At 71.9% G+C, this 55,152-nt stretch carries 54 protein-coding genes (2 of these 54 running past the window's edge); 26 read left to right on the forward strand and 28 right to left on the reverse strand.

All coding sequences use genetic code 11. The features are described 5' to 3' along the window. Both AC3WXD_RS18800 and AC3WXD_RS18805 read left to right on the forward strand, forming a co-directional pair. Window positions 1–223 carry the 3' portion of a tripartite tricarboxylate transporter substrate binding protein gene (locus tag AC3WXD_RS18800; RefSeq protein ID WP_492324407.1) on the forward strand. 764 nt of this gene lie to the left of the window's left edge, so only the last 223 of its 987 coding nucleotides appear in the window; its start codon lies off the left edge, out of view; the stop codon is at window positions 221–223. A gap of 112 nt (window positions 224–335) precedes the next feature. Continuing rightward, window positions 336–773 (forward strand): YbgC/FadM family acyl-CoA thioesterase, encoded by a 438-nt coding sequence (locus tag AC3WXD_RS18805; protein ID WP_020201588.1) that lies wholly within the window; start codon window positions 336–338, stop codon window positions 771–773. Window positions 774–793: 20 nt separating this feature from the next. Here AC3WXD_RS18805 and denD read toward each other — a convergent pair whose 3' ends face one another. The 6 genes from denD to AC3WXD_RS18835 all read right to left on the reverse strand — a co-directional run bounded on the left by denD (window position 794) and on the right by AC3WXD_RS18835 (window position 6,348). Next, on the reverse strand, window positions 794–1,768 hold the full coding sequence (gene denD / locus AC3WXD_RS18810; protein WP_492324408.1) for a D-erythronate dehydrogenase: 975 nt from the start codon (window positions 1,766–1,768) through the stop codon (window positions 794–796). Between the two features lie 50 nt (window positions 1,769–1,818). Then, entirely contained in the window at window positions 1,819–2,601 is a 783-nt protein-coding gene (gene otnI, locus AC3WXD_RS18815; protein ID WP_492324409.1) for a 2-oxo-tetronate isomerase, read from the reverse strand. 140 nt (window positions 2,602–2,741) lie between these two features. Continuing rightward, a complete protein-coding gene (gene otnC / locus AC3WXD_RS18820) occupies window positions 2,742–3,380 on the reverse strand; it encodes a 3-oxo-tetronate 4-phosphate decarboxylase (protein WP_454731631.1) in 639 nt (212 codons plus the stop codon). Next, window positions 3,377–4,678 carry a 3-oxo-tetronate kinase gene (gene otnK / locus AC3WXD_RS18825; RefSeq protein WP_492324410.1) on the reverse strand — a complete coding sequence of 434 codons (1,302 nt, stop codon included), beginning with the start codon at window positions 4,676–4,678 and terminating at the stop codon, window positions 3,377–3,379. Before otnK ends, otnC begins: the two co-directional genes overlap by 4 nt. A gap of 10 nt (window positions 4,679–4,688) precedes the next feature. Continuing rightward, window positions 4,689–5,585: an L-threonate dehydrogenase gene (gene ltnD, locus AC3WXD_RS18830; protein WP_492324411.1), complete on the reverse strand. Its 897-nt coding sequence runs from the start codon at window positions 5,583–5,585 to the stop codon at window positions 4,689–4,691. A gap of 25 nt (window positions 5,586–5,610) precedes the next feature. Next, window positions 5,611–6,348, reverse strand: coding sequence for a FadR/GntR family transcriptional regulator (locus AC3WXD_RS18835; RefSeq protein WP_029043299.1), 738 nt, complete (start codon window positions 6,346–6,348; stop codon window positions 5,611–5,613). 264 nt (window positions 6,349–6,612) lie between these two features. Between AC3WXD_RS18835 and AC3WXD_RS18840 the strand changes: the two genes are divergently transcribed. Both AC3WXD_RS18840 and AC3WXD_RS18845 read left to right on the forward strand, forming a co-directional pair. Then, window positions 6,613–7,038: a GNAT family N-acetyltransferase gene (locus tag AC3WXD_RS18840; protein WP_059412751.1), complete on the forward strand. Its 426-nt coding sequence runs from the start codon at window positions 6,613–6,615 to the stop codon at window positions 7,036–7,038. 218 nt (window positions 7,039–7,256) lie between these two features. Continuing rightward, window positions 7,257–7,739 carry a hypothetical protein gene (locus tag AC3WXD_RS18845; RefSeq protein ID WP_059412750.1) on the forward strand — a complete coding sequence of 161 codons (483 nt, stop codon included), beginning with the start codon at window positions 7,257–7,259 and terminating at the stop codon, window positions 7,737–7,739. Window positions 7,740–7,784: 45 nt separating this feature from the next. Here AC3WXD_RS18845 and AC3WXD_RS18850 read toward each other — a convergent pair whose 3' ends face one another. From AC3WXD_RS18850 to ygfZ, 3 genes are all read right to left on the reverse strand, one after another. Further along, a complete protein-coding gene (locus tag AC3WXD_RS18850; protein WP_492324412.1) occupies window positions 7,785–8,609 on the reverse strand; it encodes an NRDE family protein in 825 nt (274 codons plus the stop codon). Window positions 8,610–8,699: 90 nt separating this feature from the next. Further along, window positions 8,700–8,990, reverse strand: a complete 291-nt coding sequence (locus AC3WXD_RS18855) for a DUF4936 family protein (RefSeq protein WP_020201578.1) — start codon at window positions 8,988–8,990, stop codon at window positions 8,700–8,702. Window positions 8,991–9,024: 34 nt separating this feature from the next. Further along, window positions 9,025–10,020, reverse strand: coding sequence for a CAF17-like 4Fe-4S cluster assembly/insertion protein YgfZ (gene ygfZ, locus AC3WXD_RS18860; RefSeq protein ID WP_492324413.1), 996 nt, complete (start codon window positions 10,018–10,020; stop codon window positions 9,025–9,027). A 222-nt stretch (window positions 10,021–10,242) separates the two neighbouring features. Between ygfZ and mltG the strand changes: the two genes are divergently transcribed. From mltG to AC3WXD_RS18910, 10 genes are all read left to right on the forward strand, one after another. Further along, window positions 10,243–11,238 carry an endolytic transglycosylase MltG gene (gene mltG, locus AC3WXD_RS18865; protein ID WP_020201575.1) on the forward strand — a complete coding sequence of 332 codons (996 nt, stop codon included), beginning with the start codon at window positions 10,243–10,245 and terminating at the stop codon, window positions 11,236–11,238. A gap of 9 nt (window positions 11,239–11,247) precedes the next feature. Beyond that, window positions 11,248–11,862, forward strand: coding sequence for a dTMP kinase (tmk, locus tag AC3WXD_RS18870; RefSeq protein WP_492324414.1), 615 nt, complete (start codon window positions 11,248–11,250; stop codon window positions 11,860–11,862). A gap of 85 nt (window positions 11,863–11,947) precedes the next feature. Then, complete coding sequence (locus tag AC3WXD_RS18875) at window positions 11,948–12,955, forward strand: DNA polymerase III subunit delta' (protein ID WP_020201573.1); 1,008 nt, start codon at window positions 11,948–11,950, stop codon at window positions 12,953–12,955. A 96-nt stretch (window positions 12,956–13,051) separates the two neighbouring features. Continuing rightward, window positions 13,052–13,495, forward strand: a complete 444-nt coding sequence (locus tag AC3WXD_RS18880; RefSeq protein ID WP_052165794.1) for a PilZ domain-containing protein — start codon at window positions 13,052–13,054, stop codon at window positions 13,493–13,495. Between the two features lie 109 nt (window positions 13,496–13,604). After that, on the forward strand, window positions 13,605–14,126 hold the full coding sequence (locus AC3WXD_RS18885; RefSeq protein WP_020201571.1) for a GNAT family N-acetyltransferase: 522 nt from the start codon (window positions 13,605–13,607) through the stop codon (window positions 14,124–14,126). Between the two features lie 357 nt (window positions 14,127–14,483). Beyond that, window positions 14,484–16,235 (forward strand): acyl-CoA dehydrogenase family protein, encoded by a 1,752-nt coding sequence (locus AC3WXD_RS18890; protein ID WP_492324415.1) that lies wholly within the window; start codon window positions 14,484–14,486, stop codon window positions 16,233–16,235. A 113-nt stretch (window positions 16,236–16,348) separates the two neighbouring features. After that, on the forward strand, window positions 16,349–17,143 hold the full coding sequence (locus AC3WXD_RS18895) for a TatD family hydrolase (RefSeq protein WP_492324416.1): 795 nt from the start codon (window positions 16,349–16,351) through the stop codon (window positions 17,141–17,143). After that, complete coding sequence (locus tag AC3WXD_RS18900) at window positions 17,136–17,834, forward strand: ankyrin repeat domain-containing protein (RefSeq protein WP_063826814.1); 699 nt, start codon at window positions 17,136–17,138, stop codon at window positions 17,832–17,834. The genes AC3WXD_RS18895 and AC3WXD_RS18900 overlap by 8 nt, the downstream gene beginning before the upstream one ends. 293 nt (window positions 17,835–18,127) lie before the next feature. Further along, window positions 18,128–18,466: a type II toxin-antitoxin system TacA family antitoxin gene (locus AC3WXD_RS18905; RefSeq protein WP_059412742.1), complete on the forward strand. Its 339-nt coding sequence runs from the start codon at window positions 18,128–18,130 to the stop codon at window positions 18,464–18,466. Next, the gene (locus AC3WXD_RS18910) at window positions 18,450–18,917 is read left to right on the forward strand and encodes a GNAT family N-acetyltransferase (protein ID WP_492324417.1); all 468 of its coding nucleotides are present in this window, start codon (window positions 18,450–18,452) and stop codon (window positions 18,915–18,917) included. Before AC3WXD_RS18905 ends, AC3WXD_RS18910 begins: the two co-directional genes overlap by 17 nt. Window positions 18,918–18,965: 48 nt before the next feature. On the opposite strand, the gene egtB is transcribed toward AC3WXD_RS18910, so the two are convergent. Beyond that, on the reverse strand, window positions 18,966–20,255 hold the full coding sequence (egtB, locus tag AC3WXD_RS18915; protein WP_020201567.1) for an ergothioneine biosynthesis protein EgtB: 1,290 nt from the start codon (window positions 20,253–20,255) through the stop codon (window positions 18,966–18,968). 355 nt (window positions 20,256–20,610) lie between these two features. Continuing rightward, window positions 20,611–21,231, reverse strand: a complete 621-nt coding sequence (locus tag AC3WXD_RS18920) for an FMN-dependent NADH-azoreductase (protein ID WP_454731623.1) — start codon at window positions 21,229–21,231, stop codon at window positions 20,611–20,613. A 186-nt stretch (window positions 21,232–21,417) separates the two neighbouring features. Here AC3WXD_RS18920 and AC3WXD_RS18925 point away from each other — a divergent pair, with 186 nt between their 5' ends. Then, window positions 21,418–22,374: a LysR family transcriptional regulator gene (locus tag AC3WXD_RS18925; protein WP_059412740.1), complete on the forward strand. Its 957-nt coding sequence runs from the start codon at window positions 21,418–21,420 to the stop codon at window positions 22,372–22,374. Between the two features lie 234 nt (window positions 22,375–22,608). Next, complete coding sequence (locus AC3WXD_RS18930; RefSeq protein WP_020201564.1) at window positions 22,609–23,022, forward strand: DoxX family protein; 414 nt, start codon at window positions 22,609–22,611, stop codon at window positions 23,020–23,022. A 19-nt stretch (window positions 23,023–23,041) separates the two neighbouring features. Here the strand turns inward: AC3WXD_RS18930 and AC3WXD_RS18935 are convergent, their stop codons facing one another. Beyond that, complete coding sequence (locus AC3WXD_RS18935) at window positions 23,042–24,259, reverse strand: EAL domain-containing response regulator (protein ID WP_020201563.1); 1,218 nt, start codon at window positions 24,257–24,259, stop codon at window positions 23,042–23,044. A gap of 253 nt (window positions 24,260–24,512) precedes the next feature. Here AC3WXD_RS18935 and AC3WXD_RS18940 point away from each other — a divergent pair, with 253 nt between their 5' ends. The 9 genes from AC3WXD_RS18940 (at window position 24,513) to AC3WXD_RS18980 (ending at window position 35,656) form a co-directional block, all read left to right on the forward strand. Further along, window positions 24,513–28,037, forward strand: a complete 3,525-nt coding sequence (locus AC3WXD_RS18940; RefSeq protein WP_492324418.1) for an FtsK/SpoIIIE family DNA translocase — start codon at window positions 24,513–24,515, stop codon at window positions 28,035–28,037. A 177-nt stretch (window positions 28,038–28,214) separates the two neighbouring features. After that, window positions 28,215–28,394: a hypothetical protein gene (locus AC3WXD_RS18945; protein ID WP_059412737.1), complete on the forward strand. Its 180-nt coding sequence runs from the start codon at window positions 28,215–28,217 to the stop codon at window positions 28,392–28,394. Between the two features lie 41 nt (window positions 28,395–28,435). Beyond that, window positions 28,436–29,212 carry a DUF2968 domain-containing protein gene (locus AC3WXD_RS18950; RefSeq protein ID WP_492324419.1) on the forward strand — a complete coding sequence of 259 codons (777 nt, stop codon included), beginning with the start codon at window positions 28,436–28,438 and terminating at the stop codon, window positions 29,210–29,212. A 99-nt stretch (window positions 29,213–29,311) separates the two neighbouring features. Further along, window positions 29,312–29,680 carry a cupin domain-containing protein gene (locus tag AC3WXD_RS18955; protein ID WP_020205518.1) on the forward strand — a complete coding sequence of 123 codons (369 nt, stop codon included), beginning with the start codon at window positions 29,312–29,314 and terminating at the stop codon, window positions 29,678–29,680. 522 nt (window positions 29,681–30,202) lie between these two features. After that, a complete protein-coding gene (gene msuE, locus AC3WXD_RS18960) occupies window positions 30,203–30,769 on the forward strand; it encodes an FMN reductase (RefSeq protein ID WP_020205519.1) in 567 nt (188 codons plus the stop codon). Between the two features lie 14 nt (window positions 30,770–30,783). Beyond that, window positions 30,784–31,932, forward strand: coding sequence for an FMNH2-dependent alkanesulfonate monooxygenase (gene ssuD / locus AC3WXD_RS18965; protein WP_020205520.1), 1,149 nt, complete (start codon window positions 30,784–30,786; stop codon window positions 31,930–31,932). Further along, the gene (locus tag AC3WXD_RS18970; protein ID WP_020205521.1) at window positions 31,929–33,113 is read left to right on the forward strand and encodes an acyl-CoA dehydrogenase family protein; all 1,185 of its coding nucleotides are present in this window, start codon (window positions 31,929–31,931) and stop codon (window positions 33,111–33,113) included. The genes ssuD and AC3WXD_RS18970 overlap by 4 nt, the downstream gene beginning before the upstream one ends. 4 nt (window positions 33,114–33,117) lie before the next feature. Further along, entirely contained in the window at window positions 33,118–34,371 is a 1,254-nt protein-coding gene (locus tag AC3WXD_RS18975; RefSeq protein WP_492324420.1) for a sigma-54 interaction domain-containing protein, read from the forward strand. Between the two features lie 43 nt (window positions 34,372–34,414). Next, the gene (locus AC3WXD_RS18980) at window positions 34,415–35,656 is read left to right on the forward strand and encodes an acyl-CoA dehydrogenase family protein (protein ID WP_492324421.1); all 1,242 of its coding nucleotides are present in this window, start codon (window positions 34,415–34,417) and stop codon (window positions 35,654–35,656) included. A gap of 45 nt (window positions 35,657–35,701) precedes the next feature. Here the strand turns inward: AC3WXD_RS18980 and AC3WXD_RS18985 are convergent, their stop codons facing one another. The 15 genes from AC3WXD_RS18985 to AC3WXD_RS19055 form a co-directional block, all read right to left on the reverse strand. Beyond that, a complete protein-coding gene (locus tag AC3WXD_RS18985) occupies window positions 35,702–36,088 on the reverse strand; it encodes a HigA family addiction module antitoxin (protein WP_231401693.1) in 387 nt (128 codons plus the stop codon). An 11-nt stretch (window positions 36,089–36,099) separates the two neighbouring features. Next, window positions 36,100–36,381, reverse strand: coding sequence for a type II toxin-antitoxin system RelE/ParE family toxin (locus AC3WXD_RS18990; protein WP_492324422.1), 282 nt, complete (start codon window positions 36,379–36,381; stop codon window positions 36,100–36,102). Between the two features lie 329 nt (window positions 36,382–36,710). Then, on the reverse strand, window positions 36,711–37,364 hold the full coding sequence (locus AC3WXD_RS18995) for a methionine ABC transporter permease (protein ID WP_020205526.1): 654 nt from the start codon (window positions 37,362–37,364) through the stop codon (window positions 36,711–36,713). Next, window positions 37,345–38,505 (reverse strand): methionine ABC transporter ATP-binding protein, encoded by a 1,161-nt coding sequence (locus AC3WXD_RS19000; RefSeq protein WP_492324423.1) that lies wholly within the window; start codon window positions 38,503–38,505, stop codon window positions 37,345–37,347. Before AC3WXD_RS19000 ends, AC3WXD_RS18995 begins: the two co-directional genes overlap by 20 nt. A 4-nt stretch (window positions 38,506–38,509) precedes the next feature. After that, window positions 38,510–39,340: a MetQ/NlpA family ABC transporter substrate-binding protein gene (locus AC3WXD_RS19005; protein ID WP_492324424.1), complete on the reverse strand. Its 831-nt coding sequence runs from the start codon at window positions 39,338–39,340 to the stop codon at window positions 38,510–38,512. A gap of 39 nt (window positions 39,341–39,379) precedes the next feature. Continuing rightward, window positions 39,380–40,741 (reverse strand): LLM class flavin-dependent oxidoreductase, encoded by a 1,362-nt coding sequence (locus AC3WXD_RS19010; protein ID WP_492324425.1) that lies wholly within the window; start codon window positions 40,739–40,741, stop codon window positions 39,380–39,382. Continuing rightward, a complete protein-coding gene (locus AC3WXD_RS19015) occupies window positions 40,741–42,003 on the reverse strand; it encodes an SfnB family sulfur acquisition oxidoreductase (RefSeq protein WP_059412728.1) in 1,263 nt (420 codons plus the stop codon). The genes AC3WXD_RS19010 and AC3WXD_RS19015 overlap by 1 nt, the downstream gene beginning before the upstream one ends. Before the next feature lies 1 nt (window position 42,004). Next, window positions 42,005–43,276: an SfnB family sulfur acquisition oxidoreductase gene (locus tag AC3WXD_RS19020; protein ID WP_454731613.1), complete on the reverse strand. Its 1,272-nt coding sequence runs from the start codon at window positions 43,274–43,276 to the stop codon at window positions 42,005–42,007. Between the two features lie 139 nt (window positions 43,277–43,415). Beyond that, window positions 43,416–44,246, reverse strand: coding sequence for an ABC transporter permease (locus AC3WXD_RS19025; RefSeq protein WP_059412726.1), 831 nt, complete (start codon window positions 44,244–44,246; stop codon window positions 43,416–43,418). After that, window positions 44,243–45,274: an ABC transporter permease gene (locus tag AC3WXD_RS19030; protein WP_492324426.1), complete on the reverse strand. Its 1,032-nt coding sequence runs from the start codon at window positions 45,272–45,274 to the stop codon at window positions 44,243–44,245. Before AC3WXD_RS19030 ends, AC3WXD_RS19025 begins: the two co-directional genes overlap by 4 nt. A 13-nt stretch (window positions 45,275–45,287) precedes the next feature. Further along, complete coding sequence (locus AC3WXD_RS19035) at window positions 45,288–46,988, reverse strand: ABC transporter substrate-binding protein (RefSeq protein ID WP_454731612.1); 1,701 nt, start codon at window positions 46,986–46,988, stop codon at window positions 45,288–45,290. A gap of 118 nt (window positions 46,989–47,106) precedes the next feature. Continuing rightward, a complete protein-coding gene (locus tag AC3WXD_RS19040) occupies window positions 47,107–48,879 on the reverse strand; it encodes an ABC transporter ATP-binding protein (RefSeq protein WP_492324427.1) in 1,773 nt (590 codons plus the stop codon). Window positions 48,880–49,143: 264 nt separating this feature from the next. Beyond that, window positions 49,144–50,310 (reverse strand): CMD domain protein, encoded by a 1,167-nt coding sequence (locus tag AC3WXD_RS19045; RefSeq protein ID WP_492324428.1) that lies wholly within the window; start codon window positions 50,308–50,310, stop codon window positions 49,144–49,146. Window positions 50,311–50,354: 44 nt separating this feature from the next. After that, window positions 50,355–51,812 (reverse strand): FAD-dependent oxidoreductase, encoded by a 1,458-nt coding sequence (locus AC3WXD_RS19050; protein ID WP_492324429.1) that lies wholly within the window; start codon window positions 51,810–51,812, stop codon window positions 50,355–50,357. After that, on the reverse strand, window positions 51,809–52,843 hold the full coding sequence (locus AC3WXD_RS19055; protein ID WP_059412722.1) for a LysR family transcriptional regulator: 1,035 nt from the start codon (window positions 52,841–52,843) through the stop codon (window positions 51,809–51,811). Before AC3WXD_RS19055 ends, AC3WXD_RS19050 begins: the two co-directional genes overlap by 4 nt. A gap of 193 nt (window positions 52,844–53,036) precedes the next feature. Between AC3WXD_RS19055 and AC3WXD_RS19060 the strand changes: the two genes are divergently transcribed. Further along, entirely contained in the window at window positions 53,037–54,587 is a 1,551-nt protein-coding gene (locus AC3WXD_RS19060; RefSeq protein ID WP_492324430.1) for a glycine betaine ABC transporter substrate-binding protein, read from the forward strand. Here the strand turns inward: AC3WXD_RS19060 and AC3WXD_RS19065 are convergent. Continuing rightward, a protein-coding gene (locus tag AC3WXD_RS19065) for an aminotransferase-like domain-containing protein (RefSeq protein ID WP_492324431.1) crosses the window boundary here: on the reverse strand, window positions 54,584–55,152 show its 3' end. Its footprint extends 856 nt past the window's final position; only the last 569 of its 1,425 coding nucleotides appear in the window; its start codon lies off the right edge, out of view; its stop codon occupies window positions 54,584–54,586. The genes AC3WXD_RS19060 and AC3WXD_RS19065 overlap by 4 nt on opposite strands.

Below are 55,152 nucleotides of genomic sequence, written 5' to 3' on the forward strand. Positions count from 1 at the left end.
GTTCGGCATCGTGGCGCCCAAGGGCACCGACCCGAAGATCGTCAGGAAGCTGCATGACGCTTTCAAGAAAGCGATGGAAATGCCGAACTACCGCGAGTCGCTCGCCAAGTTCGACATGGAGCCGTACTACATGAGCAGCGAGCAATACGCCCACTTCGCCGCCGACACGGTGAAGAAGGAAAAGGCCATCATCGACAAGCTGGGCCTGAACAAGCCGCAGTGAGGCGCGGGCGGGCTTCGGCCCGCCGCATCCGCCGCACTCGCCGCGGACATGCGCGCGGCGCCGGTCCCGCCAGGGCCGGCGCCGTTTTTCCATTCAGCAGGAGCTTTTTTTCATGGCCAAGGAACAATTCCGCCACAGCATGCCGCTGCGCGTGCGCTGGGCCGAGGTCGATCCGCAGTCGATCGTCTTCAACGCGCACTACCTGACCTATTGCGACATCTGCGTGACCGAATACTGGCGCGCGGTGGGCATCCGCTATCCCGAGGACGTGCTGCACGCGCATGGCGTGGACATCTTCGTGGTCAAGTCCACGCTGGAGTACCACGCCTCGGCGCGCTTCGACGACGTGCTGGACATCCGCGGCCGGATCGCCCGCATGGGGCGCTCCAGCATGCTGTTCCGCGTGGAGATGTACCGCGGCGACGAGCACCTGATCACCGGCGAGATCGTCTACGTGTGCGCCGGTCCCGAGAGCCGCAAGTCGACGCCCGTGCCGGGCGCGGTGCGCGAGAAGATCCTGGCCTACGAGGTGGTGACGCCGGAGGGCTGATCCGGCGTGCCACGCCTTGTCTACGGCGCGATCCCGGCGTCCTCGATATAGCCGCGGATCACGGCCTCGAAGCCGTCGTCGCCGGCGAAGCCCAGCGCCAGCGCGCGCTGCGTGTTCCACGCCGCCGGCCACGTGCCGACGATGTTCTCGATGCGCGCGTCGCGCTCCCAGGTCACGCGGTCGGCGACGAAATCGCCGGCCACCTCGCGCAGCGCCGCCACCATCTGCCGCGGCGTGACCGACAGCCCCGGCAGGTTGACCGCGCGGCGCTCGCCGAAGGCCTCGCCGTCGAGTTCCATGCCGCGCACCAGCGCCGCGATGGCGCCGCGCGGCGACAGCAGCCACAGCGGCGTGTCCGGCGCCACCGGGCAGTTGGCCGCCTCGCCGGCGAGCGGCTCGCGGATGATGCCGCTGGCGAACGACGAGGCCGCCGCGTTGGGCTTGCCCGGGCGCACGCTGATGGTGGGCAGGCGCAGCACGCGCCCGTCGACGAAGCCGCGCCGGCTGTAGTCGGACAGCAGCAGCTCGCCGATGGCCTTCTGCGCGCCGTAGGACGACTGCGGGTTGAGCGCGGTGTCGTCCTGCACCAGCGCGGGCAGGGTGCCGCCGTACACCGCCACCGAACTGGTGAACACCACGCGCGGCCGGTGGCCGAGCGCGCGGCAGGTTTCCAGCAGCGCGCGCGCCGCGTCGAGGTTGACGCGCATGCCGAGCGCGAAGTCCGCCTCGGCCTGGCCGCTCACCACGGCCGCGAGATGGAACACGGCGCCGGTGCGCGCGTCGATGGCCCGCGCCAGCACGGCGGGATCGGACAGGTCGCCGGTGACCACGCGCACGCGCGCGTCGCCGAGCGGCGGCGGGGCCGCCACGTCGAGCAGCGTCAGGCCTTCGATGGCGACCGGCCGGCCGCCGATGTCGAGGGTGCCGCGCGCGAGCAGCAGGCGGGCGAGCCGCAGGCCGAGAAAGCCGGCGCCGCCGGTAATCAGTACGTGCATCGTTGTCCTCCGTCAGCGCCGCCCGGCGGCGGCATGCGTTGTGCCGGGAATCAGCCCTCGAGATACGGCCTGACCCAGCCCAGCCCGGCCGTGGTGCCGGCGCGCGGGCGGTATTCGCAGCCGATCCAGCCGTCGTAGCCGAGGCCGTCGATCACGTCGAACAGGTAGGGATAGTTGAGTTCGCCCAGGTCAGGCTCGTGCCGCTCGGGCACGCCGGCGATCTGGATGTGGCCGATGCCGGCCATGTCGCGCTTGAGCTTGACGGCGAGGTCGCCCTCCACGATCTGGCAGTGGTAGCAGTCGAACTGCACCTTGAGGTTGGCCGCGCCGACCTCCTTGCAGATGGCCTGGCCGTCGTCCTGGCGGTTGAGGAAATAGCCCGGCATGTCGCGGCCGTTGATCGGCTCGATCAGCACGGTCACGCCCTGCGCGGCGGCCGCGCGCGCGGCATGGGCCAGGTTTTCCAGGTAGCAGGCGCGGTGGCGCGCGCGGTCGGCGCCGGCCGGCACCATGCCGGCCATCACGTGGATGCGGTCGTTGCCGATCACCGCGGCGTATTCCAGCGCGCGCGCGATCGTGTCGCGGAACTCGGCCTCGCGCCCGGGCAGCGCGGCCATGCCGCGCTCGCCGGCGCGCCAGTCGCCGGGCGGCGCGTTGAACAGCGCCTGCGCGAGGCTGCTGGCGTCGAGGCGCGCGCGGATCTCGGCGGCGGGATGCTCGTAGGGGAACAGAAATTCCACCGCCTTGAAGCCGTCGGCCGCGGCGGCGGCGAAGCGGTCCAGGAAGGCGTGCTCGGTGTACATCATCGAGAGATTGGCGGCAAAGCGCGGCATGCGGTGCTCCAGGAAAGATGCGGTTGTGGCCGGGCCGCCGTGCCCGGCCGCGCGCGCGGGGGGGCGCCGGGCGGCGCAGCGCATACGGTGCCACAAAGCGCGCCGGCTTGCCCGCCGGAACGCGAGGCGGCCGGCGCGGGCTACCAGCGCGCCTTGAAGGTGTCGCGCAGTTCCGCCAGCGCGTGTTCGTCGAGCGGCTCGGGCTTGTCCCCGGGCATCAGCCAGAGCCGGGCGGTCTCTTCCAGTTCCTCCAGCGCGAACGCGGCGCGCGAGACGGTGGACTCCCACACCACCGGCCCCAGGCGCGCCAGCAGCACGCCGCGCACCTCGGCGGCCAGCCCGGCCACGCGCGCGGCCACGGCGGGATCGCCGGGGCGGTGGTAGGGAATCAGCGGGATATGCCCGACCTTCATCACGTAGTAGGGCGTGATCGGCGGCAGCACGTCGTCGGGGCGCCACGCGCCCGCCAGGCTCAGCGCCACCAGGTGGGTGGAATGCGTGTGGACCACGCCGTGCGCCTGCGGGTTGTTGTCGTAGATGGCGCGGTGCAGGGTCAGCGTCTTGGACGGCTTGTCGCCCGCCACCCACGCGCCGGCGCCGTCCACCTTGGCGATGGCAGCCGGGTCCAGCATGCCGAGGCAGGCGTCGGTCGGCGTGATCAGCCAGCCGTCGTCGAGCCGCGCGCTGATGTTGCCGGCGCTGCCCACGGTATAGCCGCGCTGGTAGAGGCTGGCGCCGATGCGGCAGATCTCCTCGCGCAGGGTCGCTTCGCGGCTCATGCCTCGCCTCCCAGGCGGCGCAGCGCCTCGTCGAAGAAATCCGGGCCGCCGAAGTTGCCGGACTTGAGTGCCAGCGCCAGCGGCTGCGCCTCCAGCGTGACGGTGGCCGGCACGCCCGGCGCGATCTGCGCGCCGATGCGCAGCGCCTGCACGCCGAGCGCCTGCACCACCGCGCCGGAGGTCTCGCCGCCGGCCACCACGAAGCGGCGCGTGCCGCGCGCCTTCGCCGCCGCGGCGATGTCGGCCAGCGCCTGCTCGACCAGATGGCCGGCCCGCTCCACGCCCAGCGCCGCCTGCGCGGCCTTGACCTGCTCGGGAGAGGTGGTGGCGTAGACCAGCACCGGCTCGGCATGCGCGGCGATCAGCGCCAGCGCCTGCTCGACCAGCGGCGCGCCTTCGGCCAGCGCCAGCGGATCGAGGCGCAGGGCGGGGCGCCGGTGCGCCAGCCACAGCGCGACCTGGGCGTTGGTCGCCTTCGACGCGCTGCCGGCCAGCACCAGCGCCGGGCCGGTCACGGGCACCACGTTGTCCGCGTCGGCGCGCTCGGGCAGCAGGCCGGCGCGGCGGAAGTTGGCCGGCAGGCCCAGCGCCAGGCCGGAGCCGCCGGTCAGCAGCGGCAGCGCGGCGCAGGCCTCGCCCAGCGTGTGCAGGTCGGCATCGCTGACCGCATCGGCGATGGCCATGCGCACGCCGTCGCCGCGCAGGGCGCCGATGGCGTGCTGCACGGCGACGCTGCCGCGCGCCACCGTGTCGTGGCGCAGCAGGCCCACTTTGCCCTTGCTCTGGCGCTGCAATACGCGCACCAGGTTGGCATCGTGCATCGGCGTGAGCGGGTGGTTCTCCATGCCCGACTCGCTGAGCAGCGCGTCGCCCACGAACAGGTGGCCGCGGAAGATCGTGCGGCCGTTCTCGGGGAAGGCCGGGCAGGCGATGGTGAAATCGCTGCCGAGCGCCGCCAGCAGCGCCTCCGCCACCGGGCCGATATTGCCCGCGTCGGTGGAGTCGAAGGTGGAGCAGTACTTGAAGAAGAACTGGCGGCAGCCCTGCGCCTGCAGCCAGCGCAGCGCGTCGAGCGATTGCGCGATGGCGTCGGCGGCGGGAATGGTGCGCGACTTCAGCGCCACCACCAGCGCGTCGGCCTGTTCTACGCCGGGCAGCGCGGCGCCGGCGGGCACGCCGATGGTCTGCACGGTGCGCATGCCGTTGCGCACCAGCGTGTTGGCGAGATCGGTGGCGCCGGTGGAATCGTCTGCGATGCAGCCGAGCAGGGCGCGCGGGGATTGGACGGATACGGTCATCTTGCTGTTTTTACTCCGACTTGCGTTGCGGCAGGCCGATGCCGGGGAATATCTTGATCACGGCGGAGTCGTCCTCCCCGCCATGCCCGGCGCTCGACGCCATCATGAACATCTGGTGCGCCGCGGCCGACAGCGGCAGCGGGAACTTGCTGGCACGCGCGGTATCGAGCACCAGCCCGAGATCCTTGACGAAGATGTCCACCGCCGACAGCGGCGTGTAGTCGCCGGCCAGGATATGCGGCACGCGGTTCTCGAACATCCACGAGTTGCCCGCGCTGTGGGTGATGACCTCGTACAGCGCTGCGGCGTCCACGCCTTCGCGCAGGCCCAGCGCCATCGCCTCGGCCGCCGCGGCGATATGCACGCCGGCCAGCAACTGGTTGATGATCTTGACCTTGGAGCCCGCGCCATGCGCGTCGCCCAGCCGGTAGACCTTGCCCGCCATCGCCGCGAGCACGTCCTCGGCCAGCGCGTAGGCCTCGGCCGGGCCGGAAGTCATCATGGTCATCTCGCCGCTGGCCGCGCGCGCCGCGCCGCCGGATAGCGGCGCATCCAGCAGCAGGATGCCGTGCCCGGCGAGGCGCTGGCCCAGCGCCTCGGCAAAGCTGGGCGGCACTGTGGCGCTGGCGATCACCAGCGCGCCGGGCCGCATCGCGGCGGCCGCGCCATCCGCGCCGAACAGCACGGCCTCGGTCTGCGCGGCGTTGACCACCAGCGTCACCACCACGTCGCACAGCCGGCCCAGCTCGGCCGGGCTGGCGCAGGGCGTGCCGCCCGCGTCGGCAAAGCGTTGCAGCACCTCGGCACGCAGGTCGCAGGCATGCACCTTGAAGCCGGCGCGCAGCAGGCTGTGCGCGACGCCGTTGCCCATCGCGCCAAGGCCGATGACGCCGATCGATTGACTCATTGAAACTCCTGCGAAAAAGGCGGGATCAGTTGGACGGCCCGCGCGCGGTCTCGTCGGGACCGGGCTGGCTGCCCTGCGACAGGCGCCGCGCCGCGTTGTACATATGCGTCTGCGCCGCGTTGCGCGCGGCCAGCGCGTCGCCGGCGCGGATCGCCGCGACGATGGACTGGTGCTCCTCGCGTACCTGCCGCGAGAAATCCGCGCGGCGCGCCTCGTTGGTCCGCGTCACGCGCGTGGCGGTTTCCAGGTACTGGCTCAGGAACGCCAGCGTCTTGAGGAAATACGGGTTGCCGGTGGCCCCGGCAATGGCCCGGTGAAAGGCCACGTCGGCCGCCACGCCGTCGCCGCCCGCGGCTTCCTCCGCATCGATGCGCGCCAGCGCCGCGTCGATCGCCGCCATGCTCGCGTCGGTGCGGCAACGCGCGGCCTGCGCCGCTACCTCGGCCTCGATCGCGCGGCGCAGCTCGACGATCTGCAGCACCGATTCCAGCGTGGCCGTATCGGTGTAGTCGATCCGCAGCGGCCGGATGCCGGCCTGCTCGGTGACGAACACGCCGCTGCCCTGGCGCGATTCCACCACCCCCTCATGCCGCAGCCGCGCGATGGCCTCGCGGATCACGGTGCGGCTCACGCCGAATTCCTCCGACAGCACCGCCTCGGTCGGCAGCTTGTCGCCGCGGGCGAAGGCGCCGTCGTTGATCTTCTCCAGCAATTGTTCTGCGACGGTATCGGTCAGCGCGCGGGCGGGGACTTTCTGGAACACGGAGGGGCCAAGTGGTTGGGTGATATGGTCATCATACAAATTTTGTGGCGAGGATGGTGATCGGGGATTACCCGGAGCCGCCAGAGATTGACGGCCAGCGGATGGCTGGGGAAATTTCCCGGCGCGCCCGACCGACCCGCCGTCTCTTCCGTCCCGGTCACGGCCGCCCGCCATGCCGCCGCCCCCTCCCGGCGGTATCATGGCGACCGCCCCGCCGGGCTTTCTCCGGGGCACTTTTTCCCCCAGCACTGCTCACGACACATCATGACCATCTCCATCCGCCTCGTCCCCTGGTCCGAAGCGCGCGAAACCGCGCGCGCCATCCGTTACGCCGTCTTCGTCGAGGAGCAGGGCGTGCCGGTGGAGATGGAGTGGGACGAATGGGATGAGCCGAGCTGGCACGCGCTGGCCGTGGCCGAGGATGGCACCGCGCTGGCCACCGGCCGCCTGCTGCCCGACGGCCATATCGGGCGCATGGCGGTGCTCAAGCGGGCGCGCGGCACCGGCGTGGGCGCCAGGGTGCTGGCGGCGCTGATGGACAAGGCGGCCGAGCTTGGTTATGCCGAGCTGGTGCTGAGCGCGCAGAGCCACGCGGCGCCGTTCTATGCGCGCGTGGGCTTCGCGCCGGTCGGCGAGCCGTTCGAGGAAGTCGGCATTCCGCACGTGGAGATGCGCAAGTCGCTGCGCTGAGCGGCACTGAGCAACACTGAGCGGCGGCGCTACGCGCGCGCGAACAGCGGCCTGGCCAGCAGTCGTGCCGCTCGGTCGTCGGCATGGAACCGGGCAGCTTCGCGCGCGCTGCCGCCGCGGTTGGCGGAAGCGGCCCGAGGAAGCGGTATCATCGCCGTCTTCTTTTTTCCGCCGCGTCATTCCCGACCTTGCGGCGGCCCCCGACCGCGCTTCACACCATGCCAGAGAACCGTTCCCGCCTGCTCCGGGCGCTTGCCGACGCCATCCCCGCCATCGACCCCGCCGCCGCGCCGGCCGGTGATCCGCCGGCCGGGGCCGCGCTGCTGCCGGCCTGGCTCGCGCCCTGGCTGGCCGGGCATTGCCTGGTGGCGGTGGACTGGCGCGAATTCAGCACGCATGGCGCCGGCGCCGTGGCGGGGCTGGCCGTGCTGCGCGCGGCGCGCGTGTCCAGCCTCGAGGTGGACGGCCTCTACGACGAGGACGGCATCCCGCTCGGCGGCGACGACGATGATTTCGACATGGAGCCCGCGGCGCTCTACCTGGCGCACCTCAACCGCGAGCTGGCGCCGCACGGCATGCAGTTGCTGGAACTCGGGCGCGGCGATCCCGCCTGGCTGCTGGCCGTGCGCAACGACCCGGCCGCGATCCGCGCGCTCGGCGCGGCGCTGCGGCCCTGGGGGCTTCAGGCGCGGCAATACTGAACGGAAGGAAGCGGGCGCCGGCGCGGCGCCCCGGGCTTCAGGGTCTCAGGGCGCGGGCACCTGCCCGGCGTCGCGCGACACGCGCAGGCGGCCGCGGTAGGAGACTTCGCCGGTGCGGCCATTGGCATCGAAGCTGCGCTCGCTCAGCTCGAAGCGGCCGTCGTGGCGTACCCGCAGCACGGTGCTGGCGCGCGTGCCGTAGCTGGGCGAGCGGATGAAGGCGGACGAGAGCAGCCGTTCCCATTCGGGCGTGACGCCGGTGCGGGGCAGCTCGAAGTCCAGCGCCTGGCGCGTGTCGGCCAGCAGGTCGAAGTAGGGTTCGGCGCTGGCGCCGGTCTGGCCGGTGTCGGCCGCCAGCGTCTCGGCCAGCGCGCCGACGCGGCTGACCACCTTGGGCCAGGGCGTGTCGAGCAGGGCGTTGGACAAGCCGTACAGGCCGGCCTTGAGCCGCTGCGGCTGCGCCGCCGCGCCGCGGTTGCTGTACCACCACAGCTCGCGCAGGTCGCAGGTCAGCAGGTTGAAGCCGTTGTAGACGCCGGCGCGCGGCGCCAGCCCGGCCAGGTAGGCGTGCGGGTCGCTGTCGCCGCGCAGGAAGCCGGCCACCAGTTCGCCGCGCGAGCGGGCATCGGTGCGCTTCTCGGACGGCGCGCGGTAATTGGTCAGGGCGGCGAAGCGGCCGTCGCCGGCCAGGCCCATCCAGGTGCCCGGCTCGCCGATCACTTCCGCCATGTCGCGGCCGGCCAGCACCTGCGGGGCGTCTTCCCACCAGTGCACCGGCGCCGCGGGGCGGGCGTAGAACTCGTCGCGGTTGCCGGCCACCACCAGGGCGTAGTCAGGGTGAGACTGCCAGGCGACCAGAATCAGGCACATAGTGCTTCCTTTACTGCATTTGCTGCATTCACTTCGTTCACTGCCTGTCCGTTCGCGGCCTGGTGCCGCGAGGCCGGTTCAGAGGGGGGCTCAAAGCTGGTCCAGGTCGACGAAGCGCTCGCTCTGGCGCTCGCCGCCGAGGAAACGCTGCAGGCCGCTTTGCCGCCACAGCCCGTCGAGCAGGATGTCGAAGGCGGGCGGCACGTCGGCGTAGGCTTCCATCCAGGTCTGCATGCCGTTGCGCGTCTCCGGCCTGCGTAAGAGCGTACCACCAATTCCGCCCGCTTCGGCAACGGTCTCCATCCAGCGGTGCCAGTGCGGCAACGCCTCTTCGGCCAGGGTTTCCGGCACGCGGAAATAGACGTAGAGGTGATCGCTCATATGGTCCTGCCTGTGTCTTGCGGCGCGCCGGCGCTCAGGCGGCCTCGCCGACCGGCACCGCGTAGGGCAGCTCGCCCGGGCGCACCGGGCTGCCGGTGGCGCTGCCCAGGTGCAGCGCGCCGGCGGCGGCGTCGATCTTCAGTTCGGCCAGGCCGTCCCAGCCGCCCTGCGGCGCGGCGGCGGCGTTGACCACCATGCCGCACGGCTGCGCGGGGTCCTCGGGGCGGAAGATCTCGGTGGCGGCGGCCGGCGCTTCGCCCTCGCCGTGGATCAGCCACATGCGGCGCTTGAGCGTGCCGCGGTACTGGCTGCGCGCGACGATTTCCTGGCCCGGGTAGCAGCCCTTGCGGAAGCTCACGCCGCCGACCAGCTCCAGGTTGATCATCTGCGGCACGAACTGTTCCTGCGTGGCCGCGGCGATGCGCGGCACGCCGGAGCGCACTTCCAGCCAGTCCCACACGGCGCTGTCGGCCGGCGCCAGCGTGGCCGCCAGCGCGGCCTGCCGGTCCGCGGCCTGCTCGGCGGGCAGCGCGATCTGCCAGCGCGGCAGGCCGTCGCCGTCGGGCAGGCGGATCACGGTGGCGCCGGCCGCGGCGGCGGCCTGCCAGGGGGCGTCCGGCGCGGGCAGGCCGGCGGCCCGCAGCGCGGCGGCAGCGCCGGGGCCGGCCACGCCGAGCAGCGCGGCGACCGGCGTCAGGTCGGACAGGCGCGCCTTGGCGCGCAGCACGAACATGCTCAGGCGCTTCTGGATGGCGGCCTGGAGGTCGGCCGAGATCTGGAGCACGATGCCTTCGTCGTCGCGCCACACCAGGAAGCTGGCGAGCAGGCGGCCCTTGGGCGAGCAATAGCCGGCCAGGCGCGCGGTGCCGGCGCCGAGATCGTCGATGGCGTTGGTCAGCTGCGTGTGCAGGAAGCTGGCCGCGTCTTCGCCGGCGACCCGGATCAGGCCCAGGTGCGCGGGACGGCAGACGACGCCGCCCTGGCGCGCGGCTTCGAACTGGGTGGCAAGGTCGGGAGCAGGGGAGTTCATGGCAGGAATCTGGCTCGTTGTGGCACGTATCTGGACGGACGGCGCGCGCGGGCGCGCCGGATGGCGGGTGCGGCAGGCGGCGCGCGCTCGTGGCGGCGCAAGGCTCCCGGTATTATATGGGGCTGTCGCCATTTCAGCCGGCGCGCCCGCGGCCCCTGCCGCGCGCCGCCGTCTTTGCCGCGGTGCGCGCGGGCGCACGCGGCGCCGCTACCTTCTGCCTACATGAAACGTATTTTCCTGCGGCTGCTGCTGGCCGCGCTGGTGTTTGCGATCGCCGCGGCCGGCGCCTTCGCCTGGTGGGCCAACCGCCCCCTCGAACTGCCGGCCACGCCGGTCGAAGTGGTGATCAAGCCCAATTCCAGCGTGGCCAGCGTCGGCCGCCAGATCCAGCGCGGCGGCGTGCCGATGGACGCGCGCCTGTTCGCCCTGCTGGCGCGGCTGACCGGCCACGGCGCTGACCTCAAGGCCGGCGGCTACGAGTTCGCGCGCGGCGCCTCGCCGCTGTCGGTGCTCGGCAAGATCGCCCGCGGCGAAGTCACCCACTACGTCCTGACCGTGATCGAAGGCTGGGAATTCCGCAAGATGCGCGCCGCCGTCGACGCCCACCCGGCGCTCAAGCACGACAGCCGCGGCCTGTCCGACGCCGAGCTGATGAAGGCCATCGGCGCGCCCGAGCCGGCCCCGGAAGGCATGTTCTTCCCGGACACCTACCTGTTCGCGCGCGGCAGCAGCGACCTGGAACTGTATCGCCACGCCTACCGCGCGATGCAGCGCCGCCTGACCGACGCCTGGAACGCGCGCGCGTCCGGCCTGCCGTACAAGACGCCCTACGAGGCGCTGGTGATGGCCTCCATCGTCGAGAAGGAAACCGGCCAGCCGGGCGAGCGCGCGATGATCGCCGCGGTATTCGTCAACCGGCTCAGGAAGGGCATGATGCTGCAGACCGATCCCACCGTGATCTACGGCATGGGCGAGGCCTTCGATGGCAATATCCGCAAGCGCGATCTGCTCGCCGACACCCCGTACAATACCTACACGCGCGCGGGCCTGCCGCCCACGCCGATCTCGCTGCCCGGGCTGGCCTCGCTGGCCGCGGCAACCGCGCCGGCGCCGTCGGACGCGCTGTACTTCGTGGCGCGCGGCGACGGCAGCAGCTATTTCTCCAACTCGCTTCCCGAACACAACCGCGCGGTCGACAAGTACCAGCGCGGCAAATAAGTCTCTCCCATGCGCGGAAAATTCATCACATTCGAGGGCATCGACGGTGCCGGCAAAAGCACCCACGTGGAGTGGGTGGCCGAGCGCCTGCGCGCGCGCCTGGCCGGCAGCGCGGCGGTGGTCACCACCCGCGAGCCCGGCGGCACGCCGCTGGGCGAGGACCTGCGCCAGATCCTCCTGCATCGCAAGATGCACCTGGAAACCGAGGCGCTGCTGATGTTCGCCGCCCGCCGCGAGCACATCGCCGAAGTCATCGAGCCCGCGCTGGCGCGCGGCGACTGGGTGGTGTCCGACCGCTTTACCGATGCCACCTTCGCCTACCAGGGCGGCGGCAGGGGTCTGCCGCGCGCGCGCCTGGAGGTGCTGGAAGGCTGGGTGCAGGACGGCCTGCAGCCCGACCTGACGCTGCTGTTCGACGTGCCGCTGGAAACCGCCAGCGCCCGCCTGGCCGGCGCGCGCGAGCCCGACAAGTTCGAGGCCGAGTCGCGCGCCTTCTTCGCGCGCACGCGCCAGGAATACCTGCGGCGCGCGGCGGAGGCGCCGCAGCGCTTCCGCGTGATCGACGCCACGCGCACCATCGCCGAGATTCAGGCCGAACTTGAGAAAATTCTCGCAACGCTTTGATTCGGCGGCACTATCATGGCAGGCTGATACCACCGGCAGCGCTCCATGCGGTGGATGAAGATCACTCCCTAACTCCTTGATTCGCATGCTTTATCCCTGGCAGACAGAAGACTGGCAACGGCTGAACGGACTGCGCGAGCGGCTGCCGCATGCCTTGCTCATCCACGGCCAGCAAGGCATCGGCAAGCGCGACCTGGCGCTGCACTTCGCCCAGGGGCTGCTGTGCGACACGCCGCGCGCCGACGGGCAGCCGTGCGGCACGTGCGCGGCCTGCCACTGGTTCAGCCAGGGCAATCATCCCGATTTCACCGTGGTCCGCCCCGAGGCGCTGGAAGCCGCCGGCGACGCCGAGACCGACGACAGCGGCAAGAAGAAGGCGCCCAGCAAGGTCATCCGCATGGAGCAGGTGCGGGCGCTGATCGAGACCGTCGGCATCGGCACCCATCGCGCCGGCCTGCGGCTGGTGGTGGTGTACCCGCTCGACGCGCTGCAGAACGAGGGCGCCAACGCGCTGCTCAAGACGCTGGAGGAGCCGCCGCCGTCGACCGTGTTCCTGCTCGTCACCGACCGGCTCGACCGCGTGCTGCCGACCATCCTGTCGCGCTGCCGCCAGTTTTCCGTGCAGCGGCCCACGCAGGCCGACGCGCTGGCGTGGCTGCGCGGGCAGGGCGTGGGCGATGCCGAGGCGCAACTGGCGCTGGCCGGCGGCTCGCCGCTGACCGCGCTGCACGCCGCCGAGGCCGAGGAACAGCCGCTGCAGCGCTGGCTGGTGAGCCAGCTTGGCGGTGGTGCCGGCTTCGACGCGCTGGGCGCCGCCGAGCATGTGCAGAAGATGCCGGTGCCCGCGGTGCTTGGCATCCTGCAGCGCTGGACGTACGATCTGCTGTCGGCGTGCCTGGCGGCGGCGCAGGCGCCGCGCTATTTTCCGCGCGAGCAGGCCGCCGTCGCGCGCTGCGCGCAGGCTACCGATGCGCACCGGCTGCAGGCCTTCCTGGCGCGGCTGGTGAACCACCGGCGCAGCGAGAACCATCCGCTGGCCGCGCGCCTGGTGATGGAAGCGGTGTTCCTGGAATACCGGCAGATGTTTCAGTAGTTGGCCTGGCAGTCATCTTGCTTGTGTTTGCCGGGTGGTGTCCGTTAGTCATACCGATAAGGCCTGAAGGCCACGGTCAGCAACAAGGGGTCAGTCATGAGTACAGCAGCAACAGGAAGCCGGGGCCCGGGCGTGCCCGGCGCCGCCGGCGTGGGCGCGCCCACGGCGGGCGGGATCGGCGCGGCGACGGTGCCGGGCGCGGCTTCGCGGCCGAACGTGCTTTCGCTTTCGATCAAGGACCAGGCGGGCCTGTACGCCGCCTACATGCCGTTCCTGCAGCGCGGCGGCATCTTCGTGCCGAGCAACCGGCCGTTCCGGCTGGGCGAGCAGGTATTCCTCGTGCTGTCCCTGCTGGACCGGCCGCAGAAATACCAGATCGCGGGGCAGGTGGCATGGATCACGCCGGTCGGCACGCCCAACAAGACGCCCGGCATCGGCATCCACCTGCCGGACGACGACAACGGCCGCAACCTGCGCCGCGCGGTGGAAGAGATCCTGGGCAAGGCCATCGAGTCCAGCCGGCCCACGCAGACGCTGTAGGCAAGACCGGCGGGCCTGCCGGGCGGAGCATCGGGTGAAACATCAGGTGAAACATCGGGTTTCGCGTCCAGGCCATTGATTTACAAGCAGTCAGAGAAGAAGCAACAACATGAGTGAAAACGCTTTCACGGTGCGCGACGCCCAGCCGCGCGACCTGGCCGGCATCGTCGCCATCTACAACAGCACGGTCGCCTCGCGCATGGTCACGGCCGACACCGAGCCCGTCAGCGTGGCGTCGCGCCAGGCCTGGTTCGATGCCCATCCGCCCGCGCGCCGCCCGCTGTGGGTGGCGGAAGACGGCGCGGGCCGCATGGCGGGCTGGCTCAGCTTCTCCGATTTCTATGGCCGCCCGGCTTACGGCGCCACCGCCGAGGTCTCGATCTACCTGGATGCCGGCAGCCGCGGCCAGGGCCTGGGCCGGCACCTGCTGCAGCAGGCCATCGCCCATGCGCCGCAGATCGGCGTGCACACCGTGCTGGGCTTCATCTTCGGCCACAACGCGCCGAGCCTGGGCCTGTTCGCCTCGCTGGGGTTCGAGCGCTGGGGCCACCTGCCGCGCGTGGCCGTGCTCGACGGCATCGAGCGCGATCTCGTGATTCTTGGCCGGCACCTGACCAAGCCGGCAGGCTAGCCCGGGCCGGCCGCGCCTCCCGCGGCTTTCTCCGCCTTCTCCATCCCGGCCACCCGCGCCGCCAGCCTGGCGGCCGGTGGTATCCGCGGTTCCTCCCGCCGCGGCGAAGTCGCGCGACCGCCCGCGCGCCATGCAGGGCCGGGGATTGATTGAATCCCCATCTCGATCGTGCCAAAAACGCGATTGGACGGCGCAACGCCCGCCGCCCAGAATGGCTTCCGGCCCAGCCGCCCCCGCCCCCGCATCGCCGTGCCTTGCACGCCCCTCCGCCACGATTCGCCACGATCGGCCATGATCGGCCACGATCCGGCGCGCGCCTGGCCGCCAATCCCCTATCGTTCCCCGCCGGAGACCCCGATGCCGTTCCAGGCCAGCGACGCCGAATCCACCAGCCCTCGCCCGGCCGATGCCGGAACCGGCGCCCGCCATCTGGCGCCCGACTGCGCCGGCCTCGATTTCTTCGCGCTCGACCGCAGCGTGCAGGACTTGCTGGCGATCTACCTGCCGGCCGCCGAGCATCGCCACCTGCTGCCGCATTTCCGGCGCCTGGGCCAACTGGCTGGCGGGCGGCTGAGCGCGCTGGCGGCCGTGGCCGCCGGGCACGGCCCGGTGCTGCACGCGCGCACGCGCCTGGGCGAGGACCACGACTGGATCGAATACCACCCGGCCTGGCAGGAGATGGAGCACATCGCCCGCGGCGATTTCCAGCTCCACGCCATGAGCCACCGCGCCGGCGTGCTGGGCTGGGGCGCGCCGTTCTCGCCGGCGGCCAGGTACGCCTTCCAGTATCTGTTCGCGCAGTCCGGGGCCGCCCGGATGTGCGCGGTCGGCGCGACCGACGCCGCGATCCACCTGATCCGCGGATTCGGCAGCCCGGCCTTGCAGCAGTGGCTGCTGCCGCGCATGCTGGCGACCGACCCGGCCGTGCTGTGGAAAGGGACGATCGAGATGGCGGGCGGTCCGGACGCCGGCGCCATCGAGGCCGTGGCCCGCGAGGCGGGCGGGCAGTGGCGCCTGTACGGCGAGAAGGGATTCTGCCCGCCTGCCGATGCCGACGTGGCCCTGCTGCTGGCGCGGCCCGAAGGCGTGCCCGCCGGCACGCGCGGGTCGGGGCTGTTCGCGCTGCCGCGCCGGCTGGAGGATGGCAGCCGCAACGCCTGCCGCATCGTCCGCCTCGGGGGCTCGGTGGCCGGCGGCGAGGTCCGGCTCGAAGGCGCGCTGGCCTATCCGGTCGGCGCGCTCGACCAGGGCCTCGGGCCGGTGATGGAGCAACTGGCCGGCCTGTCGCGCATGTCGCACGCGGTACGCGCCGCGGGCATGATGCGCCGCGGCCTGAACGAGGCCTTGCAGGCCGCGCGGCACCGCGGCGCGTTCGGGGGCGAGGTCATCGGCGATCCGCTGCTGCGCCGCCAGTTGCTCAAGCTGATGGTGCCCACGGAGGCCGCCTTGTCGATGGTGATGGCCACCGCCGACGCCATGCGGCGCGCCGGCGGGGGCGATGGCGGCGCGCGCCAGGCGTTGCGTCTGCTGATGCCGCTGATCCGGGTGCGCGCCGGCCGCGACCACGTCGCCGTGGCCGCCGGCGCGATGGCGGTGCGCGGTGGCGGCCATGTCGAGGATGCCGTCGGCGCGTGGCCGGAGGGCACCGGCAATATCGACGCGCTGGACGCCATCCGGCAGGCCGTCGGCAAGGCGCGCGCGCACCATGCGCTGCAAGCGCTGCTGGCCACCCGTCTGGAGCAGGCCGACATGCCCGCGCCGCTGCGCCAGGCCCTGTGGCAGGCCTGGCAGCGCGCCGCCGCGCTGGCCGGAACGGCGGCGGCCGACGGCGCGCGCGAAGCCGATACCCGCCGGGCCGCCAGCGCGCTCTACCATGCCAGCACCGCCATCCTGATGGGCTGGGAAGCCAGCCAGCCCGGCGCCGACGCGCGCCGGCTGCTGCTGGCCCATGCGCTGCTGCGGCACCGCCTGTTGCCGGCCGATCCACCGGCGGCCACCGATATGGCCGGCTTGGCCGACTTGGCCGACTCGGCCTGCGGCGACCTGCTGCTCGGCGACGCGCCGGTCACGCTCGGCCACGCCAGCGCCGCCATCGCGCTGGCCGGCTGAAACGGAACATCCGGCGGCGGGCAGCGGGGTGCGACCGGATACAATGGCAGGCGGCATCGCCCCGGGCCGAACCCAGGCCCGATGACGCCGCCGCTATCCGGATACCGTCCCCCATGTTTGTCGATTCCCACTGCCATCTAGATTTCCCCGACCTGGTCGCGCGCCTGCCCGAGCTGCTGGAGAACATGCGGGCCAACCAGGTCACGCACGCGCTGTGCATCTCGGTCACGCTGGAAGACTTCCCGCGCGTGCTGGCGCTGGCCGAGCAGCATCCGCACCTCTACGCCACGGTCGGCGTGCATCCCGACTACGAGGAGGGCGAGGACCCCACGCTCGAGCGCCTGCTCGCGCTCTCCGCGCACCCGCGCGTGGTCGGCACCGGCGAGACCGGGCTCGACTACTACCGCCTCAACGGCCGCAGCATCGCCGACATGGAATGGCAGCGCGAGCGCTTCCGCACCCATATCCGCGCCGCGCGGCAGACCGGCAAGCCGCTGGTCATCCATACCCGCTCGTCGGCCGACGACACGCTGCGCCTGATGCGCGAGGAAGACGCCGGCGCCGTGGGCGGCGTGATGCACTGCTTCACCGAGAGCTGGGAGATCGCCCGCCAGTCGCTCGACCAGGGTTTCCATATCTCGTTCTCCGGCATCGTCACCTTCAAGAACGCCGTGGAGCTGCAGGAAACCGCGCGCAAGGTGCCGCTGGACCGCATGCTGATCGAGACCGATTCGCCCTACCTGGCGCCGGTGCCGTACCGCGGCAAGACCAACCAGCCGGCCTGGGTGCGCCACGTGGGCGAGTTCATCGCCAACCTGCGCGGTATTCCCGTAGCACAGCTGGCGGAGCAAACGACCGATAATTTCTTCCGCCTTTTCAAGCATATAGACAGGAATTCTCATGCTTAACATGAAGTCACTGCGATGCCTGGCCGCGAGCGCGGCCCTGTTGGCCGGCTGCGCCGCCTGGGGCACGCCCGCCGACGACCTGCGCAAGGCGGTGGAATTCGACGATGCCAGCGCCACGCAGAAGCTGCTCGCGCGCGGGGTCGACCCCAACGGGCTCGACGCCAAGGGCAACCCGATGCTGGTGGTGGCGCTGCGCGAGAAGTCGCTGAAGGTGGCGGCGGTGCTGATCCGCGCGAAGAACATCGATTTCGACAAGACCAACGCCGCCGGCGAGACGCCGCTGATGATGGCCAGCCTGCAGAACGAGTTCGACATGGTCAAGCTGATGGTCGACCAGATGGACGTCGAGATCAACAAGACCGGCTGGACGCCGCTGCACTACGCGGCGACCAACGGCAACAACGAGATCGTCAAGTACCTGGTCGACCACGCCGCCTACATCGACGCCGAAAGCCCCAACGGCAGCACCCCGCTGATGATGGCTGCGCGCGGCGGCCACATCGAGACGGTCAAGCTGCTGCTGGACGAGGGCGCGGACATGCGGCTGCGCAACCAGCAGGGCATGACCGTGATCGATTTCGCCGAGCGCTACAACCAGCCGGAGATCGCCAGCGGGCTGAAATCGCGCTGGCAGAAGCTGTATCCGCAGACGCCGATGGAGGCGCCGGCGCCGCGGAAGGGCGCGAACTGAGATTGCAGAAGGCCGCGATCCTGACGAGCCAGGCCGGCAAAACGACAAAGCGCCACGGCATATGCCGTGGCGCTTTGTCGTTTTGGGGCAAGGATACCGCGCTACCAAATCCAGTGGTGTCATTCTGGCACCACTGGTTGCACTTTGGCGCCATGTTGGCTATGCTGCAAGCTCCTTGGCAATAAAGAAGCGTCAGGTTGGCGCTTGGATGGGGCCGGTGGCCCCCAACGGGAATGGACGCCTCCGTGCGCCGTGACGGCGCCCGGAAAAGTCCGGGGAAAGGAAGGTAGCAAATGGCTAACAAGCACGAGAGCGCCCTGGAGGTTCCAGGTCGCGGGCGGATCACCGCCCGCTTGAGTGCAGACAAGCAAGCATTGCTGCAGCTAGCTGCGGATCTGTCGGGCAGTACCCTCAGTCAGTTCGTCGTGCAATCGGCGCTGCGCGCGGCGGAGCAGGTGATCGAGCAGGAGGATGCCATCCGGGCAATCAAGCTGACGGTGGACGAATCCAGGCGCTTTTTTGCGCTGCTCGATGAACCGGCAAAGCCGAACGAGGCGCTGACGCGCGCGATGGCGCGTTTCAGGAAGGCGAAAATTGAGAATTCAGATTCGACCTTTGAACTTGAAGGATGACCGCAGCACCTTTGATTGCGGGACTGGTTCGCTGAACGACTGGCTACAAAAAACGGCCAGGCAGCACCAGGAAAAGAACCTGTCGCGGACCTATGTCGCGGTTCCCGCCGACGATCCGGGCAGGGTCGTCGGGTACTACGCGCTGGCGGCGACCCTGGTGCAGACCGACGGGATGCAAGGCAGGAAGCTTCCCAGGGAGGTCTCCGCGGTGCTTCTGGCACGGCTTGCCGTCGACAAGAGCAGCAAAGGCCAGGGCCTCGGCGGCTGTCTGCTGATGCACGCGCTGGAAGCGGCGGTCGCCACGGGCGGCATCATCGGCGTGCAGTGTGTCGTGGTGGACGCCGTGGACGAGCCGGCGGCGAACTTCTACGAGAAATACGGCTTCGTGCCGCTCGCCAACCGGCCGCGGCGGCTTGTCCTGCCGTTGGATACGGTCCGGCAGTTGATCTAGGCGAGCGCGCAGCGGCGCCGGCTCCGGCCGGGCACCCGGCCGCCGCGCCTACGCATCGTCGGCCAGCCTCACCCCCGTGAACTGCCAGCGCTGGTGCGGATAGAAGAAGTTGCGGTAGCTCGCCCGGATGTGCGATTCCGGCGTCACGCACGAGCCGCCGCGCAGCACCATCTGGCTGCACATGAACTTGCCGTTGTATTCGCCCACCGCGCCGGCGCCCGGCCGGAAGCCCGGATAGGGCTGGAACGGGCTGGCGGTCCATTCCCACACGTCGCCGAACATCTGCCGCAGCGCGCCGGCCGTGTTCTGGCGGTCCGGCAGCGGGCGCAGCACGCGGCCTTCGGCGAAGTTGCCGGTGGCCGGCAGGTTGCGCGCGGCGTGTTCCCATTCGGCCTCGGTCGGCAGGCGGCGCTCGGCCCAGCGCGCGAAGGCGTCGGCCTCGTAGAAGCTGATATGCGTGACCGGGCTGTCCGGGTCCACCGGCTGCATGCCGCGCAGGCTCATCTGCCACCACGTGCCTTCGCGCTCTTCCCAGTACAGCGGCGCTTCGATGCCCTGCTCGTTGACCCAGCGCCAGCCGTCCGACAGCCACAGCCCGGCGGTGCGGTAGGCGCCGTCCTCGATGAATTCGAACCACTGGCGGTTGCTGACCGGGTGCGAGCACAACTGGTACGGTTGCAGCAGCACGTTGTGGCGCGGTCCTTCGCAGTCGAAGGCAAAGCCGTCGCCGTCGTGGCCGATGGCGACCACGCCGCCGGCAAAGCGCAGCCACTCGGCGGCCGGGCGCGGGTCGGCGATCACCGGCGCCAGCAGCTCGGGCGCGAAGGCGGGCTTGAGCGGGTTCTGCGCGAACAGGTGCAGGATGTCGGTCAGCAGCAGTTCCTGGTGCTGCTGCTCATGGTTCAGGCCAAGCTCGATCAGCGCGGCCTCGGCATCAGTCTGCGCGTGCATCAGCAGGCCGAGCATGGTTTCGTCGACGGCCTCGCGGTAGGCCAGCACCTCGTCCAGCGACGGCCGCGTGAGCAGCCCGCGGCGCGGGCGCGGGTGGCGCGCGCCGACCGCTTCGTAATAGGAGTTGAACAGGTAGCGGTAGCGCTCGTCGACCGGCTCGTAGTCCGGCAGGCGCGCCGCCAGCACGAATTCCTCGAAGAACCACGTGGTATGCGCCAGGTGCCATTTGGCCGGGCTGGCGTCTTCCATCGACTGCACGGTGGCGTCGGCGTCGGTGAGGTCGGCCACCATCGCCTCGGTCGCCGCGCGCACGTGGCGGTACTGGGCGAGCAGGGCGGGTTCGTGCGGGGGATGCAGCGCGCTGGCAGGCAGCAGGGCAGAAGACATGCGGGCTCCCGGATCGGACGTGGCGTCTGCCGCGGGGCGGCCCGCGCATGCGGCCGGCCGTGGCTGGTGGAGGGCGGGCAGGCCGCTGCCCGGGCCCGTGCTGCCTGGCTGTGCGGGCTTGCCCCTGGGGGATCCGCGCCCAAAGCGGGCGCGTCCGGAACCATCATAGACCTGAAATGCGCGGCAGGTACAGCCGGCGAGCGTCCTGCAGCAAGGCGGGCCGGGCCGGGAGACAGGCGCGCAGCGCGGGCCGGCCCGGCGCCGGTGTCCGTAACGCAGGACGCCCGCCGGCGGCATCGCGAGCGGGCGTCCTGTCTTGCGCATCCCCTGGCGGCGCCACGCCGCCGGGGCCGGGTCAGGCGGCCAGCGGGGCGCCGTCGTTGAGCGCCGCCACCTGGCCGCGCGCGGCCACCAGGGCGGCTTCGCGGGCGTCCGGGCCGAAGGCCAGGCCGTGGGCGCGCACGTAGGTGATGTCGGTGATGCCGAGGAAGCGGAACACCACGTCGACGGTCTGCTCATGCAGGTCCAGCGCGGAAGCGTCCGCACGCACGCCGCCGCGCGACGACACCACGATCACGCGCTTGCCGCCGGCCAGGCCTTCGGCGCCCTTCTCGGTGTAGCGGAAGGTGCGGCCGGCCTGGGCGATGCGGTCGATCCACGACTTGAGCTGGCTGGGGATGCCGAAGTTGTATTGCGGCACGCCGACCACCAGCACGTCGGCTTCCAGGAATTCCTTGAGGAAGGCTTCGGTGCGCTGCAGTTCGGCTTCCTGCACGGCGTCGAGACCATCCTTGGGGCCGCCCAGCACAGGCAGCAGCGCGCCGGACAGGTGGGCGGGCGCGTCCTGGTCGAGGTCGCGCACGGTCAGCTTCGCGGTGGGGTTCTTGGCGAGCAGGTCGGCCACGACCTGCGCGGTCAGGCTGCGGGAAGCGGAATGGCCGCCCAGGACGCTCGAGTCGATTTGCAGGATGTTCATGTTCAGCTCCACAGGTGGATCGGTGTTTCGGGATTAGGTGAAGGGAACGATAGCGGTCCGCCATTGATGCCGGTAGTGGTGCAAAATAGAAATTATTGTTCCAGTGCCGGAACGCACGACCGGCCCGCGGACATCCCGGAAACCCCGGTCCGCCGCCCCCAGCCACTGCAAGAGGCCGTCACGACGATGCAAGACCTGAACGATCTTTCGCTGTTTGCCCAGGTAGTCCAGCACGGCAGTTTTTCCGCCGCCAGCCGCGCCAGCGGCGTGCCCAAGTCGCGCCTGAGCCGGCGCATCGCCCAGTTGGAGCGCGAGCTGGGCGTGCAACTGCTGCGCCGGACCACGCGCCAGGTGCGCGTGACGCCGATCGGCGAGGCCTATTACGAACGCTGCCGCGCCATGCTGGCGGAGGCGGAAGGCGCGCGCGAGGTCATCGAGCAGGCGCGCGACCAGCCCGGCGGCACGCTGCGCGTGAGCTGCCCGGTGGCGATCGCGCAGAGCCTGCTGGCGCCGGAGATCGGCCGCTTCATGCAGGCCAACCCCGGCGTGCGGGTGGAGATCGAGGCCACCAACCGCCGCGTGGACGTGATCGGCGAAGGCTTCGACCTCGCGCTGCGGGTGCGCGAGGTGATGGACGATTCCTCGCTGGTGGTGCGCAACTTCGGCGAAAGCCCGCTCATGCTGGTGGCGAGCCCGGCGCTGCTCGACAGCATCGGCCGGCCGCGCACGCCGCAGGCGCTGGAAGGCATGCCCGGCGTCAACCAGAAGCCGCACGACGGCAAGCACGTCTGGACGCTGACCTGCGACAGCGGCCAGGCCATGCACATCGCCTACGATCCGCGCCTGATCACCGACGAATTCGCGCTGCTGCGCGAGGCGGCCATCGCCGGCATCGGCGTGGCCATGCTGCCGCGCATGTTCTGCCGCGATGCCATCGAGAGCGGCGAGCTGGAGCTGCTGCTGCCGCAGTGGATCACGCCGGTCGGCACGCTGCACGCGGTGTTTCCGTCGCGCAAGGGCATGCCGCCGGCGCTGCGGCGCTTCCTGGATTTCCTCGCCGAGATCCTGCCCGAGACCGCGCGCAAGGCCGGCATGCAGCTGCAGCAGCCGGGCATGCACCGGCGTCCCGTCGGCGCGGCCTGATCCGCGTGCTCCCGGCCTGGCGGGCGGCCTCGCCCGCGGCCCGATCCGGGCGGCCTTTCCCGCGCCGCGGCGCGCCCGCAACTTGTGGCTTTACCTTCACGGTGCCGCGCACTAAGGTACATAGGCGCCCGGCGTGGCGCGAAAGGCGCATGGGCTGGCTGGCCCCGCCGGCGGCAGCCGGCGTTTCCGATACCGTGCAAGGGCGCGAACAAGAGCGGACAAGGAGTGACGACCATGAGCGGAACCCAGACATCCCAGGACCTCGGCAAGGCGGTGCTGCGCATCGTGCTTGGCGCGCTGATCCTTTTCCACGGCGTGTCCAAGCTGATCCACGGCCCCGGCTTCGTCACCCAGGTGGTGACGCAGGCCGGCCTGCCGCCGGCCGTGGCCTACCTGGTCTATGTCGGCGAGGTGGTGGCCCCGGTCCTGCTGATCCTGGGCCTGTGGGCGCGCCTGGCGGCGCTGGTCGTGGCCGTCAACATGGTGGTGGCGATCGCGCTGGTGCATACCAGCCAGTTCGGGCTGGTCAACGATACCGGCGGCTGGGCGCTGGAGCTGCAGGCGATGTACCTGGCCAGCGCGCTGGCGGTGCTGCTGCTCGGCGCCGGGCGGCTGAGCGTGGGCGGCATCGCCGGGCGCTGGAACTGACGCCGCCGCGCGCGGCGGCTCAGGTGGTCCAGCGGCCCAGGGTCTCGGCCACGAACATGTCGGGCGGCAGCGCCGGCGACCACAGATAGCCCTGGCCCAGGTCGCAGCCCAGCGCCTGCAGCGCGTCGCGCTGCGCGGGCGTCTCGATGCCCTCGGCCACGCATTCCAGCTTGAGGTCGCGCGCCAGGTTGATGATGTTGCGGCAGATCGCCGCGCGCTGGCTGTTGCCGGGCAGCGCCACCACGAACGAGCGGTCCAGCTTGACCTGCGTGAAGGGCAGGTCGGCCAGCAGCTTGAGGGTGGCGATGCCGATGCCGAAATCGTCGATCGCCACGCCGTAGCCGAGCAGCCGCAGCCGGTTCAGCGCGATCGACAGCGCCCGCGGGTCCGGCACCGGATAGCCTTCGGTCAGCTCGATGATCAGCAACTGGCGCGGCATGCCGCTGGCTTCCACCATCGCATCGAAGGCGTCCAGCACGCCCGGCCGGCACAGCGTCTGCGCCGAGGCGTTGATGCTCAGGGCGATGCGCACGCCGCGCGCCAGCAACTGCCGCTGCACCGACAGGCATTGCTGCCCCGCCAACTGGAACACCGCATCGGCCTTGCCCAGCATTTCCAGCCGCGGCACGAACAGGTCGGGCCGCACCAGCCCCAGCGACGGATGGCGCCAGCGGCAGAGTGCCTCGGCGCCGGCCAGCTTGCCGCTGACAATATGGAACTGCGGCTGCAGCATGATGAAGATGGCGCCGGGCGTCTGCAGCGCGTCCAGCAGGTCGGCATCGTCGGGCTGGTCGAGCGCGGCCATCGGTGGCGCGGCGGTCAGGTCGCGCGCCAGCGCGTCCTGCAGGATTTCCTCCAGCACCACGGCGGAGATCGGCTTGTGGACCGCGCGCACGTGGGCCAGGCCGACCGAGTCCGCCAGGCTCACGTGGGAATCGATGATGTCGTCCTCCAGCGCCGACACCCATACCCACAGCGGCTGCGCGCCGACGAAGGCCTGGCCGGCGCGCCGGGTTAGCTCGTCCATCATGGCCGGGCCGTTGATCCCCGGCATCTCGATGTCGCACAGCACCAGGTCGAACTTGCGCGCGGCCAGCAGGTCGAGCGCGACACGCCCGTCGGACGCGCAGCGTATGTCGGCGACGCCGAGCTGGCTCAGCAACTGCTCGGCCGCCAGCAGCTGGAAGGGGTGGTCATCGACCACCAGTGCCGACAGTCCGGCGTAGCGTGTCTGCATGGTTGGCTCGGCGGCGGCGGGCGCCCGGGGTTCGGCTGCGTGTGGGTCAGGCCGCGGCCGGTCGGGCCGTGGCGGGCATCGCCCATAGTAGCGCACATGCCGCGCGGCGGGCAGGTCCGCATGCGCGCCGCGGCCCCGCCGCGCCGGCACGCGACTGCGGGGATTCCGCCACGGCCGCGCATCTTGCACGGCGCCGCGGCGCGCAGACCCGCTACAATCGCTGCCCGAGGTATTTGACGATGGCGTTTCGATAATGGGTTTTGGCTGGTTCGGTTATTCGACCTTGTGGCTGCTGCCGCTGCTGTGGCGCACGGTGGCGCGCCTGCTCGCCGGCGAGCGCCGGTTCTTCAGCGGGCGCGGCTCGCTGCGCGTCTGGGTGGGCACGCTGATCGTGCTGTGCGCGAGCGCTTCGCTGGAAGCCCTCACGGGCGCCGCGGGCGAGGGCGGCATGGCGGCGAGCACGTCGGGCGGCAGCGCCGGGCGCGCGCTCGGCGGGCTGCTGACCGGCATGCTTGGCTGGAGCGCCAGCCTGCTGGTCATGCTCGGGGTGCTCGCGCTGGCCGCGCCGATGGTGTTCGGCGAGACCTGGCGCAGCTTGTTCTCGCGCAAGCCGCAGGCGCCCGAACCGGACGAGGAAGATTTCGCGCCGCCACGCGCGCCCGCGCGCGCCGTGCGCGAGCCGGACAGCCGCGAGGCGGCCCGCCTCGGCGCCGCGCATGCGTCCATGCCGGGCGCGGTGGATTACGTGCCGCGCCACAAGGGCATCGAAGCGGTGTCGGCGCGGCGCCAGCCGGTCTGGCAGCCGCCCGCGCGCACGCGCAACTCCCCGCCGCAGCCGGGCGAGATCTGGCTCCAGCAGGCCGCGCCGCCGGGCCCGGTCACGCCCGAACCCGCGGCGCCAGCCGTTGCCGCGCCCGCGCCCGCCGCGCGCGTGCCCGCCAGGCCGGCGCCGGAACGCCCGGCCGTGCGGCCGGAGGATGCCACGCGCGCCGCCGGCCGCGCCGCCGCGGTCGCGCAGGCGCCCGCCGCCGTGGGCCTGCCCGCCGCCGGCGCGCCGCGCGCGACCGTGGTCAGCAGCCCGTTCCGCCAGCCGAACCTGACGCCGCGCTCGGCCATCACCACGCTGCCCGAGGCCGCTGCGCTGGCGCAGCGGCCTGTCCCGGTCGCTCCGGCCGCTGCAAAGGAAGCGCCGCCGCCCGCGCCGCAGGAGACTGTCGAGCCCGCGGCCGTCGCGCGGGAAGCGACGGCCGCGATGCTCGCGGAGACTTCCCCGGCGCAGCCAGAGAAGGAAGCCGCCGCCGCGCCTGAAAGCGAGGTGGCGGTGGCCGAAAGCGACGCGCCGGTGGTTGAAGCCGCGCCCGCGCTGCCCGAAACGCCGCAGCCGGTCGCCGTGCTGTCCGCGGGCGACGTGGCCATCCCGGCCGCCGATGCCGCAGTCGATGCCGCCAATGCCGCCAATGCCGACGATGCCGACGACGAAGCCCGGCGCGCCACGCTGGCGCAGATCCGCCTGGAAGCCGAGACGCTGATGGCCGAACTGAAGGCCCTGGCCGCCGGCACGCCGGTGCCGCGCACGGCCGCCGCGCCGGATGCGCCGGCGGTTGCGCCAAGCGAAGCCGCCGACGTGGCCGAGGCCCCGGATGCGGTCGGCGACGTGGTGATCCCCGACGCCGCCGCGCCCGCGGACGGCCTCGCCGAATCGCTCCACGCCAGCCTGCTTGCCGACGACGAGGAAACACCGGAACCGGAAATGGCGGTCCGCCCCGAGGCAGGCACGGAGGAGGGCGCCGACAACGTGCTCGATGCCAACCTGCTGGTCGAGTCTTCCGGCGAGGCCGCCGGGGCCGGTGAAGCCCTGCCGGCTGCCGATGCCGCCGTGGCGGAGATCCAGCCGGCCGGGCAGGCCGATGCGGACGCCGGCACGGAAAGCGAAACGGCAACCGAGGCAGCAAGCGGGACAGCAAGCGGGACAGCAACCGAAGCCGAAGCCAGCCCGGAAGCCAACGTCCAACCGGAAACGGAAGCCGCAGCAGCACCGGAACCGCCCCCCGAAACCGAACGCGCACCCGAGCCGGCAGCGGCATCCTTGCCCGAGCCGCAGCCCGGCAGCGCCGCCGCCGACTCCCGGTCCGGCGCCGAGCCGGAAATCGCCCACGCCGCCCCCGCCGCGCCCGCGCCCAAGCCGCGTATCGTGCTGCCCGCCGTGGTCGGCAAGACCGTGCCGCTTGGCGCCGCCGCCGCGCCCGCGCTACCGCCCTCGCAGGCCATCGCCGTCACGCCGGCGCCCGCGCGCATCGCCGACTACCGCCTGCCGCGGCTTGAATTGCTGGAGGCCGCCACCGCCGACATCGAGCAGGTCAGCGAGGAGCGCCTGCAGGAAACCGGCAACCTGATCGCGCAGCGCCTGGCCGAGTTCAAGGTGCCGGTGTCGGTGGTCGGCGCCTCGGCCGGCCCGGTCATCACGCGCTTCGAGGTGGACCCCGCGATGGGCGTGCGCGGCGCGCAGGTGGTCGGCCTGATGAAGGACCTCGCGCGCGCGCTCGGCGTGACCTCGATCCGCGTGGTCGAGACCATTCCCGGCAAGACCTGCATGGGGCTGGAACTGCCCAACGCGCGGCGCCAGATGATCCGCCTGTCGGAGATCGTGGCCGCCTCGTCCTTCCTCGCGCACAGCTCGAACCTGGTGCTGGCGATGGGCAAGGACATCACCGGCAACCCGGTCGTGACCGACCTCGCGCGCGCGCCGCACCTGCTGGTGGCCGGCACCACCGGCTCGGGCAAGTCGGTGGCGGTCAACGCCATGATCCTGTCGGTGCTCTACAAGGCCACGCCCGACGACGTGCGCCTGATCATGATCGACCCCAAGATGCTGGAGCTGTCGGTCTACGAAGGCATCCCGCACCTGCTCGCGCCGGTCGTCACGGACATGAAGCAGGCCGCGCACGCGCTCAACTGGTGCGTGGGCGAGATGGAAAAGCGCTATCGCCTGATGTCCGCGCTGGGCGTGCGCAACCTGGCTGGCTTCAACCAGAAGATCCGCACCGCCGAGGCCGCCGGCGAGCACGTGCCCAACCCGTTCTCGCTCACCCCGGACGCGCCCGAGCCGCTGCGCACGCTGCCGCTGATCGTGGTGGTGATCGACGAGCTGGCCGACCTGATGATGGTGGCCGGCAAGAAGATCGAAGAACTGATCGCCCGCCTGGCGCAGAAGGCGCGCGCTGCCGGCATCCACCTGATCCTGGCCACGCAGCGGCCCTCGGTGGACGTCATCACCGGCCTGATCAAGGCCAACATCCCCACGCGCGTGGCGTTCCAGGTCAGCAGCAAGATCGACTCGCGCACCATCCTCGACCAGATGGGCGCCGAGAGCCTGCTGGGGCAGGGCGACATGCTGTTCCTGCCGCCCGGCACCGGCTATCCGCAGCGCGTGCACGGCGCCTTCGTCGCCGACGAGGAAGTGCACCGCGTGGTCGAGCACTGGAAGCAGTTCGGCGAGCCCGACTACGACGAAGCCATCCTCGCCGGCGACCCCGGCGAAGCGGCCGCGGCCGACCTGTTCGGCGAAGGCGGCGACGCCGAGGCCGACCCGCTCTACGACGAAGCTGCCGCCTTCGTGCTCAACACGCGGCGCGCCTCGATCTCGGCCGTGCAGCGCCAGTTGCGCATCGGCTACAACCGCGCCGCGCGCCTGATCGAGCAGATGGAAGTGGCGGGCCTGGTCTCGCCGATGGGCCGCAACGGCGCGCGCGACGTGCTGGCGCCCGGGTCGGGGGACTAAGGGCGGACGAGGGGAGAAAGCCGCACAGCGGCAATCGGCACCTCGCCGCCCACGCATGCCACAAGCCGCACATCCCGCGCGCAATGGCCGAATAACGCCGTCTTTCCCCCGCTAATGTCCGGCTGGATGCCGCGCCGCCTCCCCTATGCTGGAACGATCGAACTTCGGCAGGCCAGCATGGGCGAAGAACCAGTCCTCCCCGTTTCCCTTTCGCTCGACGAGCTCAAGGCGTTCGCCAGCGTGCTGACGCAGGGCTCGCTGCTGCAGGAGGCCACGCTGCGGGTGGTCGCCGAGTGCGAACAGAAGGCGGTCGCGGCAAGCCAGCAGCGCTGCGCGCTGCAGCGGCAGTGGGACTGACGCCCGCCTGGCCCATCCTCCATCGCGCGCAAGGAGCTCCAGTGAAGCAGATCGCCGAACCGTACATGGACGTGGACGCCGACGAGCCGTCCACGCTGAGGCAGATCCTCGGCGAAGCGCTCGCGGGCGCCGCCGCCGGGGCCGTCGAGAACATCGACACCCTGGACGCGGCCGACGCCATCGACGCCATCATCGGACCGGCGCAGCCCGCTCCGGGCCAGGCCGACGCGCGCGAAGGCCCGCGCCAGTTCCCGCGCCTGATGCCGGTGGCGTCAGCCGCCCAGCCGGGCGCGCGCGCCGTCAAGGTGGCGGACATCGCCGGCTTCGAGCGGCTTGCCGAGCAGGACGCGCTGACGGAATTCCGCGTGTTCCGCAGTTTCGGCTATTCGGTGGTGCTGTTTTTCCACGCCGCCGAGATGGTGTTCTACACCGTGCTCTACCAGGACGGCTCGCCGTGGCGCGTGATGGCCTGTCCCGACCACGAGACCAGCGAATCGGTGTTCACCCATTTCGAGGAGCGCGCGCGGCGCTGGGCCGAGGGCGAGGCGCGCTGCGCGCTGGTCAAGGCCCGCAACGCGCATCTCGCGCGCCTGTTCGAGCAGTCCGAGCAACGGGCGGAGCGGCTGCGCAGCGACCTGCAGCGCGTGGCGCTGCAGGAGCAGGCGCTGAACGCGCGCCAGCAGCAGGTGCGGCGGGAACTGACCCGGCTCGAAGGCCTGCGCGTCGCGGCGCAGGCCCAGCTCAACAAGTCGGCCCGCCAGGCCCACCAGCTCATGCTGGCGGAAAACGAAGGGCTGCCGCATCTGCCGGGCCGCTGAGCGCCGCGCCGTCGCCGTCGTCGCCACCGTCACGCACGGCGCCGGCGCAAACCGGCAAAATGGCGGGGGCCGGCGCCGCCGGCCAGTGCGGAGACGATGATGGACACCACCAACGAGCCGGCCGGCGGCGTGCCGCACGGCAATCTTCTGGCCGACGTGCCGGCGGACCGCGCCGCCGAGCGCTTCGACGCCTTGCTGGCGCGCCCCGGCCTCAAGATCGAGCGCATCGTCTCGAACGGGCAGGCCAGTCCGCCCGGCTTCTGGTACGACAGCGCGCAGGACGAATGGGTGCTGCTGCTCAGCGGCAGCGCCGGCCTGCACATCGAGGGCGAGGCGCAGGCGCGCCGCCTGCTGCCCGGCGACTGGCTGCACCTGCCCGCGCATTGCCGCCATCGCGTGGCGTGGACCGACGCGGCGCAGCCTTCGGTCTGGCTCGCCGTGCATTTCGGCCCGGCCGCGCAGGGCTGATCCGCGCCCGCCTGGGCGCCGCCACGCGCGCCGCATCCGCGTTCGCATACCCATATGCGGACCGTGCCTCTATGCATAGACGAAATGCGCGCTTCGGCGCGGCGTGCCGCTCGGCTATCGTGTGAGCCTGGCAAGCCGGCCGGTCCGTGGCGGCTTGCGCCACGATGTCCCACGGCCGGCCCCCATCCCGAATCATGTTCTTCCCGCCCCCGGCGCGGCTGTGCGCCGCGCTCGCCGTTTTCCCTCGCCGCAGGCGCGCGCGCCCGCTGTTGCCGGCGCAACAGCGATTCAACAAGCTGTGCCCGCAGCCGCCGCGCGATGGCGGCGACGCTGCCGCGCGAAACCACGGATGGCCGCGAGAAAGGCCGGAAATGGTCGCGAACAGGGTCGCGAACGGCGCCGATCGCGGCCGCGCGCGCCGGGCTTGCTTCTTGCCTTGTCCACCCACAGGCGCTCGCGCAGGCGAGCCCGGCGGCGTTGCCGCCGCGCCCATCCGGATGCATTCCACAGGAGATTTTCCCAATGGCTAAACCGCTGAACGTAGTTGCCGTCAACGGCAGCGCGCAGCAACCCTCGCGTACCCTGGCGCTGGTCCAGGCCCTGCTGGCCGAGCTCGACACGCGGCTCGTGATCGAGAGCCGCATCGTCAACCTCGGCGACATCGCCCGCCCGCTGGGCGGCGCGCTGACGCGCGCGGAGCTGCCGGCCGAGATCGAGGCCGAGCTGGCGGCGATCGAGGCGGCGGACCTGCTGCTGGTGGCCGCTCCGGTCTACCGCGGCTCCTATCCGGGCCATTTCAAGCATCTGTTCGACCTGATCGGGCAGGAAGCGCTGGTCGACAAGCCGGTGCTGCTGGCCGCCACCGGCGGCAGCGACCGCCATGCGCTGGTGCTCGAGCACCAGTTGCGCCCGCTGTTCGGCTTCATGCAGGCGCTGACGCTGCCGATCGGCGTGTACGGCAGCCCGGGCGAGTTCGAGCACTACCAGGTGAGCAGCCCGGCGCTGGCCGAGCGCATCCGCCTGGCCGCCGACCGCGCGGCGCCGCTGTTCGCCGAGCACCGGCGCACGGCGCTGCAGCGCGTCGCCTGAGGAACGCACCGGCGATGAACGTATTCTGGTTCCTTCCCACGCATGGCGACGGACACTACCTCGGCACCACCGAGGGCGCGCGGCCGGTCTCGCTGCGCTACCTGAAGCAGATCGCGCAGGCCGCGGACGACCTCGGCTACTACGGTGTGCTGATTCCCACCGGCCGCTCCTGCGAGGACTCGTGGGTGATCGCCTCGGCGGTGGCGCCGTGGACCGAGCGGCTGCGCTACCTGGTGGCGATCCGCCCGGGCATCATCTCGCCCACGGTGTCGGCGCGCATGGCGGCCACGCTGGACCGCATCACCAACGGCCGCCTGCTGATCAACGTGGTGACCGGCGGCGACCCCGACGAGAACCGCGGCGACGGCCTCTACCTGGACCACAGCCAGCGCTACGCGGCCTCGGCCGAGTTCCTGCGCGTGTGGCGCCGCGTGCTCGAAGGCGAGGCGGTGCACTTCGAGGGCGAGCACATCAAGGTGGAGAACGCCAAGGCGCTCTATCCGCCGGTGCAGCGCCCGTATCCGCCGCTGTACTTCGGCGGCTCGTCGGAAGCAGCGCACGAACTGGCGGCCGAGCAGGTCGACGTCTACCTGAGCTGGGGCGAGCCGCCGGCCGCGGTGGCGCAGAAGATCGCCGACGTGCGCGAGCGCGCCGCGCGGCTCGGGCGCACGGTGCGCTTCGGCGTGCGGCTGCACGTGATCGTGCGCCATACCAGCGAGGAAGCGTGGCGCGCCGCGGACGAACTGATCGCGCGGATCTCGGACGAAACCATCGCCGCCGCGCAGAAGTCGTTCGCGCGCTTCGACTCGGTCGGCCAGCGCCGCATGGCGCAACTGCACGGCGGGCGCCGCGACCAGCTCGAGATCTATCCCAACCTGTGGGCCGGCGTGGGCCTGGTGCGCGGCGGCGCCGGCACCGCGCTGGTCGGCAATCCGCAGGAAGTCGCGGCGCGCATCAAGGAGTATGCCGACCTCGGCATCGAGAGCTTCATCTTCTCGGGCTACCCGCACCTGGAGGAAGCCTACCGCTTCGCCGAGCTGGTGTTCCCGCTGCTGCCCGAGCCGTATGCGAGCCTGGCGCGCGGCGGCGCCACCAACCTGACCGGGCCGTTCGGCGAGATGATCGCCAACGACGTGCTGCCCGGCGGCAAGGCCACGGCATGAGCGTGCGCCCCCGCGTGGTGCCGCTGGACCCGCGCCGCACGGCGCAGGCGCTGGCGCGCGACTTCGCCCAGACCGCGGCCGAGCGCGACGCGCGCGGCGGCACGCCCAAGGCCGAGCGCGACGCGCTGCGCGCCAGCGGCCTGCTGGCCCTGACCATTCCCGCGGAACTCGGCGGGCTGGGCGGCAACTGGGCCGACATGCTGGCCGTGGTGCGCACGCTGGCCCGCGCCGATGCCTCGCTGGCCCACGTCTACGGCTTCCACCACCTGACGCTGGCCACGCTGCGGCTGTTCGGCAACGCCGGCCAGTGGCGCCCGTGGTGGGAGCAGACCGCGCTGCGCGGCTGGTTCTGGGGCAACGCGCTGAACCCGCTCGACACGCGCACCGTGGCCAGCCGCGGCGAGGGCTGCCACGAGTTTTCCGGCAAGAAGAGTTTCTGCTCCGGCGCCATCGATTCCGAGATGCTGGTGGCCTCGGCGCTGGAAGAGGGCAGCGGCCGCCTGCTGATCGCGGCGCTGCCGACCAGCCGCAGCGGCATCACGCCGCACCACGACTGGGACAGCATCGGCCAGCGCCAGACCGACAGCGGCAGCGTGTCGTTCGAGCGCGTGCGCGTGGAGCCGCAGGAACTGCTGCTCGACCCCGGCCCGCTGAGCACGCCGTTCGCGTGCCTGCGGCCGCTGCTGGCGCAACTGGTGTTCTGCCACACCTTCCTCGGCATCGCCGAAGGCGCCTTCGAGGAGGCGCGCGGCTACACGCTGACCGAGGCGCGCCCGTGGTTCCGCTCGGAGGCCGCGCACGTCACCGAGGATCCTTACGTGCTGGCGCGCTACGGCGAGTTCTGGGTCGGCCTGGAAGGCGTGCGGCTGCTGGTGGAGCGCGCCGCCGCGCACTTCGACCGGGCCTGGCAAACCGGCGAGCGGCTCGATGCCGACGCGCGCGGCGCGCTCGCGGTCGACATCGCCGCGGCCAAGGTGGCCTCGACCCGCACCGGGCTCGACCTTGCCAGCCGCATCTTCGAAGTCACCGGCGCGCGCGCCACGCACGGCGCGCTGCGGCTCGACCGCCACTGGCGCAACCTGCGCACGCAGTCGCTGCACGACCCGCTCGACTACAAGCTCCACGAGCTTGGCGACTGGGCCCTGAATGGCGCCGCGCCCAGCCCATCCTTCTACTCATGAGCCCATGCAGCTAGTGTCCTGGCCACCGGCGCCGCGTCCGGCGCAGCATCTCTCGCACGTCTTCGCCGACCCGAAATCGCTGGCGCTGCTCAGCCACGTGGAAAAGGTCGCGCCCAGCGAGGCCGGCATCCTGATCGTGGGCGAGACCGGCACCGGCAAGGAGATGATGGCGCGCCACGTCCACAACCTGAGCGCGCGCCGCCACCGGCGCTTCGTCGCGGTCAACTGCGGGGCGTTCTCCGAATCGCTGGTCGATGCCGAGCTGTTTGGCCACGAGAAGGGCGCCTTCACCGGCGCGCTCGGTGCCAAGCCGGGCTGGTTCGAGGAGGCCGACGGCGGCACGCTGTTCCTCGACGAGATCGGCGACCTGCCGATGTCGCTGCAGGTCAAGCTGCTGCGCGTGCTGCAGGAGCGCGAGGTGGTGCGGCTGGGCTCGCGCAAGCCGGTGCCGATCGACGTGCGCGTGCTGGCGGCCACCAACCGGCCGCTCGACGCGGCCATCCGCGACGGCAGCTTCCGCAAGGACCTGTTCTACCGCCTCAACGTGGTGACGCTGGAGATCCGCCCGCTGCACGAGCGCCCCGGCGACATCCTGCCGCTGGCGCGGCATTTCCTGCGCAAGTACGGCGAGCGGCTCGGCTACGGCGAGGTCGCGCTGAGCCCGGAGGCGCAGCACAAGCTGCAGCGCTACGCCTGGCCCGGCAATATCCGCGAACTGGAGAACGTGCTGCACCACGCCTTGCTGACCTGCCAGGACGACCGCATCGACGCGGACGACCTGCACGTGCGCGAGCCGGGCGCGGATACCCACGCGGCGCGGCCCGATGCCGCCGCCGCGCTGGCGGTGCCCGCCGAGGCCGGCGCCATGCCCGCCGCCGGCGAGCCTGCCGGCGAACTCGCCGACGAGCCCGCCGCCGCCCTGCTCGAGCGCGCGCTGCTGCGCCTGTTCGACGAAGCGCCGGAGGGCGTGCACGAGACCGTGGAGCGCGCGCTGCTGCGCGCCGCCTTCCGCTACTGCCGCTACAACCAGGTCCACACCGCGGCGCTGCTCGGGCTGAGCCGCAACATCACGCGCGCCCGGCTGATCCAGATCGGCGAGCTGCGCGTCAACCGGCGCAAGCCGGGCGAGGCCGAGGGGCCGGGAGGCGATGGCCCGGCCGCTACCGCCAATATCGCCGGCATGGCTGGCATGGCTGACACCGCCGCCGCCGACACCGCGCAGCCCGGCGCGGCGAAGGTCTTCGCGATCGCCATCTGAGCCTCGCCGGCATTCCGCAACCATTCACTGGCGCAATACCACCATGCCTGAACAACTTGTCTACCCGGCCTCGGCCGAACTGGCCGCCCGCTTTCGCCCGCTGTTTGCCGAGATCGCCGAACGCGCGGCCGAGCGCGAGCACACGCGCGAACTGGCCTTCGATGCCGTGCAGCGGCTGCGCGCGGCCGGCTTCGGCGCGCTGCGGGTGCCGGTGGCGCTGGGCGGGCTCGGCGCCTCGCCCGAGCAACTGGCCGAACTGCTGATCGAGCTGGGCGAAGCGGATTCCAACCTGCCGCAGATCCTGCGCGCGCATTTCGGTTTCGTCGAACGCCTCTTTGCCGAGGTGGCGCCCGCGCAGCGCGAGCGCTGGCTGCGGCTGGTGGCGCAGGGCGCGATCTTCGGCAACGCCACCACCGAGACCGGCGACGGCGCGCTGGGCCGCCACCGCACCACGCTCGCGCGCGATGCGTCCAACGGCCAGGGCTGGCGGCTCGACGGCGAGAAGTTCTACAGCACCGGCACGCTCTACGCGGACTGGATCGCGGTGGCGGCCAACCGTGTCGGCGACGCCAGCCAGCCCGACGTTGTCGATACGGTCAACGTGCTGGTGCCGGCCGATGCCGCCGGCATCGAGCGCGTCGACGACTGGCGCGGCTTCGGCCAGCGCCTGACCGGCTCGGGCACCACGCGCTTCGACGCCGTGGCGGTCGGCGACGACCAGGTGATCAGCTTCCCGCGCAATGTGCCCACGCCGATGACCGCTTTCTTCCAGCTCGTGCACCTCGCCACGCTGGCGGGCATCGCGCGCGCGGTGGAGCGCGACGCCGCCGCCTTCGTGCGCGCCCGCCGGCGCGTCTACAGCCACGGCAGCGGCGCCACGCCGGCCGAGGACCCGCTGGTGCAGCAGGTGGTGGGCCAGCTCGGCGGCACCGCTTTCGTCGCGGCCAGCACGGTGGCGGCGGTGGCGCAGGGCCTCGGCGAGGTGGAGCGCGCGCGCCTGCGCGGCGAGCCGGTGTCCGCGGCCCTGCTCGACGAGGTGGAGCTGCGCGCCGCCAAGGCCCAGGCGGTGATACCGGACCTCGTGCTGGCGGCCGCCACGCGCCTGTTCGACATCGGCGGCGCCTCGGCCCTCGACGAAAGCCGCCGGCTGGACCGCCATTGGCGCAACGCGCGCACGCTGGCCTCGCACAACCCGGCCATCTACAAGGCAAGGGCGGTCGGGGACAACGCCATCAACGGCGCCGCGCCGACCTATTACTGGTCGGTGGGGGCCAAGGCGGCCTGAGCGGGGGACGGGCGCGGTTCCCTGGCGGGCCGGCGGCCCGCGCGGTCAGGCCGCCAGCGGCACGACCTCGCGGGCGATCGCCTCGCCGGAGGCCGCCAGCGCCACGCGCAGGTCATAGGCCGCCTGCAGGCTGGCCCAGAATTCCGGCGTGGTGCCGAAGTACCGCGCCAGGCGCAGCGCCGTCTCGGGCGAGATGGCGCGACGGCAGCGCACGATGTCGTTGATGCGCGGCGCCGGTACGTGCAGGGCCATCGCCAGGGCATGCGCCGTCATGTTGTTGGGCACGAGGAAATCCTCGCGCAGGATCTCGCCGGGGTGGACCGGCTCGATGTTCTCGCCGGTGGCGATGTCCGAGAAATCGACCTTCTTCAGGTTCTCGCGCTTGATCGTCATGGTGGCCTCGATGGTCGGTGTAGTCGATATGGACGGCATGGCCGGCGTGGTCAGTGATAGTCGGTGATCTCTGCCTCGTAGACGTCGCCGTTGCCAAAGCGGAAACAGATCCGCCACTGGTCGTTGATCCGGATGCGCCACTGGCCCTGGCGGTCAGCCCTGAGCGCCTCCAGCCGGTTGGCCGGCGGCGCCCGCAGGTCCTCGAGCACGGCCGCCGCGTCGAGCATCTCGAGCTTGCGGAACGCGGCCCGCTGGATCTCGCGCGGGAGGCTGCTGACGAACTTGCCGGCGTACACCGCTGCGGTGGCCTTGCTGGCGAAGCTTCGAATCATGGTGATGATCCTATAATGCGTTGAGTTTAACGTCAAGTGTTATTCGTGTGGCGTTATGTGTGGCGACGACGCTGCCGTGCCCGCATCCGCAATGCCGGAATGGCGCCCCGATGCGATGCCCGCCCAGGGCAGGCGTCGGAGACGCCGGCGGCGTGGCCGCCAGATGCGGAGGGTTCACGGAGGCGGTCCATGCCTAGCGGACCGTTCGCGGTCCTGCCGGAGAGCGTAGGCCGGCTCTCCCCGGGCATGCATGAGAGGATTCGCAAAAGCGCCCGGCCGAGGGATGGCGGGGCCGGCGGCGAGCCGGCCCGCCGGTCAGGCGGAGGCGCTCAGGGCGCCCGCAGCAGGCGCACGCAACGGTCGCCCAGCCACTGGATGATGCTGACCAGGCCGATCAGCAGCACGATCACCACCACCATCACGGTGGTGTCGAAGCGCTGGTAGCCGTAGCGGATGGCGATGTCGCCAAGCCCGCCCGCGCCTACCGCGCCGGCCATCGCCGAGGCGCCGACCAGCGACACCACGGTAATGGTGAAGCCGCCCACGATGCCGGGCAGCGCCTCGGGCAGCAGCACGTGCCAGACGATGTGGCGGCGCTGGCAGCCCATTGCCTGCGCGGCTTCCACCAGGCCGCGGTCCACCTCGCGCAGGCTGATCTCGGCGATGCGCGCGAAGAACGGCGTGGCGCTGATCGACAGCGGCACCACCGCCGCCCACACGCCGATGGTGGCGCCCACCACCAGCCGCGTGAACGGCAGCAGCGCCACCAGCAGCACGATGAAGGGCGTGGCGCGAAAGCCGTTGACCACGCTGCCCAGCACGCGGTGCAGCCGCGGCGCGGCCAGCACGCCGCCGGGCGCGCTCAGCACCAGCACCAGCGCCAGCGGCGTGCCCAGCGCCACCGCCACCAGCGCCGAGGCGCCGACCATCGTGAGCGTGTCGAACAGGCCTTGCCAGATGCGTTCAATGGTCAGCGGGGACATAGCCGATTACCTTGGCGTGTTGGGATCGGGTGGCGCCGGCCAGCGCTTCGGCGGACAGGCCGCCGGCGGGCGCGGCCAGCAGCATGCGGCCCTGGCTGTGGCCCTGGATGCGGTCGACGCCGGCGTGCAGCAGGCGCGCCTGCCCGCCCAGCGCGGCGGCGATGCCGGCCAGCTCGGGCGCGGCGCCGGCGCCGCTGTAATGCAGCTCGACCAGCTGCTCGCAGGCGCCGTGCGCGGGCGGCGCGGCCAGCAGCCGGCGCGCGAGGTCGTCGGGCAGGCCGGCCTGCAGCGGCTGCAGCAGCGCCCGCGTGGCGGCGTGGCGCGGATTGCCGAACACCTCCCACACCAGGCCGTGCTCGGCGATGCGGCCGCCTTCGAGCACCAGCACGCGGTCGCAGATGTCGCGGATCACGCGCATCTCGTGCGTGATCAGCACGACGGTCAGGCCCAGGCGCCGGTTGATGTCGCGCAGCAGCGCCAGGATGGACTGCGTGGTCTCCGGGTCCAGCGCCGAGGTGGCCTCGTCGCACAGCAGGATCTCGGGCCGGTGCACCAGCGCGCGGGCGATGCCCACGCGCTGCTTCTGGCCGCCGGAGAGCTGGCCCGGATAGGCGCGCTGCTTGCCTTCCAGCCCGACCAGGCCGAGCAGTTCCTCCACGCGCGGCCCGATCTGGGCGCGCGGCACGCCGGCCACCTTGAGCGGCAGCGCCACGTTGTCCCACACGGTCTTGGCCGACAGCAGGTTGAAGTGCTGGAAGATCATGCCGATGCGGCGGCGCAGGGCCACCAGCGCGGCGGCGTCGAGCGTGGCGAGGTCGGTGCCGTCCACCAGCACGCGGCCGCTGCTGGGCGTCTCCAGCCGGTTGATGGTGCGCAGCAGGCTGGACTTGCCGGCGCCGCTGCGGCCGATGATGCCGAACACGCCGCCGGCGGGGATGTCGATGTCGATCTCGCGCAGCGCGTGCACGTCGCCGGCCGGCGTGCGGTAGACCTTGCCGACCTGCCGGAACGAGACCGAGCCGGCGGCCGCGCCGGGGCTGTCGTGCGGGCCATCGTGCTGGCCGCTGGCGCGGGCGGACGGCGGAGGTTCGAGCGGGCCAGGCGCGGCCTCGCGCCGGCGCAGGAAGGTCAGCGTGCCCATGACGTCACTGCTTGCGCCACGGCAGGCTGTAGAGCTTGTCGTTGTTGGCGTAGGACTCGCGCAGCTTCTGCAGCACCGCCGGCGACTCCTGGTAGAGCTTGACGAAGCGGGCGATGCGCGGGTCGCCGGCATTGTCCTGGCGGCTGACGAAGCGGATCGCGAAATAGACGTCGTCCACACCCGAATAGAGCAGGCCGGAGCCGGCCACCTGCGGCTTGCCGGCGTTGACGAAGTGGGCCGGGTAGCCCTGCGCGAGGTCCACGTCGTCGAGCGCGCGCACCAGCTGCGGGCCTTCGATCTCCACGAACTTGAGCTTCTTGGGGTTGGCCACGATGTCGTCGAGCCCGCCGCGCGCGCCCACGCCGTCGCGCAGCTTGAGCAGGCCGGCCTTCTGCAGCAGCAGCAGGCCGCGGCCCTGGTTGACCGGGTCGCTGGCCACGCCCACGCGCGCGCCGTCCTTGAGCTCGTCGAAGCGCTTGATGCGGCTGGAGTACAGGCCGATGTTGGGCAGCACGCCCACCGCCACGCTCTTGAAGGCGTAGCCGCGCTCCTTGATGGCGTTGTCGAGGAAGGCCTGGTGCTGGAAGTAGTTGAGGTCGAGGTCGCCGGAGGCCAGCGCCACGTTGGGCGTGGTCCAGTCGGTCAGCTCGACCACCTTGACGTCGAGGCCCTGCTTGCGCGCCTCGGCGGCGGCCACTTCGACCGAATCGGCGAGCGCGCCCGGCGTCACGCCGATGCGCAGCGGCGCGGCGCGCGCGAGGTGGGCGGCAGTGGCCAGGGAGAGCGTGGCGAGGGCGGAGATCAGCAGTCGCTTGAGTGTCGGCTTGCGTGTCATGGGGCGGGTGGAATGGTGTCTGGATGAATGTCGGGTGGTTCAATCGGCCGCGTGGCGGAACTGTGCCGCCGCGTGGCGCGCCGGCAGGCGGTCGCCTTCGCCGAACAGCTTGCCGCGCAGGCTGCCCTCGGCGTAGCTGGTCTTGTAGAGGCCGCGGTTCTGCAGCTCGGGCACCACCAGCTCGACGAAATCCTCGTAGCTTTCCGGCACCACGGTGCGGCTCAGGTTGAAGCCGTCGATGCCGGTCTCGTCGATCCACGACTGCAGCTCGTCGGCCACCTGCGCCGCGTCGCCGACGATGGCCGGATAACGCCCGCCCAGCTCGAACAGCTCCAGCAGGCGCCGGCGCGTCCAGCCGTGCTGCTGGGCCGCGCGCGAGGCGGATTCGATGGCGTTGCCGCCGTTGTAGTCCACCGGCGCGTCGAGGTCGTAGCGGCCGAAGTCCACGCCAGTGCTGGCGGCGAAGTGGGCCAGGCCCGCCTCGCGGCTGGCGTAGTCCTTGTAGTCGGCATGCTTCTGGCGCGCCTCGGCACTGGTGCGGCCCGCCACCACGGCGGCGCCGGCGAACACCTTGATGTCGTCGGGGCGGCGCCCGGCCGCCACCAGTTGCTCGCGCAGCGCGCGCACGGTCTCGCGCGCGGCTTCCTTGCTGGGCGGCGAGATGAACACGCATTCGGCGTGGCGCGCGGCGAAGCGCTGGCCACGCCCCGAGCTGCCGGCCTGGAACAGCACTGGCGTGCGCTGCGGCGACGGCTCGGCGAGGTGGTAGCCCTCGACCTTGTAGTACTTGCCCTGGTGGTTCACCTTGTGCACGCGGCCGGGGTCGGCGAACACGCGCGCGGCCTTGTCGCGCCGCACCGCGCCGTCTTCCCAGCTGCCTTCCCACAACTTGTAGAGCACCTCCAGGTATTCGTCGGCGCGGTCGTAGCGCTCGTCGTGGGCGATCTGGTTGTCCAGCCCCATCGCGCGCGCGGCGCTGTCGAGGTAGCCGGTGACGATGTTCCAGCCCACGCGCCCGCGCGTAAGGTGGTCCAGCGTGGAGAAGCGCCGCGCCAGCAGGTAGGGCTGCTCGTAGGTCAGGTTGACGGTCACGCCGAAGCCCAGGTGCCGCGTCACCGCGGCCATCGCCGAGACCAGCAGCAGCGGGTCGTTGACCGGCAGCTGGATCGACTCGCGCAGGGTCACGTCGACGTTGCCCTGGTAGATGTCGTAGACGCCCACGATGTCGGCGATGAACAGGCCGTCGAACAGGCCGCGCTCGAGCGTGCGCGCTTGGCCGGTCCAGTATTCGATGGTGTTGTAGTCGATGGAGCGGTCGCGCGGGTGCGTCCACAGGCCGTGGTTGATGTGGCCCACGCAGTTCATGTTGAAGGCGTTGAGCAGGATTTGCTTGCGTGCCATCACAGGGCTCCGTGCCGGGTGGGAAGGCGGTCGTTGAGGTAGTAGTTGCCGACCGCGTGGTATTTCCAGCGCACCGGGTCGTGCAGCGTGTGGGTGCGCGCGTTGCGCCAGAAGCGGTCCAGGCCCAGGCCGTCGAGCGTGGCGCCGGTGCCGGCCAGCTCGAACAGCTTGCTGCCGGCCAGCAGCGAGGCGGTGGTGGTGAGCGCGCGCGCCTCGGCCACGGCGATCGAGGCCGCGGCCACGCTGCGCTCGTCGGGCGCGGCCTGGGCCGCGTCGACGATGCGCCCGGCGCGGCGCACCAGCGCCGCCGCGGCGCGCAGGCGCACCGCCACGTTGCCGACTTCATGGATGGTCAGCGGGTCGTCCGCCGCGCGCTCGACGCCGGCGTCGAGCCACGGGCGCGACTGCTCGCGCACGAACGGCAGCGTGGCGTCGAACGCGCCGCGGCCGACGCCGAGGTCGATGGCCGCGTGCAGGATCTGCGCCACCGGGCCGATGGTGGTGGGCTGCTCGAACGAGGCCAGGAACGGCACCACCCAGTCGGCCTCCACGCGCACGTTGTCGAACGTGACCGAGCCGCTGCCGGTGATGCGCTGGCCGAAGCCGTCCCAGTCGTCGACGATGGCCACGCCGGGCGCGGTGCGCGGCACGATGGCCAGCAGCGTGACCTCGCGGCCGTCCTGCTCGGCCACCACCAGCGTGGGAATCCAGTGCGCGTAGAGCGCGCCGGTGCAGTAGAACTTCTTGCCGTCCACGCGCCAGCCGTCGCCGTCCGGGCTGAGCCGGGTGCGGCGCTTGAAGTCCTTGTGGCCGATCTCGGCCAGCGCGTTGCCGAAGCGCTCGCCGGCCAGCGCGCGCGCGTAGAAGAAGCGTTTCTGCGCCTCGCTGCCGCCCACGCGCAGCACTTCCAGCGCGTAGAAATGGTTCTGCGGGATCTGGCCCAGCGAGCCGTCCGCCGCGGCGATGGTGGAGATCACTTCGGCCAGCGTCACGGTGGACACGCCGGCGCCGCCGAACTCGCGCGGCACCGTGATGCCCCACAGGCCGCTCGCGCTGAAGGCGTCGAGCTCGGCCCAGGGCAGGCGGCGCTCGCGGTCGCGCAGCGCGGCTCCGGGCGCGAACTGCGCGGCCAGCCGGCGCGCGGTGGCGATGGCGTCGGCGTCGTCGCGGATCAGCGCGGGCGGCTGCGCCGGCGGCGCGGCGGGCGCGGGGCGGCTGGCGGGGCTGTTGTCGGCGGGAACCGGGGTAAGGAGCAGGGACATGTCAGTTCCAGGAGTGGCGCGCGGGCAGCACGTGATTGAGGTAGTAGTTGCCGATCAGGTGGGTCTTCCAGCGCACCGGGTCGTGCAGCGTGTGGGTGCGCGCGTTGCGCCAGTGGCGGTCGAGGTTGTGGCGCGCGCGCGTGGCGGCAGAGCCGGCCAGCTCGAACAGCTTTTCGCTGGCGGACAGCGCCGCCTCGGTGGTCAGCACCTTGGCCTCGGCCACGGCCACCGAGGCGCGCGCGCTGGCCTCGGCGTCGAGCCCGCGCGGCGCGGCCGCGGCGGCGATGGCGTCGAGCGCGCGGCCGGCTTCGAGCAGCACCTCGCGCGCGGCGTGCACGTCGATCTGCACGCGGCCCACGTCGGCGATCAGGTGCGGGTCGTCGGTGGCGTGCTCCAGGCCCGAGTCGATCCACGGACGCGCGTACTGGCGCACGAAGGCGATGGCGTCGGCTAGCGCGGCCTCGGCGATGCCCTGGTCGATGGCGGCCTGGATCAGTTGCGAGGTGGCGCCGTACAGGCCGGGGCGGTCCGCCAGCTGCCACACCGGCAGCACGTCGTCGGGCGAGACCGGCACGTTGTCGAACACCACGCTGCCGCTGGCGGTGGTGCGCTGGCCGAACGAGGACCAGTCGTCGACGATGGACAGGCCGCGCGCCTCGCGCGGCGACCATACCTGCACCGCGCGGCCCTGGTCGTCGAGCGCGCGCGCCGGCACGCGGTGCGCGAACAGCGCGCCGGTGGAATAAAAGCGGTGCCCGTTCAGGCGCAGGCCCTGCGCGGTCTCGGTCAGGCGGGTGGTGCCTTGCAGCACGTTCTGGCTGTGCTCGGAGCGGCGTTCCGGGCCGGCGTTGCCGAGCCGCGCGCCGGACAGCACCTCGCTGTAGAAGCGGCGCTTCTGCGCCTCGGAGCCGGCTTCGCGCAGCACGCCCAGCAGGCCGAAATGGTTCTGCGGGATCTGGCCCAGCGCCGGGTCGGCCGCGCACAGGATCACGAAGACCTCGGCCAGCGTGGCGTAGGACACCTCGGCGCCGCCGTAGGCGCGCGGCACCGTGATGCCGCCCAGGCCGCTCGCGGACCACTGGTCCAGCTCCGCCCACGGCAGGCGGCGCGTGCGGTCGCGCTCGGACGCGCCCTCGGCGAAGCGGGCGGCAAGGTCGCGCGCGGCCTGCAGGGCCTGCGCGTCGTCGGCGATGCGCCGCACGTCGGCCGGGTCGGGCAGGTGCGCCGGCGCGGCCGGCAGGGCGGTGGCGGGAAAATCGGACAGTGTGGTCATGGCAGTCGGGGAAGATGGCCGGGGTTAAGGTGTTGTTTCAAAATGAAGCGAAGCGGTCCTGGCTAGGCGCGCGGCCGCAGACAGTACAAGTGGTACGGCAAGGCCGCGCAACGACGCCAGGATCTTTTTGAAACGACATCTAGGCGGCGCGCACGCGGCGCAGGCGCGGATTGAGCGCCGCTTGTAGGCCGTCGCTGAGCAGGTTGAGCGCGAGCACCGTCAGCACCACCGCCAGCCCGGGGATGGCGGTCATGTACCAGCCGGTGCGCAGCGCGTCGCGGCCGAGGCCGATCATCGAGCCCCAGCTCACCACGTTGGGGTCGCCCAGGCCGAGGAAGGCCAGCCCGGCCTCGGACAGGATGGCGTTGGCCACCAGCAGGCCGGTGGAGACGATGATCGGGGTCCAGGCGTTGGGCAGGATCTCGCGCAAGATCAGGTGCGCGTCGCTGGCGCCCACCGCCACCGCGGCGCGCACGTATTCGCGCTCGCGCAGCGACAGGAACTCCGCGCGCACCAGCCGCGCCACGCTGGTCCACGAGGTCACGCCGAGCGCGAACACGATGGTGCCCAGCGTGGGCTTGAGCACCGCCACCAGGATGATGGCCAGCAGGAACGCCGGGATGGTCTGGAAGAACTCGGTGATGCGGCTCAGCACCGCGTCGGTGCGGCCGCGGTAGAAGCCGGCCGCGGCGCCCACCGCGACGCCGATGGCCAGCGCCACCAGCGCCGACGACACGCCCACCAGCAGCGACACGCGCGCGCCGTGGGCGAGGCCGGCCAGCAGGTCGCGGCCCATCAGGTCGGTGCCGAGCGGCGTGGCCGGATCGGCGCCGGGCCAGGTGTAGGGCGCGCCCACCATGTCGAGCGGGTCGTCGGGGAACAGCACGCCGGCCAGCGCGGCGGCCGCGGCCACCACCAGCAGCACGGCGGCGCCGAGCCAGATCGAGGGTTGCAGGTACCAGCGTTTCATGCGGCGCTCCCGGTGGCGGCCGAAGGCTGGCGCGGCGGCTGCGCGGTGCGGCGCACGCGCGGATCGAGCGCGGCCTGCGCCAGGTCCACCAGCAGGTTGGCCAGCACCACCAGCACGCCGCTGCAGATCAGCACGGCCAGCAGCACCGGGATGTCGCGGCTCTTGATGGCCTCGAACGACAACTGCCCGAGGCCCGGCCAGGCGAACACGGTTTCCACCACGATCGAGCCGCCCAGCAGCGCGCTGCTCTGCACGCCCAGCATCGTGACCACCGGCAGCAGCGCGTTGCGCAGCGCATGGCGGAAGATCACCTGGTGCTCGCGCGCGCCCTTGGCGCGGGCGGTGCGGATGTAGTCCTCGGTCAGCGTCTCGATCATGGCCGCGCGCGCCAGCCGCGCGTACACCGCCACGTAGTAGATCGCCAGCGTCAGCACCGGCAGCGCCAGGTGCCGCAGGTAGTCCAGCCACAGGCGCGCGCCGTGGTAGCCGGCGTTGACCTCGCGCAGGCCGCCCACCGGCAGCCATTCGAGCTGCACGCCGAACAGCACGATCAGCATCAGCGAGGTCCAGAACATCGGCGCCGAATAGCCCACCGTGGCCAGCGCCGACAGCACCGTGTCGGTCAGCCCGTGCGGGCGCCGCGCCGCGGCCACGCCGAGCAGCACGCCGGCCACGGTGGACAGCAGCAGCGCCGCGCCGACCAGCGCCAGCGTGGGGCCGAGCCGGTCCAGCAGCAGGTTGAGCACCGGCTCGCCGAAGCGGAACGAATAGCCCAGGTCGCCCTGCGCGATACGGCCCAGGTAGCCCAGCAGCTGTTCCGGCAGGCTGCGGTCCAGCCCGTAGAGCTGGCGCAGCTGCGCCACGTACTGGGGCGGCACGCTGCCGCTCTCGCTGGCGATCACGTCGACCAGGTCGCCCGGCAGCGCCTTGAGCAGGGCGAAGTCGAGCACGGCGGTGGCGAACACCACGCCCAGCAGTTGCAGCAGCCGCCGCAGCAGCGACCTGAGCAGGGATCTGGCTATGCGCACGGCGTCCTCGCGGTTACTTGGCGGCCAGCCAGACCCGGGCGAAATTGCTCTGGCTGTGGTCGAAGGTATCGGTGACGTTGCGCAGGCGCTTGTCCCACACGCCGAACCAGCGGAACTCGAACAGGTTGAGCAGCGCCAGGTCCTGCTGCGCCAGCTTCTGGAAGTCCTGGTAGAGCCGCACGCGGCGCGCCGGGTCCGGTTCCACCTGGGCCGCCTCGAGCAGGCGGTCCGCCTCCGGGCTGGCGTAGCCGGAGGCGTTCTGCCACGGCGTGCCCTTGGCCTCGGCCTTGGACCAGTAGTGCTGCTCCACGCCGATCTGCGGGTCCTGCCAGTTCAGGCCCCACGAGCTGACCAGCTGGAAGTTGTAGTCGGTGAACACGTTCTTGGTCCAGGTGGGCAGGTCCTGTCCGCGCAGGTTCACGTCGATGCCCACCGCGCGCAGCGACTGGCGGATGAACTCGCCGGTGCGGCGGTAGTCGTCGCCGAACGGGATGTAGTCGTGGTCGAGCTTGAAGCGCCAGCCGTCGGCCTTGCGCGGGAAGCCGGCTTCGTCGAGCAGGGCCTCGGCCTTCTTGCGGTCGTACGGGTATTGTTGGGTGTCGCGCGTGTAGAAGGTCTTGAGCAGCGACGACACTGGCCCGGTGGCGGGCACCGCGTAGCCGCCCCACACGGTCTTGACCAGCGTCTGGACGTTGATCGCGTGGAGGATGGCCTGGCGCACCTTGAGCTTGCCGATGATCGGGTCGCGCAGGTTGGGGATCAGCCACAGCCAGCCGGCGAAGCCGTTGTAGCCCTCGGTGCTGACCACCAGGTCGGGCGACTTGGCCAGGCGGTCGGCGTCGGCGAACGTCACCGGGTTGCGCTCGCCGTACTGCACCGCGCCGGTCTCCAGCGCGGTGGCGCGGCCGGCCACGTCGGGGATGATCTTGAAGGTGAGCTTGTCGAGGTAGGGCAGGCCCGGCGCCCAGTATTTGTCGAAGCGCTCCAGCGCGATGTGCTGGCCGCGCACCCACTCCTTGAACACGAACGGGCCGGTGCCGACCGGCTTGTTGTTGTACGGGTTGTTGGGGATGTCGGTGTTCTCGTACAGGTGGCGCGGCAGCACCGGCGCGGCCACCACGTCGAGCGCGTTGAGGATCACCGGCGTGGGCTTGGCCAGCGTGAGCACCACCGTGTAGTTGTCGGGCGTATCCACCTTGCGCAGGTGCTGGAACACGCGCCGCGCGGTCGGCGCGTACTTGGGCCAGATCTGTTCGGCGGAGAACTTGACGTCGGCCGCGGTGAAGGGCTTGCCGTCGTGCCACAGCGCGTTGCGGCGCAGCTTGATGCGCACGGTCAGGCCGTCGGGCGAGACGTCCACGCTCTCGGCCAGCTGCGGGCGCGGCTTGAGGTCGGGGCCGTAGTCGAGCAGGCCGTCGAAGATCTTGCTGACCACGGTGCGGCCCGGGGTCGAGGTATTGATGAAGAACGCCAGCGTGGGCGGCTCGGGGTGCACCACGGCATCGAGCGCGCCGCCGCGCTGCGCGCCTTGCTCGGTATTCGGCAGGGCCTTGTTGAGCGCCCGCGCCTCGGGCAGCAGGCCGCCGAACAGGCCGCCCGCCAGCAGCGCGCCGCCGGCGCCCAGCCACTGACGGCGCTGCGGGCTCGGGAGATCGGCGGAAGCTGCGTCGGCAGCGGAGGTCGGAGCGGCGAAGGGATGGTCGGGTGCGGTCATGGGGCGTCTGTGTGGCCGGATGGCGAAGGTTGAGAGAGGCGAAGGAACGAAGACAGCAGGACGGAAGAACGAAGGCGGCGATCTCGCGGCGCAGCGGGTGGAGACGGACGGAGCGGCGTCAGCCGGCCAGCGCCAGCGGCGCCGCCGTGGCCTCGTCGCGGTCCGGCGGCGCGGTGCCTGGCACGGCGGCCAGCAGCGAGCGCGTGTACGGGTGGCGCGGGTTGTGCCAGAGCGACTCGGGCGTGCCGGTCTCGACGATGCGCCCGGCCTGCATCACGCACATGCGGTCGGCGATATAGCGCACCACCGACAGGTCGTGCGAGATGAACAGGTAGGTCAGGCCGTGCTCGGCCTTGAGGTCGGCCAGCAGGTTCAGGATCTGGGCCTGGACCGACACGTCCAGCGCCGACACCGGCTCGTCGCAGATCACCAGTTCCGGGCGCAGCACCAGCGCGCGCGCGATGGCGATGCGCTGGCGCTGCCCGCCCGAGAATTCGTGCGGATAGCGCCCGGCCGCGGCGCGGCCCAGGCCCACGTCGTCGAGGATGGCGGCGATGCGGCACGCGCGCTCGGCGCGCTCGCGCACGCCGTGGATGGCCAGCGCGTGGCCGAGAATGTCTTCCACGCGCTGGCGCGGATTGAGCGAGCCGTAGGGATCCTGGAACACCATCTGCACGCGGCGGCGCCACGGCAGCAGCGCGGACGGCGCCAGCGCCAGCAGGTCCTGGCCGGCGAACAGCACGCGCCCGGCATCGGCCTGCGCGAGGCGCACGATGGCGCGCGACAGGCTGGACTTGCCGCAGCCCGACTCGCCCACCAGCCCGAGCGTCTCGCCGGCGGCGATGTCGAGCGACAGGCCGTCCACCGCGCGCACGCGCTGGTGGTCCGCGCCGGGGTAGGTCAGGGTCAGGTCCCGCACCGACAGCAGCGGCGCGGCGCCGGCGGCGGGGATGTGCGCCGCGGCGCGCGGCGCGGCGGGCGGCGTCACCAGCCGGAAGTCGCCATCGGCGCCGTCGGCGCCGGCGCGGATCTCGGCCAGCCGGTCGCGGCTGTAGTGCAGGCCGTTGGCGACGTGCAGCGAGGCGCCGAGCAGGCCGCGCGTGTAGGCATGGGCCGGCGCGGCGAACACGTCCGCGGTGGCGCCTTCCTCCAGCTTGCGCCCGCCGTGCATGACCGCCACGCGGTCGGCATAATCCGCCACCACGCCGAGGTCGTGCGTGATCAGCAGCACCGCCATGCCGAGCTCGCGGCGCAGGCCGTCGATCAGCGCCAGGATCTGCGCCTGGATGGTCACGTCGAGCGCGGTGGTGGGCTCGTCGGCGATCAGCAGGCGCGGCCTGCACGCCACCGCCATCGCGATCATGATGCGCTGGCGCTGCCCGCCGGAGAACTCGTGCGGATAGGCGTCGAAGCGGCGCGCGGGCTCGGGCAGGCGCACCAGTTCGAGCAGCTCGATGGCGCGCTCGCGCGCGGCGCGGCGCGACAGCGGCTGGTGCAGCGTGATGGCCTCGGCGACCTGCCGGCCCACGCTGAGCACCGGGTTCAGCGAGGTCATCGGCTCCTGGAAGATCATCGACACGCTGCGCCCGCGCTCGGCGCTCAGCGCGCGCTCGCCCAGGCCGATCAGCTCGCGGCCGTCCAGGCGCACGCTGCCGGTGCTGCGCGCATAAGCGGGCAGCAGGCCCATCAGCGCCAGCGCGGCGCTCGACTTGCCGCAGCCGGACTCGCCCACCAGCGCCAGCATCTCGCCGGCGGCGATCTGCAGGTCGAGCGCCTGCACGGCATGCTTGCCGGGAAAATGCACGTCGAGCCCGCGCACGGCAAGCAGCGGCGCGGTCAGGCTGGCGGCCGGGAGGGCCTCGGATCGGGGAGTCTGGACAGGGAAAACCATCCGTGCATTGCAGCATGGCACCCCGCGGTCTTCCCACGAATATTTGCGAAGATGCTTACTCGGATATGCGTTGGTGCCCGGCGGCGCGCCGTGCCAGCGCGGCGTGGCGGGACTGGCGGCGGGACTGGAGGGAGGCAGAGGACCCGCGGGTGCGCCGCGGCGCATGCCGGCGCCTGCTGGCCCGCGCACAGTTTGCGCGGGCACTGTTGGCCAGCGGGCAGCGCCGCGCGATACCGGCCCGCGCGCGGCGCGGGCCGGCCATCCTCATGCGGCCTGCTGCGCCGGGAACACCGGCTCGCCCAGGTTCAGCATCAGGCGGTTGGCCCACGCGAAGATGGCGATCGCGTGGATCAGGTCGAGCAGTTCGGCATCGTTCACGCCGGCCGCGCGCAGCGCGCGCAGGCTGCCCGGGCCGATCGCGTCGGGCCGCTCGGTGAGCGCGATCGAGAACTGCGCGATGGCCTGCTCGCGCGCGGTGGTGCCGGCGCCGCGCGGGTCGGCGAAGACCTGGACGATCACATCGTTGCGCCTGGCCAGTTGCTCGAAGCGCTGCGCATGGACCGAGGCGCAGTACACGCAGCCGTTGACGCGCGACACCACCGTGCTGGCCAGCTCGCGCTCGGCGCGCGCCATGCCGCCGGGCGCGTACATGATGGCGTTGAACGCGGCGGAGCGCTGGCGCAGGATCTCGGGCTGGTGCACCAGGAACAGGTAGTAGTCGGACACCTTGGCCTTGGGATGGCTTTCCTCCAGCACCGTGATCTGCTCGGGCGTGGCGTGGTCCAGCTGAACCACGTCGAGCCACGCTTTCCAGTCGAGCACTTCGTTGGTGAAGCCGTGGGACCGGATCGGCGCTTTGGTCAGCACCGTGTCGGCTACCTTGGCGGGAGCGGGCAGGGTGGGTTCCCCGCCCCCAGCCGGCGCGGCGGGTGCGTTCAGCGCCTTGAGGCCGGCCACCAGCCGCACCTGATAGGACAGGAAGGCGATCAGTTGCGCCAGCGTCACCACGTCCGGCGTGGACAGGCCCGCGGCGGGCAGCGTCCTGAGCGCCGCTTCGTCGCCGTCCACCGGCTTTTCGATCAGCGCGCGGGTGAAGTCCAGCATGGCGCGCAGGCGCGCGTCGGCCAGCGTGGCGGGGTCGCCGCGTTCGGCCACTTCGATCCGCGCGGCGTCGGCGCCCGCGGCCACCAGCCGCTGGCGGTAGTGCGCGGCCAGTTCGGGCGACGGCGCGAGGCGCGCGGCGTAGAGCGCCACCAGCAGGCGCTCGGCGAGCGGCAGGCCGGGCAGGGCGGGATCGAACAAGGCGTCGTAGCTGCCCTGGGTGGCCGCGGCCACCTTGTCGCGCTGGTGGCGCAGCGCATGCGTGGCGGAGCCGGGCACCAGGCCGGCTACCTGGTCGGCCACGTCGGCGTGGGGGTTGGCTTGGGTCATGGCTTGTCTTGCTCTCGGTACGGTTGACTCGGAAATCGGCGGGATCACGCGGATGGCGGCGGCGCGGGCACCCATTCGTCGCCGAACACCTCGGGCTCGGCATAGGCTTCGAGGTTGGCGAAGTGGGTCTCGATGTCTTCCTGGTAGAACAGCGCGGCGATGCCCTGGCCGAGCCGCCGGGCGCCGTCGCTGATGGCCGGGATGTCGCCCGACACGGTGCCGTGCGTGAGCGCCGCCGGGTAGTTGAAGCAGTGGATGCGCGACAGGCCCGGGCAGGCGCCCGGCGTGGCCTCCAGGAATTCGAAGGCGGGGCCGAGGTCCGGCGAGTCCGACAGTTCCTGGTCTTCCTGTCCCGCGCGCGGCGCGTAGCGGTCGCGCCAGTAGCGGATGTGCGGCGCGAACGCGGCGAACTCGGCGCGCGTGTCGAGCGCGATGCGAAAGCCCGTGGAGAACACCAGGAAGTCCAGCTCGAACGTGCCCCTGGTGGTGTGCACGCGCACGGCATCGCCGGCCGGCTCGACGCGCTCGATGGCGCAGCCGAGGTGGAAGCGCGCGTTCTCGTGGCGCGACACGCGCAGCGTGCTGCCGCGCGGCGGCGGCACCTGCTGCTCGTTGATGTAATGGCGGATGCGCCATTTCCAGGCGTCGGGCAGACCGGCGTAGCCGTGCGTGAAGCCCGGGCTGCCGGCGCCCTTGCTCTTGTTGACGCGCGGGATGTCGGCGCGGCGGATCAGCAGGTCCACGCCGGCCGCGCCCGCTTCCAGCGCGGTGGCCGCGCTGTCCATCGCGGAGGCGCCGGCGCCGATCACGCCCACGCGCTTGCCGCGCAGCGTGCCGTAGTCGAAGGCGTCGCTCGAATGCGCCCACGCCGCGCGCGGCAGCGCCTGCGCGAACGGCGGCACGTAGGCGCCGCCGAGGCCGTCGCGGCCGGTGGCCAGCACCACGCGGCGCGCCAGCACGGTGCGCGCGCCGGCGGGCGTGCGCAGTTCCAGCGCCACCAGCCCGTCGGCGCGCGGCAGCACGCGCGTCACGTCGTGCCCGTTGCGGATGTCGAGGCCCAGCACGCGGCGGTACCAGCGCAGGTAGTCCATCCATTGCAGGCGCGGGATCTTGTCGAGCGCCTCCCACGCCGCCGCGCCGGACTGCGCCTCGAACCACGCGCGGAAGGTCAGCGCGGGCAGGCCGAGCGCGGGGCCGGTGAGCTGCTTGGGCGAGCGCAGCGTCTCCATGCGCGCGGTGGTGGCCCACGGGCCTTCGAAGCCCTCGGGAGAACGGTCGAAGATGCGCGCGCCGAGGCCGAGGTGCCCGAGCGTGGCGGCGGCGGCCATGCCGGCCATGCCGCCGCCGATCACGGCGACGTCCAGCACCGGCTGGCCCTCGTGCGTGCGCGGCGGGCTCCAGGGCCTGGCGGGCAGTTCCAGCCAGGCCAGGTCCTGGCGCAGGCGGGCTTCGAGCGCGGCCAGGCCTTTGGCGCCGGCGGCGGGGAGTGTGGTCAGGGTCATGATGGGTCGGTCTCTGTGTCGTCCGGCATGCCGGCGGCGCCGTAGAGCGCCTGCAGCAGCGCGCCGTGCTGCGCGGGGCCGCGCTGGGTGAAGTCGGGCAATAGCGCGCGCGCCGCGGCGGCCAGCGCGTCGATCAGCGCCAGCACTGCCGTGCTGGCGGGGCGGCCTTGCGGCGTGATCACGCCGAAATAGAACGGGATGTCGGCGTCGATCGGGCGCACCACGATGTCGGCCAGCGGCACGCCGCGCGCCGTCACCGGCTCCAGCACGGCGATGCCGAGGCCCGCGCGTACCGAGGTCAGCGCGTTGAACGACGAGTTGGTATTGATCAGCGCGGCCGGCTTCACGCCCGCGCGGGCCAGGCCCTCGTCGAGGCGGCGGCGCAGCCGGTAGGGGTTGTGCATGGTGACGATGCGCCGGCCGCTGCATGCCGCCAGCGGGATGGTGGCGAGCGCGGCGAGCGGGTCGTCGGCGCGCACCGCGGCCACGCAGGCGGCCTGCCCGATCCAGTGCACGGTCACGCCGGGATGCTCCAGCGGCAGGCTGGTCACGCCGATCTCGGCGGCGCCGGTCAGCACCGCGTGCACCACCTTCTCGGGAAACAGGCTGTCGATATGGATCTGGCTGGACTGGCCGGCCACGCCGCGCTCGCTGCCTGCGCTGTCCTCGCGGTCGCGCGCATGGTCCGGCTGGCGCCCGGCCAGCGCCAGCGGCAGCAGCCCGGCCGCCAGCGCCGGGGTGGCGGCGATATGGAGCGGGCGGTGTTCGTCGCGCGCGATCTCGTCGGCGCGCGCGCGGATCTGCTTGAGGCCCACCAGCGCGTGCTCCACCTCCTCGTACAGCAGGAAGCCGCGCTCGGTCGGCGTCACGCGCGGGCCGCTGCGCACGAACAGCGCGAAGCCGATCTCCGCCTCCAGTTCCTGGATCAGCCGCGTGATGACGGGCTGCGAGCGGCCCAGCAGGCGGCCCGCGGCGGTGACGCTGCCGCTGGTGACGACTGCCGCGAAGGCTTCGAGTTGCCGGATTTCCATGCTGCGAGGCGGTGGGCGTGGCCTGCCGATGTATGCGATTCTGGAATTCTCTGCCATCCAGTATTCTGATTGCAAATACTATTTTTGCATTCCATCATGCCACGCCGCATGGAACCGGCAGGCGCCGGGGCCAGCACGTATCATGCAAGGCACAGGCGCCAACCCCCGCGCGGCGCCGCTCAGGACAGTCCCGTTGACACAGGCACCACGCAGCGCCCGCGCAGGCCCATTCCATCCATCGCGCCCCTGGCTGGCGCTGGCCCTGTGCTGGGCGCTGGCGTGGCTGGCCGCGCCGGCGCAGGCCGACACCCTGCGCATCGGCTCCAAGCGCTTCACCGAGTCCTACATCCTCGGCGAGATCCTGACGCTGACCGCGGCTCCGCACGCCAGCGTGCAGAACACGCCGGGCCTGGGCAACACGGCCATCGTGTTCGAGGCGCTCAAGTCCGGCAGCATCGACCTCTACCCGGACTACACCGGCACCATCGCCGCCGAGATCCTCAAGCTGCCGCCCGGCGCCAGCCTGGAACAGATCAACCAGGCGCTGGCGCCGCTGGGGCTGGCCGCGGGCATCCGGCTCGGCTTCGACGACACCTACGCGCTGGCCATGAGCGCCGCCCGGGCGAGCCAGCTCCACATCGCCACGCTGGACGACCTGGCCGCGCACCCGGCGCTGCACCTGGGGCTGTCGCAGGAATTCCTCGGGCGCGCCGACGGCTGGCCCGGGCTGGCGCGCAGCTACCATCTGCCGCAGCGCCCGACCGGGCTGGACCACGGCGTGGCCTACGAAGCGCTGGCCAGCGGGCAGGTCGACGTGATCGACATCTATTCCACCGACGCCAAGATCCGCAAATACGGCCTGCGCGTGCTGGCCGACGACCGCCATTACTTCCCCGGCTACGAAGCCGTGGTGCTCTACCGGCGCGACGTGCCGCGGCGCTTTCCCGCCGCGTGGCAGGCGCTGGCCGGGCTGGCCGGCAGGATCAGCACGGCGGACATGGTGGCGATGAACGCGGCCGCCGAGCTGGATGGCGATTCGTTCGCCACGGTGGCGCGCAATTTCCTCGCGCGCGGCATCGGCGGGGTGGTGTCGGCGGAGCGGGGCGCGCGCGCCGGGCTGGCCGGCATCCTGTTCAGCCGCGACACGCTGCGCCTGACCTGGCGCCACCTGGGGCTGGTGCTGGGCGCGGTCGGCGCGGCCACCCTGCTGGGCGTGCCGGCGGGCATCCTGGCAGCGCGGCGGCGGCGCCTGGGACCGGTGCTGCTGGCCACGGTAAGCGTGCTGCAGACGGTGCCGTCGCTGGCGCTGCTGGCGATGCTGATCCCGCTGCTGGGGCGCATCGGCGTGTGGCCGGCGCTGGTGGCGCTGTTCCTCTACGCGCTGCTGCCCATCGTCGGCAACACGCTGACCGGCCTGCGGCAGGTGCCGGCCGGCATGCGCGACGCGGCGCGCGCGCTGGGTTTCCGGCCCGCGCAGGTGCTGCGCCTGGTCGAGCTGCCGCTGGCCATGCCGGTGCTGCTGGCCGGCATCAAGACCGCCACCATCATCAGCGTGGGCACCGCCACCATCGCCGCCTTCGTCGGCGCGGGCGGCTACGGCGAGCGCATCGTCATGGGGCTGGCCCTGAACGACGACCGCCTGCTGATGGGCGGCGCGATCCCCGCCGCCGCGCTGGCGCTGGTGGCGCAGGGCGGCTTCGCGCTGGCCGAGCACTACCTCGGGCGGCACGGCCGCGCCGGCTAGCGCGACAACTGCGCCTTGGCCAGCGCGCCGAGCGTCACCACCGCGTTTTCCACGGCCTCGCTCCACAGGTGGCCATAGTTCAGGCGGATGCAGTTGCGGTAGCCCTGCCGCGCGGAGAAGATCGGCCCGGGCGCGATGCCGATGCCGTGCTCCAGCGCCGCGCGGTGCAGCGCCAGCGCGTCGAAGCCCTCGGGAAACTCCACCCACAGGAAATAACCGCCGTCCGGCTGCGAGACCCGCACCGAGTCCGGGAAATGCCGGCCGATGGCCGCGATCAGCTGGCCCTGCTGCATCTCCAGCACATGGCGCAGGCGCCGCAGGTGCTTGTCGTAGCCGCCGTGCTGCAGGTATTCGGCCAGCGCCACCTGGGTCGGCACGCCGGCCGACAGCGTGGTCATCAGGCGCAGCCGCTGGATGGCGTCGCCGAAGCGGCCCGGCGCCACCCAGCCCACGCGGAAGCCCGGCGCCAGCGTCTTGGAAAACGAGCTGCAATGCATCACCAGCCCTTCCTGGTCGAAGGCCTTGGCGGGCAGGGGGCAGCGGTTGCCGAAATACAGCTCGCCAT

This window comes from Cupriavidus sp. FW216-B1 (genome assembly GCF_058789195.1).

Excerpts from the sequence above, each read along its gene's own strand:
- AC3WXD_RS19000 (WP_492324423.1), bottom strand. The coding sequence starts at position 38,505 with ATGGGCACGCTGACCTTCCTGCGCCGGCGCGAGGCCGCGCCTGGCCCG.
- AC3WXD_RS19020 (WP_454731613.1), bottom strand. The coding sequence starts at position 43,276 with ATGACCACACTGTCCGATTTTCCCGCCACCGCCCTGCCGGCCGCGCCG.
- ygfZ (WP_492324413.1), bottom strand. The coding sequence starts at position 10,020 with ATGAACTCCCCTGCTCCCGACCTTGCCACCCAGTTCGAAGCCGCGCGC.
- AC3WXD_RS18985 (WP_231401693.1), bottom strand. The coding sequence starts at position 36,088 with ATGCCGTCCATATCGACTACACCGACCATCGAGGCCACCATGACGATC.
- AC3WXD_RS18880 (WP_052165794.1), top strand. The coding sequence starts at position 13,052 with ATGAGTACAGCAGCAACAGGAAGCCGGGGCCCGGGCGTGCCCGGCGCC.
- AC3WXD_RS18805 (WP_020201588.1), top strand. The coding sequence starts at position 336 with ATGGCCAAGGAACAATTCCGCCACAGCATGCCGCTGCGCGTGCGCTGG.
- AC3WXD_RS18930 (WP_020201564.1), top strand. The coding sequence starts at position 22,609 with ATGAGCGGAACCCAGACATCCCAGGACCTCGGCAAGGCGGTGCTGCGC.
- AC3WXD_RS18890 (WP_492324415.1), top strand. The coding sequence starts at position 14,484 with ATGCCGTTCCAGGCCAGCGACGCCGAATCCACCAGCCCTCGCCCGGCC.
- AC3WXD_RS18885 (WP_020201571.1), top strand. The coding sequence starts at position 13,605 with ATGAGTGAAAACGCTTTCACGGTGCGCGACGCCCAGCCGCGCGACCTG.
- AC3WXD_RS19010 (WP_492324425.1), bottom strand. The coding sequence starts at position 40,741 with ATGGCACGCAAGCAAATCCTGCTCAACGCCTTCAACATGAACTGCGTG.
- ltnD (WP_492324411.1), bottom strand. The coding sequence starts at position 5,585 with ATGAGTCAATCGATCGGCGTCATCGGCCTTGGCGCGATGGGCAACGGC.
- AC3WXD_RS18945 (WP_059412737.1), top strand. The coding sequence starts at position 28,215 with ATGGGCGAAGAACCAGTCCTCCCCGTTTCCCTTTCGCTCGACGAGCTC.
- AC3WXD_RS19035 (WP_454731612.1), bottom strand. The coding sequence starts at position 46,988 with ATGACCGCACCCGACCATCCCTTCGCCGCTCCGACCTCCGCTGCCGAC.
- otnC (WP_454731631.1), bottom strand. The coding sequence starts at position 3,380 with ATGAGCCGCGAAGCGACCCTGCGCGAGGAGATCTGCCGCATCGGCGCC.
- AC3WXD_RS19025 (WP_059412726.1), bottom strand. The coding sequence starts at position 44,246 with ATGAAACGCTGGTACCTGCAACCCTCGATCTGGCTCGGCGCCGCCGTG.
- AC3WXD_RS18850 (WP_492324412.1), bottom strand. The coding sequence starts at position 8,609 with ATGTGCCTGATTCTGGTCGCCTGGCAGTCTCACCCTGACTACGCCCTG.
- AC3WXD_RS18995 (WP_020205526.1), bottom strand. The coding sequence starts at position 37,364 with ATGTCCCCGCTGACCATTGAACGCATCTGGCAAGGCCTGTTCGACACG.
- AC3WXD_RS19005 (WP_492324424.1), bottom strand. The coding sequence starts at position 39,340 with ATGACACGCAAGCCGACACTCAAGCGACTGCTGATCTCCGCCCTCGCC.
- AC3WXD_RS18895 (WP_492324416.1), top strand. The coding sequence starts at position 16,349 with ATGTTTGTCGATTCCCACTGCCATCTAGATTTCCCCGACCTGGTCGCG.
- otnI (WP_492324409.1), bottom strand. The coding sequence starts at position 2,601 with ATGCCGCGCTTTGCCGCCAATCTCTCGATGATGTACACCGAGCACGCC.
- denD (WP_492324408.1), bottom strand. The coding sequence starts at position 1,768 with ATGCACGTACTGATTACCGGCGGCGCCGGCTTTCTCGGCCTGCGGCTC.
- otnK (WP_492324410.1), bottom strand. The coding sequence starts at position 4,678 with ATGACCGTATCCGTCCAATCCCCGCGCGCCCTGCTCGGCTGCATCGCA.
- AC3WXD_RS18845 (WP_059412750.1), top strand. The coding sequence starts at position 7,257 with ATGCCAGAGAACCGTTCCCGCCTGCTCCGGGCGCTTGCCGACGCCATC.
- AC3WXD_RS19050 (WP_492324429.1), bottom strand. The coding sequence starts at position 51,812 with ATGACCCTGACCACACTCCCCGCCGCCGGCGCCAAAGGCCTGGCCGCG.
- AC3WXD_RS19045 (WP_492324428.1), bottom strand. The coding sequence starts at position 50,310 with ATGACCCAAGCCAACCCCCACGCCGACGTGGCCGACCAGGTAGCCGGC.
- mltG (WP_020201575.1), top strand. The coding sequence starts at position 10,243 with ATGAAACGTATTTTCCTGCGGCTGCTGCTGGCCGCGCTGGTGTTTGCG.
- AC3WXD_RS18970 (WP_020205521.1), top strand. The coding sequence starts at position 31,929 with ATGAGCGTGCGCCCCCGCGTGGTGCCGCTGGACCCGCGCCGCACGGCG.
- AC3WXD_RS18900 (WP_063826814.1), top strand. The coding sequence starts at position 17,136 with ATGCTTAACATGAAGTCACTGCGATGCCTGGCCGCGAGCGCGGCCCTG.
- tmk (WP_492324414.1), top strand. The coding sequence starts at position 11,248 with ATGCGCGGAAAATTCATCACATTCGAGGGCATCGACGGTGCCGGCAAA.
- AC3WXD_RS18905 (WP_059412742.1), top strand. The coding sequence starts at position 18,128 with ATGGCTAACAAGCACGAGAGCGCCCTGGAGGTTCCAGGTCGCGGGCGG.
- ssuD (WP_020205520.1), top strand. The coding sequence starts at position 30,784 with ATGAACGTATTCTGGTTCCTTCCCACGCATGGCGACGGACACTACCTC.
- AC3WXD_RS18990 (WP_492324422.1), bottom strand. The coding sequence starts at position 36,381 with ATGATTCGAAGCTTCGCCAGCAAGGCCACCGCAGCGGTGTACGCCGGC.
- AC3WXD_RS19015 (WP_059412728.1), bottom strand. The coding sequence starts at position 42,003 with ATGTCCCTGCTCCTTACCCCGGTTCCCGCCGACAACAGCCCCGCCAGC.
- AC3WXD_RS18980 (WP_492324421.1), top strand. The coding sequence starts at position 34,415 with ATGCCTGAACAACTTGTCTACCCGGCCTCGGCCGAACTGGCCGCCCGC.
- AC3WXD_RS18940 (WP_492324418.1), top strand. The coding sequence starts at position 24,513 with ATGGGTTTTGGCTGGTTCGGTTATTCGACCTTGTGGCTGCTGCCGCTG.
- AC3WXD_RS18855 (WP_020201578.1), bottom strand. The coding sequence starts at position 8,990 with ATGAGCGATCACCTCTACGTCTATTTCCGCGTGCCGGAAACCCTGGCC.
- AC3WXD_RS18840 (WP_059412751.1), top strand. The coding sequence starts at position 6,613 with ATGACCATCTCCATCCGCCTCGTCCCCTGGTCCGAAGCGCGCGAAACC.
- AC3WXD_RS18920 (WP_454731623.1), bottom strand. The coding sequence starts at position 21,231 with ATGAACATCCTGCAAATCGACTCGAGCGTCCTGGGCGGCCATTCCGCT.
- AC3WXD_RS19055 (WP_059412722.1), bottom strand. The coding sequence starts at position 52,843 with ATGGAAATCCGGCAACTCGAAGCCTTCGCGGCAGTCGTCACCAGCGGC.
- AC3WXD_RS18975 (WP_492324420.1), top strand. The coding sequence starts at position 33,118 with ATGCAGCTAGTGTCCTGGCCACCGGCGCCGCGTCCGGCGCAGCATCTC.
- msuE (WP_020205519.1), top strand. The coding sequence starts at position 30,203 with ATGGCTAAACCGCTGAACGTAGTTGCCGTCAACGGCAGCGCGCAGCAA.
- AC3WXD_RS18875 (WP_020201573.1), top strand. The coding sequence starts at position 11,948 with ATGCTTTATCCCTGGCAGACAGAAGACTGGCAACGGCTGAACGGACTG.
- AC3WXD_RS19040 (WP_492324427.1), bottom strand. The coding sequence starts at position 48,879 with ATGGTTTTCCCTGTCCAGACTCCCCGATCCGAGGCCCTCCCGGCCGCC.
- AC3WXD_RS18925 (WP_059412740.1), top strand. The coding sequence starts at position 21,418 with ATGCAAGACCTGAACGATCTTTCGCTGTTTGCCCAGGTAGTCCAGCAC.
- egtB (WP_020201567.1), bottom strand. The coding sequence starts at position 20,255 with ATGTCTTCTGCCCTGCTGCCTGCCAGCGCGCTGCATCCCCCGCACGAA.
- AC3WXD_RS18955 (WP_020205518.1), top strand. The coding sequence starts at position 29,312 with ATGGACACCACCAACGAGCCGGCCGGCGGCGTGCCGCACGGCAATCTT.
- AC3WXD_RS18935 (WP_020201563.1), bottom strand. The coding sequence starts at position 24,259 with ATGCAGACACGCTACGCCGGACTGTCGGCACTGGTGGTCGATGACCAC.